Origin of the sequence: Rhodococcus parequi, from assembly GCF_046042785.1 — a bacterium.
Taxonomy (GTDB): Bacteria; Actinomycetota; Actinomycetes; order Mycobacteriales; family Mycobacteriaceae; genus Prescottella; species Prescottella parequi.
This window is the reverse complement of record NZ_JBDLNV010000006.1, coordinates 168,617-226,287: the sequence shown is the minus strand read 5'-3', so window position 1 is coordinate 226,287 and position 57,671 is coordinate 168,617. Positions and strand designations below refer to the sequence as shown.

49 protein-coding genes and 1 pseudogene (2 of these 50 running past the window's edge) are annotated in these 57,671 nt (G+C 68.4%); 20 read left to right on the top strand and 30 right to left on the bottom strand.

Annotation, left to right across the window (positions count from 1 at the left end):
- Nucleotides 1-963, bottom strand: the 5' portion of a protein-coding gene (locus ABEU20_RS18220) for a tellurite resistance/C4-dicarboxylate transporter family protein (protein WP_420165787.1). It extends 9 nt beyond the left edge of the window; the window shows 963 of its 972 coding nt (coding positions 1-963); it begins with the start codon at nucleotides 961-963; its stop codon lies off the left edge, out of view.
- Nucleotides 964-1,073: 110 nt separating this feature from the next.
- Here ABEU20_RS18220 and ABEU20_RS18215 point away from each other — a divergent pair, with 110 nt between their 5' ends.
- The 7 genes from ABEU20_RS18215 to ABEU20_RS18185 all read left to right on the top strand — a co-directional run bounded on the left by ABEU20_RS18215 (nucleotide 1,074) and on the right by ABEU20_RS18185 (nucleotide 10,497).
- Nucleotides 1,074-4,793, top strand: coding sequence for a nitrate reductase subunit alpha (locus ABEU20_RS18215; RefSeq protein WP_420165786.1), 3,720 nt, complete (start codon nucleotides 1,074-1,076; stop codon nucleotides 4,791-4,793).
- Nucleotides 4,793-6,460 (top strand): nitrate reductase subunit beta, encoded by a 1,668-nt coding sequence (narH, locus tag ABEU20_RS18210; protein WP_420165785.1) that lies wholly within the window; start codon nucleotides 4,793-4,795, stop codon nucleotides 6,458-6,460. The genes ABEU20_RS18215 and narH overlap by 1 nt, the downstream gene beginning before the upstream one ends.
- Nucleotides 6,457-7,062: a nitrate reductase molybdenum cofactor assembly chaperone gene (narJ, locus tag ABEU20_RS18205; RefSeq protein WP_420165784.1), complete on the top strand. Its 606-nt coding sequence runs from the start codon at nucleotides 6,457-6,459 to the stop codon at nucleotides 7,060-7,062. Before narH ends, narJ begins: the two co-directional genes overlap by 4 nt.
- Complete coding sequence (gene narI / locus ABEU20_RS18200; protein ID WP_420165783.1) at nucleotides 7,059-7,826, top strand: respiratory nitrate reductase subunit gamma; 768 nt, start codon at nucleotides 7,059-7,061, stop codon at nucleotides 7,824-7,826. The genes narJ and narI overlap by 4 nt, the downstream gene beginning before the upstream one ends.
- A gap of 202 nt (nucleotides 7,827-8,028) precedes the next feature.
- Nucleotides 8,029-8,409 (top strand): PLDc N-terminal domain-containing protein, encoded by a 381-nt coding sequence (locus ABEU20_RS18195; protein WP_420165782.1) that lies wholly within the window; start codon nucleotides 8,029-8,031, stop codon nucleotides 8,407-8,409.
- Between the two features lie 125 nt (nucleotides 8,410-8,534).
- Nucleotides 8,535-9,791: a Mur ligase family protein gene (locus ABEU20_RS18190; protein ID WP_420165781.1), complete on the top strand. Its 1,257-nt coding sequence runs from the start codon at nucleotides 8,535-8,537 to the stop codon at nucleotides 9,789-9,791.
- Nucleotides 9,784-10,497 (top strand): type 1 glutamine amidotransferase, encoded by a 714-nt coding sequence (locus ABEU20_RS18185; RefSeq protein ID WP_420165780.1) that lies wholly within the window; start codon nucleotides 9,784-9,786, stop codon nucleotides 10,495-10,497. Before ABEU20_RS18190 ends, ABEU20_RS18185 begins: the two co-directional genes overlap by 8 nt.
- Nucleotides 10,498-10,780: 283 nt before the next feature.
- Here ABEU20_RS18185 and ABEU20_RS18180 read toward each other — a convergent pair whose 3' ends face one another.
- The 13 genes from ABEU20_RS18180 to ABEU20_RS18120 form a co-directional block, all read right to left on the bottom strand.
- Entirely contained in the window at nucleotides 10,781-11,683 is a 903-nt protein-coding gene (locus ABEU20_RS18180) for an oxygenase MpaB family protein (RefSeq protein ID WP_420165779.1), read from the bottom strand.
- 45 nt (nucleotides 11,684-11,728) lie between these two features.
- The gene (locus tag ABEU20_RS18175) at nucleotides 11,729-12,322 is read right to left on the bottom strand and encodes a mce associated protein mas1a (protein ID WP_420165778.1); all 594 of its coding nucleotides are present in this window, start codon (nucleotides 12,320-12,322) and stop codon (nucleotides 11,729-11,731) included.
- Nucleotides 12,309-13,529, bottom strand: a complete 1,221-nt coding sequence (locus tag ABEU20_RS18170; protein ID WP_420165777.1) for an MlaD family protein — start codon at nucleotides 13,527-13,529, stop codon at nucleotides 12,309-12,311. The genes ABEU20_RS18175 and ABEU20_RS18170 overlap by 14 nt, the downstream gene beginning before the upstream one ends.
- The gene (locus ABEU20_RS18165; RefSeq protein ID WP_420165776.1) at nucleotides 13,526-14,563 is read right to left on the bottom strand and encodes an MCE family protein; all 1,038 of its coding nucleotides are present in this window, start codon (nucleotides 14,561-14,563) and stop codon (nucleotides 13,526-13,528) included. The genes ABEU20_RS18170 and ABEU20_RS18165 overlap by 4 nt, the downstream gene beginning before the upstream one ends.
- Nucleotides 14,563-15,678 carry an MCE family protein gene (locus ABEU20_RS18160; RefSeq protein WP_420165775.1) on the bottom strand — a complete coding sequence of 372 codons (1,116 nt, stop codon included), beginning with the start codon at nucleotides 15,676-15,678 and terminating at the stop codon, nucleotides 14,563-14,565. The genes ABEU20_RS18165 and ABEU20_RS18160 overlap by 1 nt, the downstream gene beginning before the upstream one ends.
- Entirely contained in the window at nucleotides 15,675-16,742 is a 1,068-nt protein-coding gene (locus ABEU20_RS18155; RefSeq protein ID WP_420165774.1) for an MCE family protein, read from the bottom strand. The genes ABEU20_RS18160 and ABEU20_RS18155 overlap by 4 nt, the downstream gene beginning before the upstream one ends.
- Nucleotides 16,739-17,785 carry an MCE family protein gene (locus tag ABEU20_RS18150; RefSeq protein ID WP_420165773.1) on the bottom strand — a complete coding sequence of 349 codons (1,047 nt, stop codon included), beginning with the start codon at nucleotides 17,783-17,785 and terminating at the stop codon, nucleotides 16,739-16,741. Before ABEU20_RS18150 ends, ABEU20_RS18155 begins: the two co-directional genes overlap by 4 nt.
- A complete protein-coding gene (locus tag ABEU20_RS18145) occupies nucleotides 17,782-18,963 on the bottom strand; it encodes an MCE family protein (protein WP_420165772.1) in 1,182 nt (393 codons plus the stop codon). The genes ABEU20_RS18150 and ABEU20_RS18145 overlap by 4 nt, the downstream gene beginning before the upstream one ends.
- Before the next feature lies 1 nt (nucleotide 18,964).
- Nucleotides 18,965-19,822 (bottom strand): MlaE family ABC transporter permease, encoded by an 858-nt coding sequence (locus ABEU20_RS18140; protein WP_420165771.1) that lies wholly within the window; start codon nucleotides 19,820-19,822, stop codon nucleotides 18,965-18,967.
- Nucleotides 19,822-20,631 (bottom strand): MlaE family ABC transporter permease, encoded by an 810-nt coding sequence (locus ABEU20_RS18135; protein WP_420165770.1) that lies wholly within the window; start codon nucleotides 20,629-20,631, stop codon nucleotides 19,822-19,824. The genes ABEU20_RS18140 and ABEU20_RS18135 overlap by 1 nt, the downstream gene beginning before the upstream one ends.
- A 76-nt stretch (nucleotides 20,632-20,707) precedes the next feature.
- The gene (gene fadD5 / locus ABEU20_RS18130; RefSeq protein ID WP_420165769.1) at nucleotides 20,708-22,306 is read right to left on the bottom strand and encodes a fatty-acid--CoA ligase FadD5; all 1,599 of its coding nucleotides are present in this window, start codon (nucleotides 22,304-22,306) and stop codon (nucleotides 20,708-20,710) included.
- Between the two features lie 268 nt (nucleotides 22,307-22,574).
- Complete coding sequence (locus tag ABEU20_RS18125) at nucleotides 22,575-23,354, bottom strand: enoyl-CoA hydratase (RefSeq protein ID WP_420165768.1); 780 nt, start codon at nucleotides 23,352-23,354, stop codon at nucleotides 22,575-22,577.
- A complete protein-coding gene (locus ABEU20_RS18120; RefSeq protein WP_420165767.1) occupies nucleotides 23,351-24,334 on the bottom strand; it encodes an NAD(P)H-dependent flavin oxidoreductase in 984 nt (327 codons plus the stop codon). Before ABEU20_RS18120 ends, ABEU20_RS18125 begins: the two co-directional genes overlap by 4 nt.
- 319 nt (nucleotides 24,335-24,653) lie before the next feature.
- Between ABEU20_RS18120 and ABEU20_RS18115 the strand changes: the two genes are divergently transcribed.
- The 3 genes from ABEU20_RS18115 to ABEU20_RS18105 are packed head-to-tail and all read left to right on the top strand — an operon-like array spanning nucleotide 24,654 to nucleotide 27,522.
- Complete coding sequence (locus ABEU20_RS18115; protein WP_420165766.1) at nucleotides 24,654-25,919, top strand: TetR/AcrR family transcriptional regulator; 1,266 nt, start codon at nucleotides 24,654-24,656, stop codon at nucleotides 25,917-25,919.
- Nucleotides 25,916-27,049 (top strand): NAD(P)-dependent alcohol dehydrogenase, encoded by a 1,134-nt coding sequence (locus ABEU20_RS18110; protein WP_420165765.1) that lies wholly within the window; start codon nucleotides 25,916-25,918, stop codon nucleotides 27,047-27,049. Before ABEU20_RS18115 ends, ABEU20_RS18110 begins: the two co-directional genes overlap by 4 nt.
- A complete protein-coding gene (locus tag ABEU20_RS18105; RefSeq protein WP_420165764.1) occupies nucleotides 27,046-27,522 on the top strand; it encodes a DUF4334 domain-containing protein in 477 nt (158 codons plus the stop codon). Before ABEU20_RS18110 ends, ABEU20_RS18105 begins: the two co-directional genes overlap by 4 nt.
- A gap of 30 nt (nucleotides 27,523-27,552) precedes the next feature.
- Here the strand turns inward: ABEU20_RS18105 and ABEU20_RS18100 are convergent, their stop codons facing one another.
- From ABEU20_RS18100 to ABEU20_RS18090, 3 genes and pseudogenes are all read right to left on the bottom strand, one after another.
- Nucleotides 27,553-28,395, bottom strand: coding sequence for an oxygenase MpaB family protein (locus ABEU20_RS18100; protein ID WP_420165763.1), 843 nt, complete (start codon nucleotides 28,393-28,395; stop codon nucleotides 27,553-27,555).
- A 40-nt stretch (nucleotides 28,396-28,435) separates the two neighbouring features.
- A pseudogene (locus ABEU20_RS18095) lies at nucleotides 28,436-29,113 on the bottom strand (GntR family transcriptional regulator); the annotation flags it as partial.
- 9 nt (nucleotides 29,114-29,122) lie between these two features.
- The gene (locus ABEU20_RS18090; protein WP_420165762.1) at nucleotides 29,123-30,265 is read right to left on the bottom strand and encodes an acyl-CoA dehydrogenase family protein; all 1,143 of its coding nucleotides are present in this window, start codon (nucleotides 30,263-30,265) and stop codon (nucleotides 29,123-29,125) included.
- A 176-nt stretch (nucleotides 30,266-30,441) separates the two neighbouring features.
- On the opposite strand from ABEU20_RS18090, the gene ABEU20_RS18085 reads away from it, so the two are divergent.
- On the top strand, nucleotides 30,442-31,977 hold the full coding sequence (locus ABEU20_RS18085) for an aldehyde dehydrogenase family protein (RefSeq protein WP_420165761.1): 1,536 nt from the start codon (nucleotides 30,442-30,444) through the stop codon (nucleotides 31,975-31,977).
- Between the two features lie 5 nt (nucleotides 31,978-31,982).
- A complete protein-coding gene (locus ABEU20_RS18080; protein WP_420165760.1) occupies nucleotides 31,983-32,918 on the top strand; it encodes an oxygenase MpaB family protein in 936 nt (311 codons plus the stop codon).
- On the opposite strand, the gene ABEU20_RS18075 is transcribed toward ABEU20_RS18080, so the two are convergent.
- Nucleotides 32,903-33,814, bottom strand: coding sequence for a LysR family transcriptional regulator (locus ABEU20_RS18075; RefSeq protein ID WP_420165759.1), 912 nt, complete (start codon nucleotides 33,812-33,814; stop codon nucleotides 32,903-32,905). The genes ABEU20_RS18080 and ABEU20_RS18075 overlap by 16 nt on opposite strands.
- A gap of 74 nt (nucleotides 33,815-33,888) precedes the next feature.
- On the opposite strand from ABEU20_RS18075, the gene ABEU20_RS18070 reads away from it, so the two are divergent.
- Nucleotides 33,889-34,815 carry a DMT family transporter gene (locus ABEU20_RS18070; protein WP_420165758.1) on the top strand — a complete coding sequence of 309 codons (927 nt, stop codon included), beginning with the start codon at nucleotides 33,889-33,891 and terminating at the stop codon, nucleotides 34,813-34,815.
- A 115-nt stretch (nucleotides 34,816-34,930) separates the two neighbouring features.
- Complete coding sequence (locus tag ABEU20_RS18065; RefSeq protein WP_420165757.1) at nucleotides 34,931-36,475, top strand: acyl-CoA synthetase; 1,545 nt, start codon at nucleotides 34,931-34,933, stop codon at nucleotides 36,473-36,475.
- 67 nt (nucleotides 36,476-36,542) lie between these two features.
- On the opposite strand, the gene ABEU20_RS18060 is transcribed toward ABEU20_RS18065, so the two are convergent.
- Nucleotides 36,543-37,865 (bottom strand): NAD(P)/FAD-dependent oxidoreductase, encoded by a 1,323-nt coding sequence (locus ABEU20_RS18060; RefSeq protein WP_420165953.1) that lies wholly within the window; start codon nucleotides 37,863-37,865, stop codon nucleotides 36,543-36,545.
- Between the two features lie 155 nt (nucleotides 37,866-38,020).
- Here ABEU20_RS18060 and ABEU20_RS18055 point away from each other — a divergent pair, with 155 nt between their 5' ends.
- A complete protein-coding gene (locus tag ABEU20_RS18055; protein ID WP_420165756.1) occupies nucleotides 38,021-38,956 on the top strand; it encodes a LysR family transcriptional regulator in 936 nt (311 codons plus the stop codon).
- Here ABEU20_RS18055 and recR read toward each other — a convergent pair whose 3' ends face one another.
- The 3 genes from recR to ABEU20_RS18040 all read right to left on the bottom strand — a co-directional run bounded on the left by recR (nucleotide 38,957) and on the right by ABEU20_RS18040 (nucleotide 40,382).
- Nucleotides 38,957-39,565, bottom strand: coding sequence for a recombination mediator RecR (recR, locus tag ABEU20_RS18050; protein ID WP_420165755.1), 609 nt, complete (start codon nucleotides 39,563-39,565; stop codon nucleotides 38,957-38,959).
- Between the two features lie 10 nt (nucleotides 39,566-39,575).
- On the bottom strand, nucleotides 39,576-39,875 hold the full coding sequence (locus ABEU20_RS18045; RefSeq protein WP_022593663.1) for a YbaB/EbfC family nucleoid-associated protein: 300 nt from the start codon (nucleotides 39,873-39,875) through the stop codon (nucleotides 39,576-39,578).
- Between the two features lie 72 nt (nucleotides 39,876-39,947).
- Entirely contained in the window at nucleotides 39,948-40,382 is a 435-nt protein-coding gene (locus tag ABEU20_RS18040) for an SRPBCC family protein (protein WP_420165754.1), read from the bottom strand.
- A gap of 170 nt (nucleotides 40,383-40,552) precedes the next feature.
- Here ABEU20_RS18040 and ABEU20_RS18035 point away from each other — a divergent pair, with 170 nt between their 5' ends.
- The 3 genes from ABEU20_RS18035 (at nucleotide 40,553) to ABEU20_RS18025 (ending at nucleotide 45,024) form a co-directional block, all read left to right on the top strand.
- Complete coding sequence (locus ABEU20_RS18035) at nucleotides 40,553-42,154, top strand: ABC transporter substrate-binding protein (protein WP_420165753.1); 1,602 nt, start codon at nucleotides 40,553-40,555, stop codon at nucleotides 42,152-42,154.
- A gap of 117 nt (nucleotides 42,155-42,271) precedes the next feature.
- On the top strand, nucleotides 42,272-43,729 hold the full coding sequence (locus ABEU20_RS18030) for an FAD-binding oxidoreductase (RefSeq protein ID WP_420165752.1): 1,458 nt from the start codon (nucleotides 42,272-42,274) through the stop codon (nucleotides 43,727-43,729).
- Nucleotides 43,726-45,024 carry a class I SAM-dependent methyltransferase gene (locus ABEU20_RS18025; RefSeq protein ID WP_420165751.1) on the top strand — a complete coding sequence of 433 codons (1,299 nt, stop codon included), beginning with the start codon at nucleotides 43,726-43,728 and terminating at the stop codon, nucleotides 45,022-45,024. The genes ABEU20_RS18030 and ABEU20_RS18025 overlap by 4 nt, the downstream gene beginning before the upstream one ends.
- A gap of 53 nt (nucleotides 45,025-45,077) precedes the next feature.
- Here the strand turns inward: ABEU20_RS18025 and ABEU20_RS18020 are convergent, their stop codons facing one another.
- The 3 genes from ABEU20_RS18020 to ABEU20_RS18010 all read right to left on the bottom strand — a co-directional run bounded on the left by ABEU20_RS18020 (nucleotide 45,078) and on the right by ABEU20_RS18010 (nucleotide 47,386).
- Complete coding sequence (locus tag ABEU20_RS18020; protein ID WP_420165750.1) at nucleotides 45,078-45,845, bottom strand: IclR family transcriptional regulator; 768 nt, start codon at nucleotides 45,843-45,845, stop codon at nucleotides 45,078-45,080.
- Between the two features lie 29 nt (nucleotides 45,846-45,874).
- Complete coding sequence (locus tag ABEU20_RS18015; protein WP_420165749.1) at nucleotides 45,875-46,648, bottom strand: SDR family NAD(P)-dependent oxidoreductase; 774 nt, start codon at nucleotides 46,646-46,648, stop codon at nucleotides 45,875-45,877.
- A gap of 156 nt (nucleotides 46,649-46,804) precedes the next feature.
- Nucleotides 46,805-47,386 carry a TetR/AcrR family transcriptional regulator gene (locus ABEU20_RS18010; protein ID WP_420165748.1) on the bottom strand — a complete coding sequence of 194 codons (582 nt, stop codon included), beginning with the start codon at nucleotides 47,384-47,386 and terminating at the stop codon, nucleotides 46,805-46,807.
- Between the two features lie 162 nt (nucleotides 47,387-47,548).
- Between ABEU20_RS18010 and ABEU20_RS18005 the strand changes: the two genes are divergently transcribed.
- Nucleotides 47,549-48,982, top strand: coding sequence for a hypothetical protein (locus tag ABEU20_RS18005; protein WP_420165747.1), 1,434 nt, complete (start codon nucleotides 47,549-47,551; stop codon nucleotides 48,980-48,982).
- Between the two features lie 28 nt (nucleotides 48,983-49,010).
- Here the strand turns inward: ABEU20_RS18005 and ABEU20_RS18000 are convergent, their stop codons facing one another.
- The 3 genes from ABEU20_RS18000 to ABEU20_RS17990 form a co-directional block, all read right to left on the bottom strand.
- Nucleotides 49,011-49,994, bottom strand: coding sequence for an alpha/beta fold hydrolase (locus ABEU20_RS18000; protein WP_420165746.1), 984 nt, complete (start codon nucleotides 49,992-49,994; stop codon nucleotides 49,011-49,013).
- A 184-nt stretch (nucleotides 49,995-50,178) separates the two neighbouring features.
- A complete protein-coding gene (locus ABEU20_RS17995) occupies nucleotides 50,179-52,320 on the bottom strand; it encodes a 3-hydroxyacyl-CoA dehydrogenase NAD-binding domain-containing protein (protein WP_420165745.1) in 2,142 nt (713 codons plus the stop codon).
- 31 nt (nucleotides 52,321-52,351) lie between these two features.
- Nucleotides 52,352-53,566 carry an acetyl-CoA C-acetyltransferase gene (locus ABEU20_RS17990; protein WP_420165744.1) on the bottom strand — a complete coding sequence of 405 codons (1,215 nt, stop codon included), beginning with the start codon at nucleotides 53,564-53,566 and terminating at the stop codon, nucleotides 52,352-52,354.
- 226 nt (nucleotides 53,567-53,792) lie between these two features.
- Here ABEU20_RS17990 and ABEU20_RS17985 point away from each other — a divergent pair, with 226 nt between their 5' ends.
- Entirely contained in the window at nucleotides 53,793-55,508 is a 1,716-nt protein-coding gene (locus ABEU20_RS17985; RefSeq protein WP_420165743.1) for an amidase, read from the top strand.
- A 6-nt stretch (nucleotides 55,509-55,514) separates the two neighbouring features.
- Here the strand turns inward: ABEU20_RS17985 and ABEU20_RS17980 are convergent, their stop codons facing one another.
- Both ABEU20_RS17980 and ABEU20_RS17975 read right to left on the bottom strand, forming a co-directional pair.
- Nucleotides 55,515-56,153, bottom strand: a complete 639-nt coding sequence (locus tag ABEU20_RS17980) for a response regulator (RefSeq protein ID WP_420165742.1) — start codon at nucleotides 56,151-56,153, stop codon at nucleotides 55,515-55,517.
- Nucleotides 56,150-57,671, bottom strand: partial view of a sensor histidine kinase gene (locus tag ABEU20_RS17975; protein ID WP_420165741.1) — the 3' portion only. Its footprint extends 437 nt past the window's final position; 1,522 of the gene's 1,959 nt are visible here — the last part of the coding sequence; its start codon lies beyond the right edge, outside the window; it ends in the stop codon at nucleotides 56,150-56,152. Before ABEU20_RS17975 ends, ABEU20_RS17980 begins: the two co-directional genes overlap by 4 nt.

Sequence of the window (57,671 nt, the reverse complement as noted above, 5' to 3'; positions counted from 1 at the left end):
ACGCGCCTCGGCCGCAAGATGCCGCCCGGACCCGACGAGCAGGACCAGACACACCACGACAGCCGGCCACACGAGCACCTCACCGATCGGCCGGAGCCAGTCGGCATCGGACGAGACCGCGACCGTGAGCGACGCCGCCGCCGTCATTCCCATGGGGAACGCGGTGGACCAGCGCCGCACGTCGTACTGCAGACGGGGCCAACGTATCTCGGAGATCACCAACACCACGTAGTCGATCAGCACTATGCACACGATCACCACGCCGGCGATCCGGATCGCGTCGTGGACACCCTCGGGCCAGCCGGCCGCGACCGACGCGGGAGCGAGCTTTCCCGCGGCCAGGGCACTGATCGCGAGACCGCCACCGAACACCCAGTGGTCGCCGGCACCGACGCGGAACTGGTCGTACGAGAACCGGATCAGCACGATCAGGTAGAAGAACAGCCCCAGCATGAACGCAACCAGCGCGGGACCGACGAGCCAGTGCGCCGACGCCGCCACCGCGAGCGAGGCTCCCAGGACCGCGAGGCCCTGCGTCGAGACGCAGAGCAGGAAGTGCACGCCGACGGTGGGTGATGCCCAGTGCCGCACCACCGCCGGAATCAGCACCGTCCAGGCGACGAGAGCGATCCCGAGCGCCACCCAGCCCACGTGGTTCCAGTCGAGCAGCACACACCGGGCACCGAGCACGCACGTCGCCGCCACGCCGGTGAGGGCCGGTGGGGTGTCCGCCTCGTTCGCCCAGCGCGCGCGGTCGTCGAACAGTCGACCGACGAAAACCACCACCAGCAGCACCCAGACCAGCCCGCCGACGATCAGCCAGAAGCGGGAAAACCACTCGAAACCGGTGAGATGCAGGGCCACCGACACGATGCCGGTCGACATGGCCGCGGCCCCTGCTCCTGCCGGAATGGCGGTCAGGGCGCGGCCGGTTCCCGCCTTCACACCCGGTCCGTCGGACACCTCCCCATGATGCGCGTGTCGGGATGCGCCCGGTCCCGATTCGGCGGTTCCGGTCGAGTTTCGCTGCGCGCCTCGCCCGTGTGCGCCATCCTCGACAGAGGGAGGCAGCCATGTCGCGTGCAACCGAGGACCCCGATCGCTCCGCCCCGACACCGCCCGCGCCGATCGAGAGCCCACTCGGTGCGGCCCTGCTCGAGACGGGGCGCTTCTTCACTCGTTCCACCTTGTCCGCGGACCTGCGCGCGGTGTACCGGACGGGTGGGCGCGAGGGTGATGTGTTCTACCGGGACCGGTGGAGCCACGACAAGGTCGTCCGGTCGACGCACGGGGTGAACTGCACGGGGTCGTGCTCGTGGAAGGTGTACGTCAAGGACGGCGTCATCACGTGGGAGACGCAGGCGACGGACTACCCGTCGGTGGGTCCGGATCGCCCCGAATACGAACCTCGCGGTTGCCCCCGCGGCGCTGCCTTCTCGTGGTACACCTACTCCCCCACCCGGGTTCGCTATCCGTACGTGCGCGGCCTGCTGCTCGAGATGTTCCAGGAGGCTCGCGAGCGGTTGGGTGATCCGGTGCTGGCATGGGCCGACGTCGTGGGCGATCCCGACCGTCGGGCGCGCTACCAACGGGCACGCGGCAAGGGTGGGCTGGTGCGGGCGTCGTGGGAGGATGCGGTGGAGATGATCGCCGCGGCCCACGTGCACACCATCGCGAAGTACGGCCCCGACCGCGTCGCCGGGTTCTCTCCGATCCCGGCGTTCTCGATGGTCTCGTTCTCGGCGGGGTCCCGGTTCATCGAACTGCTCGGCGGGGTGATGGCGTCGTTCTACGACTGGTACGCCGACCTTCCGGTCGCCTCACCGCAGGTGTTCGGCGACCAGACCGACGTGCCCGAGTCGGGCGACTGGTGGGACGCGGCGTACCTGATCATGTGGGGCTCCAACGTCCCGGTGACACGCACCCCGGACGCACACTGGATGGCGGAGGCCCGCTACCGCGGCCAGAAGGTGGTGGTGGTCTCCCCCGACTACGCCGACGCCACCAAGTTCGCCGACGCATGGCTGCCCGCACAGCCCGGCACCGACGGTGCCCTCGCGATGGCGATGGGACACGTGATCCTGCAGGAGAACTACGTCGACCGACGTGTCCCCATGTTCTCCGACTTCGCCTCGCGCTACACCGATCTCCCGTTCCTCGTCACGCTCACCGAGCGCGACGGCGCGTACGTGCCCGGCCGGTTCCTGAGGGCGTCCGATATCGGCGACGACGGTGAGGGCGCCGAATGGAAGACGGTGCTTCTCGACTCGGCTGACGGCGCACCGGTCGTCCCACGCGGCAGCCTGGGCTTCCGGCACACCGAGTCCGGTGTCGGACAGTGGAACCTGGACCTCGGTGACACCGTGCCCGCGCTGAGTGTGCGCGACGCACCCGGCGCCGGTCGTGATGTCGAGATCCTGTTGCCGCGCTTCGACGTCGGCGAGCAGGGCGCGGTGCTGCGGAGGGGTGTGCCGGCCCGCGAGGTCGGCGGACACCTGGTGACCACCGCTCTGGACCTGATGCTCGCGCAGTACGGGGTGCGACGGGACGGACTGCCGGGCACGTGGCCCGACGGATTCGACGACCCCGACGAGCCGTACACCCCCGCGTGGCAGGAGTCGCTGACGTCGGTTCCGGCCGCGTCGGTGGTGCGCATCGCCCGCGAGTTCGCGCACTCCGCAGAGAGATCCGGCGGACGCTCGATGATCATCATGGGCGCGGGCATCTGCCAGTGGTTCCACGGCGACGCCACCTACCGCGCGGTGCTGGCGCTGTTGATGCTCACCGGCAGCATGGGCAAGAACGGCGGCGGGTGGGCGCACTACGTGGGTCAGGAGAAGGTGCGGCCGTTCACCGGGTGGGCGACGATGGCGATGGCCACCGACTGGTCGCGGCCGCCGCGCCAGGCGATCGGCACCGCGTTCTGGTACATGCACGCCGACCAGTGGCGCTACGACGGCTACCGCGCCGACGCCCTCACCTCCCCGCTCGCGGAAGGACGCCTCGCCGGGCAGCACACCGCGGACACCATCGCGCAGTCCGCACGGATGGGGTGGATGCCGTCGTACCCGCAGTTCGACCGCAATCCCCTCGATCTCGCGGACGACGCGGCGGCGGCAGGGGCCGACGTGGGCGACTACGTCGTGGACCAGCTTCGCAGCGGGAAGCTGCATTTCGCAGTCGAGGACGTCGATGCCGAGGAGAACTGGCCCCGGGTCCTGACGCTGTGGCGGGCGAACCTACTGGGCGCGTCGGCGAAGGGCAACGAGTACTTCCTCGAACATCTCCTCGGTGCGGGGTCGAGTCTGCGCGCCGACGAGACACCGCCCGAGACCCGCCCGACGTCGGTGCGGTGGCGGGACGACGCACCCCGCGGCAAGCTGGACCTGATGGTGTCGCTGGACTTCCGGATGACCAGTTCGACGCTGCTGTCGGACATCGTGCTGCCCGCGGCGACCTGGTACGAGAAGTACGACCTCTCCAGCACCGACATGCACCCGTTCGTGCACGCGTTCACCCCGGCCGTCGATCCTCCGTGGGAGGCCCGCAGCGACTTCGACGCATTCACCGAGATCGCCCGCCGCTTCAGCGAACTCGCGAGGACCCACCTCGGCACTCGACGCGACCTGGTGGCGACCGCGCTCGGCCACGACACCCCCGGCGAGACGGCGCAACCGTTCGGCGAGGTGCACGACTGGCGCACGGGCGATGTGGACCCGGTCCCGGGCTGGACGATGCCGGGGCTGACGGTGGTCGAGCGTGACTACACCGCGATCGCCGAGAAGATGGCCACGCTCGGACCGCTCGTCGAGAAGCTGGGACTGAACACCAAGGGCGTCACGTTCCACCCGGACGCGGAAGTGGCCGATCTGGCGCAGCGGTGCGGCGTGATGTCGTCGGGCGCGGGTGCGGGTCGGCCCGCGCTCGACACCGACGCGAAGATGGCCGAGGCGATCCTGGCACTGTCTGGGACCACGAACGGCCGCCTCGCGGTCGCCGGGTTCGAGGAACTGTCCCGGCGTGTGGGCAGACCGTTGAGCCACCTGGCCGCGGGCAACGAGGAGCGTCGGATCCGGTTCGCCGACACGCAGGCGCAGCCCGTCGCGACGCTCGCCAGTCCCGAATGGTCGGGCAGCGAGGCCGGTGGCCGGCGATACGCGCCGTTCAGCATCAACGTCGAGGAGCTCAAGCCCTGGCACACGCTCACGGGCCGAATGCATTTCGTCCTCGACCACGAGTGGATGCGGGAATTCGGCGAGGTCATGCCCATCTACCGTCCCCCACTCGACATCACACGCCTGTTCGGGGAGACCCGCCTCGGGGACCGCGACGGCAAGGCGCTGTCCGTGCGGTACCTGACACCGCACTCGAAGTGGTCGATCCATTCCGAGTACCAGGACAACCTGCTGATGCTCTCGCTGTCGCGGGGCGGGCCGAACGTGTGGATGAACGTCGACGACGCCGCCGCGATCGGCGTCGCGGACAACGACTGGGCGGAGGCCGTCAACCGTAACGGTGTGCTCGTCGCCAGAGCGGTCGTGACGCATCGCATGCCGCCGGGCACCGTGTTCGTGCACCACGCCCAGGAGCGGTTGATCAACGTCCCGAAGTCGGAGACGGACGGCCGGCGCGGCGGCATCCACAACTCCCTCACCCGGGTGCTCGTCAAACCGACACACCTCATCGGCGGATACGCGCAACTGTCCTTCGGCTGGAACTATCTCGGTCCCACCGGAAACCAACGCGACGAGGTCACGGTGATCCGCCGCCGCAGCCAGGAGGTGCAGTACTGATGCAGGTGGCCGCGCAGATGGCGATGGTGATGAATCTCGACAAGTGCATCGGGTGCCACACGTGCTCGGTGACGTGCAAGCAGACGTGGACCAACCGGGGCGGAACCGAGTACGTGTGGTTCAACAACGTCGAGACCCGTCCGGGGCAGGGCTATCCCCGCAAGTACGAGAATCAGGATCTGTGGAAGGGCGGGTGGACGCTGAACCGCCGCGGACGTCTGACGCTGCGCGCCGGTGGCCGGGTCAAGAAGCTACTGTCGATCTTCGCGAATCCACTACTGCCGAACATTCGCGACTACTACGAACCGTGGACGTACGACTACGACACCCTCACCAGAGCACCACTCGGCGACGACTTCCCGGTGGCGCAACCGATCTCGCTGCTGTCGGGCAAGCCGATGCCGATCGAGTGGAGCGCCAACTGGGACGACGACCTGGGTGGCACCGCGGCCACCGAGGCGCACGATCCGATCCTCGACCAGATGCGGAACCAGGCCACCGAGAAGGTCCGGCTCGAGTACGAGAAGACGTTCATGTTCTTCCTGCCGCGCATCTGCGAGCACTGCCTCAACCCGTCGTGCGTGGCGTCGTGCCCGTCGGGCGCGATGTACAAGCGTGCCGAGGACGGCATCGTGCTGGTCGACCAGGACCAGTGCCGCGGGTGGCGGATGTGCGTCACCGGATGTCCTTACAAGAAGGTCTATTTCAACCACCGGACGGGTAAGGCCGAGAAGTGCACGTTCTGCTACCCGCGCGTGGAGGTGGGTCTCCCCACCGTCTGCTCGGAGACGTGCGTCGGGCGACTGCGGTACATCGGCATCGTGCTCTACGACCTCGACCGGGTGGGCGAGGTGGCGTCGACGCCCGACGAGCAGGATCTCTACGACGCCCAGCGGGGTCTGCTGCTCGATCCGGAGGATCCGGCGGTGATCGAGGCGGCGCGGGCGGCGGGCATCCCCGAGGACTGGATGGATGCGGCGCGCCGGTCACCCGTCTACGCGCTGATCGAGAAGTACCGGGTGGCGCTGCCGCTGCATCCGGAGTTCCGCACGCTGCCGATGGTCTGGTACGTCCCCCCGCTGTCCCCGGTCGTGGACGTGCTCACCGAAACCGGCAACGACGGTGAGGATCTCGACAACCTCTTCGGCGCGATCGACACGCTGCGGATCCCGATCGAGTACCTGGCCGGGCTGTTCACGGCCGGCGACCCCGAACCGGTCACCGACGTCCTGCACCGTCTGGCCGCGATGCGCTCGTACATGCGCGACCTCAATCTCGCGGACGAACCCGACGAGTCGATAGCGACGGCGGTCGGCATGACCGGCGAGCAGATCTACGAGATGTACCGACTGCTGGCGATCGCGAAGTACGAGGAGCGGTACGTGATCCCCACCGCGCACGCCGAGCAGGCCCATCAACTCGAGGAGCTCGGGTGCAGCCTCGACTTCGAGGGCGGCCCCGGCATGCTGGACAGCGGACCGTTCGGGGAGGCGTCGGGCCGGCCCGTCCCGGTCGCGGTCGAGACGTTCCACGCGCTCAGACACCGGCAGACCGCCGAGGACGTGGCCGACCCGCAGGACCGGTCCGCGCGGGTGAATCTGCTGAACTGGGACGGCAAGGGCGTCGTGGACGGCATGTTCCCGAAGCGCGACGGGGACACGCGATGAGCGCCGCGGATCTGCGCGTCCTCGACCAGGCCTCGTCGCTGCTCCTCGACTACCCCACCCCAGCGCTGGTGGACCGGCTGCCGGTCGTCGCGCAGGCACTGGCGGAGTTGCCGCACGGCGCTGCGGCGGCGTCACTCGCCGCGTTCGTCGAACATCTACGGACACAGCCCCTTCCGGACCTCACGCGGCACTACGTCGAGACGTTCGACCTGCGGCGCAAGAGCTGCCTGTACCTGACGTACTACGCCGACGGCGACACCCGCAGGCGTGGGGTGACGCTGGTGCGGCTCAAGCAGTACTACCGGCGCGCCGGGATCGAGTTCTCCGCCGCGGACCTGCCGGACTTCCTGCCCGTGGTCCTCGAGTTCGCCGCCGCCACCGGCGACCGGGCGCTGCTCGTCAAACACGTGCTGGGTCTGCAACTGATCCGGCTCGGCCTCGTCGACGTCGACAGCCCGTACCTCGCGGTGCTCGACGCACTGCTGTCGACGCTGCCGGGCCCGACGCCCAAGGACCGGGACGCGGTGCTCGCGCTCGCGCGCAGCGGTCCGCCGCAGGAGGACGTGGGACTGGAGCCCTTCCCGACCGGAGGTACGCGATGACCGACAGCAGCCTCACCGACATCCTGCTGTGGGCGGTGCTGCCCTACGTCATGGTAGCGATCTTCGTGACCGGCGTGGCCTGGCGGTACCGATACGACCAGTTCGGTTGGACCACACGGTCGTCGGAACTCTACGAGTCACGGCTGCTGCGAATCGGTAGCCCGCTGTTCCACTTCGGCCTGGTGTTCGTCGTCGCCGGACACGTTCTCGGGCTGGTCATCCCCGACGAGTGGACCGCCGCGCTCGGGGTCACCGAGACGCGGTACCACTACGTCGCCTACGTCCTCGGCGGCCTCGCCGGCTTCTGCACCCTCGTCGGCATCGGGATCCTGTTGTACCGCAGGCGCACCAAGGGCCCGGTGTTCATGGCGACGACCCGCAACGACAAGATGATGTACCTCGTCCTCGTCGCCACCATCTGCGCGGGGCTGTGGACCACCGTCGCCGCCAACTCGCTGCACGAGGGCTACAACTACCGCGAGACCATCGGCCCGTGGTTCCGCAGCCTGTTCATCCTGCAGCCCGAGATCCACCTGATCGCGACCGCGCCGCTCACCTACCAGGTGCACGCGCTGATCGGGATCGTGCTGTTCATCCTGTGGCCGTTCACCCGGTTGGTCCACGCCTTCAGCGCCCCGGTGAAGTATCTCTTCCGGCCCTACATCGTCTATCGCAGCCGGGACGTCGGAGGAGCCCCGCGCACCGAGATGCCCGGGCGGGGCTGGGACGCCGGCGCGACCCGTCCGCCCCGCACCCCGCGATAAGTGCGCACATCGCGTATCTCGACACCCCCCGAGCGCGATAAGTGCGCACTCCGCGGTCCAGGGCCCGCGGAAGGCGCGATAAGTGCGCAAAACGCCGGAGAGAGTGACCTGGATTTCATCCGCGGAGAATGAGCCAATTGTGGCGTCCGATGTGTCAAAGTCAGATGCACTTTCGACAGGACACGCGAATGGAGCTCTACAGATGGACTCTTTCTGGGATTTTCTCTGGGTGATTCTCGTCAGTTTCGCGTTCGTCGCGTACCTGATGCTGTTGTTCTCGATCATCACGGACCTGTTCCGAGACCACAAGGCATCCGGATGGGTCAAGGCGATCTGGGTGGTCTTCCTGATCATCCTGCCGTTCATCACCGCGCTGATCTACCTCATCGTCAACGGTGACAACATGACGAAGCGCTCGATCCGGGCCGCCCACGACATGCAGAGCGCGCAGGACGCCTACATCCGTCAGGTCGCCGGCAAATCGGGTCCCGAGCAGATCGCCGACGCGAAGGCCCTCCTCGACTCGGGCACCATCACGCAGACGGAGTTCGAGTCGCTCAAGGCGAAGGCCCTCGCCGGCTGACCCTGGCACTCACCGCGCTGCTCGTCGCGATGCCGCGCTCCCGCTCGGGGGCGCGGCATCGCCGTTTCCGCGGCGGCGACCAGCGCCGGACGACGGCCTACACGGACCTGTGGAAAACTCGTCCCGTGGGAACCAGCACTCGAATCAACCTGCGTGGACGCGTCGCGATGCGCGCCGCCGCCGCCGCGGCCTGGGCGTCGCAGAAGGCCGGACGGGGCAAGGGGTCGATGATCGGTGGCCTCATCGCGCTGAAGATCGACCCGACGCTCATGCAGCAGCTCGGTCGTGGACGGCGCACCGTCGTCATCACCGGCACCAACGGCAAATCCACCACCACCCGCATGACGGCCGCCGCGCTCGCGACACTCGACGAGGTCGCCACCCAGGCCGACGGCGCCAACATGGACGCCGGCATCGTCGCCGCACTCACCGCACGCCCGGACGCGCCGCTGGCGGCGCTCGAGGTGGACGAGCTGCACGTGCCGCACGTGTCCGACGCGGTGAATCCCGAGGTCGTGGTCCTGCTGAACCTCAGCCGCGACCAGCTCGACCGGGTCGGCGAGATCAACATGATCGAGCGGGCCCTGCGCGCCGGCCTCCAGAAGCATCCCGACGCGATCGTGGTCGCGAACTGCGACGACGTCCTCGTCACGTCGGTCGCGTACGACTGCAAGAACGTCGTGTGGGTCGCTGCGGGCGGCGGCTGGGCCAACGACTCGGTCAGCTGCCCGCGCACCGGCGAGCCGATCCTGTGGGACGGCCCGCACTGGCGCAGCACCGGGTCGGACTTCGCACGTCCCACTCCCGACTGGTGGCTCGACGACGACAACCTGTACGGCCCGGACGGGCTCGTGGTCCCGATGAAGTTGACGCTGCCCGGCAAGGCGAACCGCGGCAACGCGGCGCAGGCCGTGGCGGCGGCGGTCGCGATGGGGGCGAGGGCCGAGGACGCGGTCGCTGCCGCATCGATCGTCGACGAGGTGGCGGGCCGGTACAGCACCGTCCAGGTGGGCGCGCACTCCGTGCACATGCTGCTGGCGAAGAACCCGGCCGGCTGGCAGGAGGCTCTGTCGATGATCGACCACACCGTCGACGGCCTCGTCATCGCCGTCAACGGCCAGGTCCCCGACGGCGAGGACCTGTCCTGGCTGTGGGACGTGCGCTTCGAGCACTTCGAAGGCGTCAAGGTGGTCGCCGCGGGCGAACGCGGCACCGACCTCGCGGTTCGGCTCACCTACGCGGGCGTCGAGCACACGCTCGAGCACGATCCGATGCGGGCCATCGCGTCGTGCCCGCCCGGACGGGTCGAGGTGCTGGCGAACTACACCGCCTTCCGTGACCTCAACACCGCGATCGCGAAGGAGAACAGCCGCGATGTCTGAGTCGACGGTCCGCATCGGCCTGGTCCTGCCCGACGTCATGGGCACCTACGGCGACGGCGGCAACGCCCTGATCCTGCGTCAGCGCCTGCGGATGCGCGGCTACGACGCCGAGGTCGTCGAGATCACGCTCAGCGATCCGGTCCCCGAGACCCTCGACGTCTACACGCTCGGCGGCGCGGAGGACTCGGCTCAGCGCCTCGCGACGCGGCATCTCACCACCTATCCGGGGCTGCAGCGCGCCGCCGAACGGGGAGCACCCGTGCTGGCGATCTGCGCGGCCATCCAGGTACTCGGGCACTGGTACGAGACGTCGTCGGGCGAGCGCGTCGACGGCGTGTCGATGCTCGACGCCACCACCTCCCCGCAGGCGACCCGCTCGATCGGCGAGGTCGTCACGACGCCCCTGATCGACGGCCTGACCGCCCCCCTGTCCGGCTTCGAGAACCACCGGGGCGGAACGACACTCGGCCCCGACGCCAAGCCGGTGGGCCGCGTGACCCGCGGCGTCGGCAACGGAGTCGACGACGGGCTCGAGGGCGTCACGCAGGGATCTGTGATCGGCACCTACATGCACGGACCGGTGCTCGCCCGGAACCCGGAACTGGCCGACCTGCTGCTGAAGCGCGCCATCGGTGTCGACGAGCTCGCGCCGCTGGATCTGCCCGAGGTGGATCTACTGCGCCGCGAGCGCCTGCGGGTGCGCTGAGAAGCCACTGTTCGGGGACGGGCTCCGGAATCGGACGCCCTCGCCGGGGGTCCTTGCCGAATATGTTCGGTACCTCTCGCGCGATCGAAACACCCCGAACAGGGGTGTGGCCGGGAATGCTTTCACATCCTCGGCCGCATCTCTGTTTCACGAGACTTTCACCGTTTCCGATTACTTACTCGATCCGCACTACTGAAACTACGCCCGTGGGCAGTGCGTGGCAACGCCTCGGGCACCAGTTTTCCGAGTTGTGACCCACGGTCCGGAATTCGCGTCCGATGCGTTACACGAGCCGTCTTCCGGAGCGGATGCGCCGTTCCAGGTCCCGCATCAGCACGCGACTCGGCAGGTGCCGCACGAACCGGGGAACGAACCGGTTCACGAACGACACGAAGATGAAGAGATGCTCGAAGCGGCGGCGATCGTCCTCGCTCCACTCCATTGCGAGTTGCTCGCGGAACAGCGGCGGCAGGAAGCCGGTGGTGAGGAACCTCAGCAGCTCTCCGAACGCGATCCGCAGAGGCCACCGCACCATTCGCAACGCGATCAGGTCGTTCAGGTAGTCGCGGACGGTGTCGTCGATCGCGACCCGCTCGCACGCGATGTTCCAGTACCGGTCGAAGTCGGCCCGCGTCGCCGGCCACATGTCCTCGGTGACCTGCAGCGTGGTGCCGAGGGTCGACGACGACCGGTAGAACTCCTCGGCCTGCTCGGGCGTCATCTTCCCGTGCAGCAACTGGTGGGTGTCCTCGAACCCGATGAACAGGCACGCCGCCACCCACAACTGCAGCTCGCGGTTGAACGCGTTGTAGGACACCGGGCTGTTCTCGTCGGACCGCACGTACCGGTGCGCGCCGTTGACCGCCTCCCGGTAGGCCCGGCGCTCGTCGTCGGAGCCGAGGATCGCCACCGACAGGTAGGTGAACGTGGTGCGGGCCCGCTTCCACGGATGCTTGGCCAGGCTGCCGGATTCGACCTTGCTCTCGGCGACGCCGTGCCCCACCTCCGGCCACGACAGCTGCATCACCACGTTCGCCGCGCCGCCCGCGAACGACCAGAAGTCGAGCGCGTCGGAGATCCTGGCCGGCCGTCCCCCGCGGCGCGGCCCGGTCGCGATGCGGATGCGGGTGCGATCGTTCGTCAGGCGCGGTTCGGCGCCCGGGAGATCGAGGTAGCGGGTCGGCATGGATCCCTCCGTCGTCGGCGGTTCGCGGCTTTCCGGTCTGTGCGGCTACTTGGTCTCGACGTTGTCGACGATCCAGCGGTCGCCGTCGCGGTCGAGAGTGACGACCATCCGGTACTTCTGCGACTTCCCCTCGGGGGCGATCACATTCTTCGCCTCCTGATCGACGAAGGCCAGCACGACCGCGCGGGAATCGTCGATGCTCTCGACACCGATGTTCGAGACCGTGGCGGTCGCCTGCCCCTGCCCGTCGGTGACGAGGCTCCGCAAGGCGTCGACCATCTGGTTGTACTTACCCGTGAACTCGGGCGTCGACATCCCGGCGATCTTGTCCCGGTTGGCATCGAGGTTCTGGTAGTCGAACGACGCCACCGTCTGCGCGTAGTCGCGGGTGGTCTCGACCGCCTGCTCGTGCAGAGTGTCGAGCTGTCGCTGTTCCCACCACTGCCAGCCGGCCAGCGCCGCGAACACGACGGCCGACGCGGCGAGAACGGCCACCGGCACCACACCGAAGCTGCGCGACCGGTTCGCTGCCGGTCGTCCGTCGCGCGGCGCCGGCGCGACGCCGTCCGCCGCGGGTTCCGGCAGCGTGGCAACCGGCGCGGCGGCGGTGTCGTCGTGGTCCGGCTTATCGTTCGCCATTTCCGAGCTCCTCCAGCAGTTGGTTCCATTGGTCGAGCGCCTCGGCCCCGGTGGGGACGAGGACAGGGTCCGGCACCATCGGCGGCCCGATGACCGTTCCCGGCGTGGTCGCGTTCTGCAGCCCGAGATCGTCCGGACGCGGCGCCGTTCGCGACCCGCGCTGCGCGATGTCTTCCCCGGGCGGGCAGTACAGCGTGAGGTTCGGGTCGATGGGGCTGATGTCCCCCACGGCACGGCGGGTCGTGTCGTAGTTACAGACCGGCCCCTGGGTGCCGACGAGCGCGAACTGTGCCCGATCCCCCTTGACGATCGACTCGAGTTTCCCGAGTCCCTCGGGGATCTCGTCGAGTCCGGCGGCGAGTGCGCTACGTCGATCCGAAATGACCGGAGCGACCGTGGCGAGATTCGCGAGCAGCGCACCGAACGAGTTCCGGTAGCGGTCGAACAGGTCCCGGGTCCGGTTCAGCGCCGCGGGCGACCGGTCGACGAGGTAGACCAGGACGGGGCTGCCGGCGTCCAGCTGTTCGGTGAAGTCACGGGCGGCGCCGGTGCCGCGCACGAACGCGTCCGACGTGCCGGACATCGTCCCGAGCAGGTCCGCGGTGCGTACGAACAGCGAACGCAATTGCGGGGCTTGCCCGTCGAGCAGTGCCGAGAGCTTGTCCCCGTCCTCGATGAGGCCCGACAGCGTGGGGCCGAGTCCCTCGAACGACGCACCCAGTTCGGTGCCGAGCGTGCCGACGTCGTCGGGGTCGAGTCCGTCGAGCAGCTTTGCGGCATCCCCCATCAGCCGATCCATCTGGACCGGCTGTCGATCCTGTGGCGCGGAGAGCTCGTCGCCGTCCTCGAGGTACGGCCCGGTGTCGGTGTTCGGGAAGATGTCGACGTTCTGGATGCCGGCGACGGTCCCCATTCCGACCTTCGCGATGCTGTCCCGCGGGATCCGGGTGCCCGCATCGAGGTCGAACTCGATCCGCGCGCCGCCCCGTTCGGGGGCGAGCGCCACCGACGCCACCTGTCCCACCTGCACCCCGCGGTAGGTGACGCTGGTGCCCGCGGTGAGGCCCAGTGCGTTGGACATGTTCGCGTGCAACCGGATCGGATCGCGGAATGCCCCGGGCCCGGCGACGTAGGCGATGCCGAACGGCACGACCACGGCCGCGGTGATCGCGAACAGCACGAGCTGCACCAGGACGATCCGTCTCATCGGACACCTCCCGAGAGCAGGGACTGCAGGGAATCAGCCCCGGCGGGCACGGCGGCCGTGCCACCGGTCAGCAGGTTCTCGATGGACCCGGGGACGTCGAGGGTGCCGTCGAACATCAGGTAGTCGCCCTTGGCCGCCCGCGCGAAGTTGTCGAGGAACCCGTTCATGGTGGTGAGGGTCTCGCCGATGCTCGCGTTGAACGAGCGCAGCGACGCCAGCACCGTCGCGCTGTCGCCGAGCAGCGCATCGAACCCCGTCGACGACTGCGTCAGCACGAAGTCGACGTGCCCGGCGAGGGCGGCACTCGAGTCGAGCAGCGTCGAGATCCTTTCTCGTTGCGCCACCAACACGTTCGTCACCTCCGGCGCGATGTCGAGGAAGCCGTCGATCGTCTGCTGCTGCGCCGCGAAGCGGCTCGAGATGTCGGCTGCCAACTGCATTGCGGCGTCGAAATCCTGACGGTGCTCCATCGCGGCTCCGGTCAGCGTGGTGACGGTGTCGAGCAGACCGCGAACCTGTTGCGGACGGCCCGCGAACGCCACGTTCAACTCGTCGAGCACGGTCCCCAGTTGGTCGAAGCCGCTTCCGGTGAGGACCGCGCCCAGTGCCGCGAGTGCGCTCTCGATCTGCGGCCCGATCTCGGTACGCGACTCGACGATCACGTCACCGTCCGCGAGTGTCTCGGTCGACGGCTGTTCGGGCGCACGCATCCGGATGAACGGACTGCCGAGTGCGGACGGCAGTTCCACCGCCACCTCGACGTTCTCCGGCAGTGCGACGGACGACGACAGGTTCAGGTCGACGAGCGCGCCGACGGTGTCCGTGGCCAGAGCGGAGACCCGGCCGATGACACGCTGCCCGTTGCGGACGTCGGCACCCGTCAGCAGTCCGTCCGCGTGTGCGAGTTGCACACGGACGGTGTAGTTCTCGCCCGGGGCGGACCGGCCCAGCGGCAGGTCCTGGATTCCGGCACCGCAGCCCGCGATCAGCACGGCCCCGGTCAGGGCTCCCACGACGATCGCGGCACGCCGCATCAGTTCCCCCCGGTCGGGGCCATCCCGCCCGAGAGCAGCGTCGCCAGCCCCAGGGGGTCGGAGGCACTGATCGGGAAGGAGATCGGGTTGGTGAATCCGGCGCCCGTACACAACGGCATCGGATACTGCGCGCACAGCGGCTGCGCCACCGCGAACTGTGTCAGCGCGGTGGAGACGTTGAGCCGGATACGGCCGCGGTCGTCCGGCCCCACCGTCTGCGACAGGTTCTGCATCAGCAGCGGCACCAGGTCCATGAACTCGGCGAGCCCCGGTCGATTCGCGGCGAGCGTGTCGCCGAGCACCGTCATGTTCTGCGAGATCGCCCCGACGTCCTCGCCGTGTTCGGCGGTGAACCGGTCGATCTGACCGAACACGGTCGCCAGATCCTGCAGGGGCTCGGCGAGGTCCAGATCCTGTGCGGACCATTCGTCGCCGAGCGCTGCCAGGTCGGACACCAGCGAGTCGAGACTCACCTGGCGCTCGTCGAGCTGCGCCATCAGCATGTTCAGGTTCTCCACGACGGCACCGATGTCCTCGGTGCGGGCGCCCACGACACCCGTTGCCGCACCCAGATCGCGGACGGCGCGGTTGAAGTCGTCGCCGCGCCCCTGCATGCCGGACGCGGCCCGCGACAGCAGGTCACCGGCGTTCCCGCCCTCCGGCCCCAGCGCCTCGGTAAGGGTGCTCAGACTGCCCATCAGGCCGTCGAAGTCGATGGGCGCGTGACTGCGGTCCAGGGGAATCACGTCGCCGTCCTGCAGCTTGGGACCGCCCTGGTATGCCGGGCCGAACTCGAGGTGCCGGTCGCTGATCACCGCCGGGTTGAGGACGTACGCGTTCGCGTCCGCAGGCAGGTCCACCGACTCGGGCACCGATGCGGTCACCCGCACGAACGTGCCCATCGGTTCCACCTCCTCGACCGTGCCGACCGGGACACCGAGCACGGTCACCTTGCTCCCCGGGTAGAGGCCGTTGACGTACGCGAAGTCGACCTGGACCGTGGTCGTGCGGTCGGTCCCCGCGAAGACGTACCACGCACCCGCCGCGACTGCCGACACCAGAATCAGCACCAAGGCGATCCTGCCGACCCTGCGCGGGCGCGTCGGGGCGGTCATCGGCACCCCTGCATCACGCCGAGCGCGCACAGCAGGTTGTCGGGCACCACTGCGGCGGGGGCGGTGACGTCCGTCCACGTCCCGTTGCCCGTCGCGTCGGTGGCCGCCCGCAGGGCGCGCGGGAGCTTGTCGAGGATCTGTCCGATGTGATCGGCGTTGCGCTGCAACGTATTCGTCACCTCGACGAGGTTCGCCGTCATCTGCCCGAACTCCTCCTCGTGTTCGGTGTAGGTGGTCGTGAGGGTCGACAGCACAGAGCGCAGGTTCTCGACCAGCCTGGTGACGACCTCCTTGCGCACCGCGAGTGTGCGGACGATCGTCTGCGCATTCGCGACCGTCGTGGTGAGCGAATCACCCTGTCGAACCGCAAGATCGGACAGTGACCGGGACATCGCCAGCAGCTGGTCGATCTGCTCGGCGTTCCGGGAGACCACGGCCGATGCCCCACTGATGCCGGCGAGGGCCCGGCCGAGCTGCTCCGGATCGTCGGGCATCACCTCCGACAGCGTCGTCATCATCGCTTCCAGTGACGCCGTGTCGATCCGGGTGGCGGCGTCGGTCGCATCCTGGCTGACGTCGTCGAGGCTGTAGGGCACCGTGGTCCGGGCGAGCGGAATGACGTCGGCTGCGGCCCCATCGGGGCTCTCCTCGATGACGCCGGCCGGAACCACCTCGAGATAACGCTTGCCGAGCACGGTCTCGAGACGCACCGTGGCGGTGGTCCGGTTGCCGAGCGGTTGCCCGTTGTCCAGCCGGAAGTCCACGCGCACATGGTCCCCGGCGAGGTCGATACCTTCGACGCGCCCCGCGGGGACACCGGCGACGTAGACGGGGTCACCGTCGGACAGACCGCTCGCATTCGCCAGCTCCGCCGAGTACGGGCTGGTCCGGGACAGGTACCACAGCTTCGGAATACCGATCGCCGCCGCGAGACCGGCCACGAGCAGCACGATGCCGATCGCTCCGAGTGCGAGCGGGGTGCCGGATCCGGGACGCCGCTCACCGCGGATCAGGAACAGCCACGCGCCGACGACGACGTCGATCACCCTGACCAGGAACATCATCGGCACACCTCCGAGTGGGTACTACCGAAGATGTTCGCCTCGACGTCGCCGGCCTGCAGGACGAAGTTGCACAGGTACAAGCTCACGAACCCGCCGTAAGCGCTGATCCGGTTGACCCCGTCCGCGAACTGCGGCATCTTCGCGACGAACTGCTCGAAGGCCGGGGTGTCGGCGATCCATGCCTCGGTCACGGACGTCAGATCGGTGATCGACGCCCCGAAGGTTCCCTGCGAACGCGCCAATGCCGCCGCGAGCGACGCGACGGCTCGGTTGCCGTCGTCGAGCAGTACTGCGAGGCTGTCGTTGCTGCCGACCACCGACGTGCTCATGTCACGCAGTCCGGTGATCAGCTGTTCGAGTTGCGGTTGCCGGCGGTCGACCGAGGACATCAGCACATTCATGTTGGTGAGGAGTTGCTCGAACACACCGCCTCGGTCGGCGAGATCGGTGGTGAGGGTGGCGATCCGGTCGAGCAGCAACGAAACGGTGGCGCCCTGCCCGTCGAACGTCTCCACGAACCCGCGAGTCAGCGTGTTGACCTCGGCCGGGTCCAGCGCGTCGAACAGGGGCGCGAATCCGTTCATGAGCGCGGTGAGGTCGACCGGCGGGGTGGTGCGTTCGATCGGGATCACCCCGCCGGGTTCGAGGGCCTCGAAAGCGGCCGCACCGATCGGTACCACCGCGGACCCCTCCGGCAGGCCGAGCGACACGTAGCGCGCACCCAGCATGTCGCCGTACCGCACCGCCGCGGTGGTGTTCCGGTCCAGGGCGTAGTCCGACGACACCTCGATTCCCACGACGGCCTTGCTGGTCCCGCCCCCGGCGTCCGCGAAGGCTATGGAGTCGACCCGGCCCACCCGGACCCCGGACATCGTGACGGGGTTGCCCTCGTGGAGGCCCTCGACGTCGGTGAACTCCACCGTGTACCGCTGGCTGTCGCCGCGCACGGGAACCGAGAGGGTGTTGGCGACCAGCGACGCACACGCCACCCCCACCGCGCAGAATCCGATCACCTTCGCGATCGGGACCCATCCGAGCTTCATCGGATCCGCACCTCGGTTCCACGGACGAGCGGCCCCAACATCAAGGTGGACGCGGGGTTCTGCGCCGCTCCGGCCGCGTCACCGAGCAGTCGCTCCTCGATGACCCGGAGGGCCGGTTGCTCGTCGGCTCCACCGTCGACGGACGCGGGACCGCAATTGCCCGCCTGGGTGCCGTAGCCAGGGCAGTCGGCCGCGGTGTAGGGCATGGGGTCCGCGAAGGTGGGCACGGCGGTGATGTCGAAGTGACCGGTGGCGAAAACGCGTCCTCCCGCCGCACCGAACGTGCGCGCACCCTCGAGCGTGCCGACCAGGCCCGTCGGGTTCGCCGCGGTGGTGGCCAGGATCGTGCCGGCCGAATCGAGGACCGTCACCATGCGATCTCGCTGCTCACCGACGAACGCCGTGATCACCGGTGCGAAACTCGCTGCCGCCTCGATGGCCTCGTTCAGCGCCGTCCTGTTGTCGACCATGCTCTGCGACACGTTCGTGGCCGACGACAGCGTCGTGAGCACGTCGGGGGCGGCCGCGTCCAGCGCCTGCAGCACGGTCCGGAAGTCGGGGGTCGCGCCGAGGAACGTCTGCACTGCCGGCGTCAGCCCCTCCGACGCCGTGTCGAGCCGGTCGACGATACGGCCCACCGTTGCGCCGTGGCCGTCGAGCGCGTGTGACAACGCGGACAGGGCGACCTGCATCTGCTGTGGCTGCATCCGGTCCAGGATGTCCACCAGACGGGTGTAGACGGCGTACAGGGCCACCGCGTCCGGTCCGGTGTCGGCTCGCAGTTCGTCACCGTCGGCCAGGCTCTCCCCCGGGTTCCCGGCGGGATCGTCGACGAGCTGGATGTAGATGTCCCCGAAGAAGGTTCGGGGGACGACGCGCGCCATGACGGCGGCGGGAATCCGGTCGATCGAGTCGGCGTCGATCTGGAGACGGACCACCGACGATTCGGTACCCGAGTCGATTCCCGAGATGCGTCCGACGTTGACGCCGCTGTACCGGACCGGCGCCTCGCCGTTGACGAGACCCGCAGAGGCCGGAATCGCGACGGTCACCTCCGGATCCCGGTGCAGCTGACCGGTTCCCCGCAACACCATCGCCGTCCCGGCCACCAGCGCGACCAAGACGGCGACCGCACCGCGCAGGACGAACGCGGTGCGGTGGCGCGAGTACACGTCCACGTCAGACCCCCATCCCGGGAATCGTCGGGACCAGGCCCCACAGTGCGAACGTCATGAGCACGTCCAACACTCCGATCGCGAGGATCGCGGTGCGCAGCGCCCGCCCCGCAGCCTGCCCCACACCCGCCGGACCACCCGACGCGAAGTAGCCGTACGAACAGTGCACCAGCGCAACTACACCCGCGAACACGATGGCTTTGATCGCGGCGTAGACGAGATCCATCGGTGACAGCGCCAGGTGGAAGAAGTAGTCGTAGGTGCCGGCCGAAGCGCCGCCCCACACGACGATCACCAGGCGGGTCGACAGATAGCTGGCGAGTAAGCCGATCATGAAGATCGGGAGCACGCACACCATCGCAGCCAACACCCGGGTGCCGGCGAGGAACGGGATCGACCGCACTCCCATCGAGTCGAGCGCGTCGATCTCGTCGGAGATCCGCATGGCGCCGAGCTGCGCGGTGAATCCGGTGCCCACCTTCGCCGCGAGCGCGATCGCGACCACCACCGGGGCGAGTTCGCGGGTGTTCGCGATGGCCGAAAGCATTCCGGAAAGGGTTGTCATACCGACCAGTTCGAGGCCACGGTGGGTCTCGACACCGAGCATCATCGCGGCCGCCAACGACATCGCGAACACGATCCCGATGGTCCCGCCGCCGGACAGCACCGAGTTGGTCCCGAAACTGACCTCGCTGATCTGAGCCAGCACGTGCTTGCGATACCGCGTCGCCGCGTACGGCAGCGAGACCAGGGTGCGGAAGAAGAACGTGACGTGCCGGCCGATGTCGGCGAGCCCGTCGAGCACCGAGGACACCGGTCGCATCGCCCGGCGCAGACGCACCCGGGTGTCGAAGGCAACCATCAATACGCTCCCACGGCCGGGACGATCACGGTGTACAGCGCGGACAGAGCCGTGTTCACGATGAACACGAGGGCGAAGGCGATCACGACAGCCTCGTTGACGGCGTCGGCGACGCCCCGCGGGCCACCCTTCGCATGCAGTCCCTTGAACGTTGCGACCAGCGTCGAGGTGAGTGCGAAGATCGCGGCCTTGACGAGCGCCATCACGAAATCCGATGTGCGGCCGTACTGGCTGAACGTCGCCAGGAACGTTCCGGCGGGGAGATGCTGCACGAAGATGTGGTACAGGTAGCAGGCCATCACGCCACCGAAGGTGACCATCGCGCACAGCGCCACCGACACCACGACCGCGGCCAGCAGACGTGGGGCGACGAGGCGCTCGAGCACATCGATGCCCATGACCTCCATGGCGTCGATCTCCTCGCGGATCTTTCTCGAGCCCAGATCCGTACAGATCGCCGAACCGGCGACGCCCGCCATCATCAGTGCGCACACCAAAGCCGACGCCTGCCCCACGATGATGAACGCCACCACCGCGCCGGAATAGCCTCCGGCGCCGATCCGGCCGGCCAGTTCACCGACCGACACTGCGACGAACACTCCGATCGGGACCATCAGCAGCAGAGACGGTCCGGTGCTGACCCTGCCGATGAACAGGGTTTGTCTCACCGTTTCCTCGAGGGACAGTCGGCCGCGCAACACCGCCCGTACCAGCGAGACCATCGCCTGCACGGAGAAACCGATGAGATACCCGCCCTGGAGCGCGACGTCCTGCACCGGCCCCTTCGCGGTGGGCAATTCGTAGGTCATGTCCCGGCCCTCCCCAGTCCCGTATCGACCCTCGTCCTGACGGCGCGCCCCTACCGCGCGCCGTCAGGCCCCACTCTCACCCCTGGACGACGGACGACGCCCCGCCCCGCAGTTGCCCCTTGACGACCTTTCCACTTGCGTTGCGCGGCAGGGCCTCCACGCAGACGACGGCCTTGGGATGCTTGTACCGGGCCAACTGCTTGTCGAGGAACGGCTGTAGCTCTTCGAGAGTGAGGTCGCCGCCCGCGGTCGGTCGCAGCGCCACGACCGCGACCGGGATCTCGCCCCACTTGGCATCGGGACGCCCGATCACGGCCGCCTCGAGGATTTTCGGATGTGCGAAGAGCGCGTTCTCCACCTCGGCGCAGTAGATGTTCTCGCCACCGGAGATGATCATGTCCTTCTTGCGGTCGACGACGTAGACGAACCCCTCGTCGTCCACGCGCACCAGATCACCGGAATGGAACCATCCGCCGTGGAACGCGTCCGCGGTAGCTGCCGGGTTCTGCCAGTACTCGAGCATCATCGTCGGGCCCCGGTAGACGATCTCCCCCACTTCACCGGGGGCGACGTCGTTCATATCGTCGTCCACCACGCGCGCCTGGACCGTCGGGATCACGCGGCCGACCGAGCCCAGCTTGCGGAGCGCGTCCTCGCCGTCGAGCACACACGTGATGGGCGACATCTCGGTCTGCCCGAACACTGCGACGTTCGAGGCATCCGGAAAGGTGTCGGACATCGCCCGCAGCACCGTGTCCGATGCGGGCGCCGCCCCCCAGGAGATGCCGCGCAACTTCAGCTTTCGGGGTTGCGCCTGCTGAACCGCACACACCGCCTGCCACTGCACGGGCACGAGGAACAGCGTGGTGACCGCCTCTTCCTCGAGGACGTCGAGCAGGGTGTCGGGATCGAACGCACCGACCGGGTAGATCACGGTGGTGAGGCCGAGCATGAGGCTCGGGGCCATCGATCCCAGCGCCGCGATGTGGAACATCGGCGACGCGCAGAACCCGATGTCGTCGGGGCGGTTCAGCTGGAAGGCACGAATACAGGTGAGCGCCTGCGCTTCCATGTTGCTGTGGGTCAGCACCGCACCCTTGGGCCGGCCGGTGGTGCCGGACGTGTACATGATGAGCGCCGGGGTGTCGTCCGGAACATCCACCGCCGCACGGGGAGTGCCGGCCTCGGAGATCAGTTCCTCGTACCCGAGGGTGTCGCCCGTCGTCTCGGCGCCGACCGTGACGGAGAGTTCCAGACTGCCCGTCTCGGCCCGCACGGCGGCGGCGAGCGGCGCCAGTGTCGTGTCGGCGACGACGGTGCGGGCCCCGCTGTCGCGCACCAGGAACGCCACCTCGGGGACGGTCATGCGGAAGTTCACGGGAACTGCGATCGCGCCGAGCGCGTTGGCCGCCAACACCGTCTCGAGGTACTCGGGCCGGTTCAGCATCAGGATCAGCACCCGATCGCCGAACCCGACGCCGCGCCGGGACAGCGCGTCCGCGAGCCGCTCGACCCGGTCGTGCAGGGTGGACCACGTGATCGACGCGCCCTGGAAGCGCAGCGCCGGACGATCCGGAATCATGCGGGCGTGCCGAGCCACCTGGTTGTTCCAGTTGGTTCGACGGGATCGCTGCGCCTCGAGCAAGGCGGCGGGCACAGCAGCGGAAGTGACCATCGAGGGTTCCTCTCGTGCGTGGCGGGTCCTCCCGACGTGACCGGACCCATGGTTCGATGTGAGGCAGATTACATGCTTTGAGTGGTTTCGAGGCGCGATTTGTTAATTGCGATTCTCGGGCCGACTTCGATCCCGCAGAGTCTGGTGCGACGGCGCTCCCGCCTGCGCGGAACACGCTGTTTCCAGGGTCTTTTCGATCGCGTGCCGCCCCGGAATCGCCCTCCTGGCGGGTACGATCACGCGGTCGAAGTAGGCCGGGATTCCATTGCTACCGGTAACGAGGCGAACGCTTCTGCAACATCGCGGCGGCGCCTTCCGCGAAGTCGGCGGAGGCGAGCAGTTCCGACTGCCCCACTTTCTCGCGTTCGAGCGCGTCGTCGAGGGCCGCGAGTGTGCCGGCCGTGAGAGCGCGCTTGGTGAGTTCGAGGGCGCGGCGCGGACCGGCCGCGAGCCGGGCCGCCACAGCCCGGGCGTGGTCGAGCAGTTCGTCGTCGGGCAGCGCCCTCGACACGAGCCCCAGCCGATCCGCCTCGATTGCGGGCAACCGCTCCCCGAGCAGCGCCAGTTCGGCGGCCTTCGCCCGACCGATCGACGCAGAGACGAGGGCACTCGACCCGCCGTCGGGCATGAGCCCGATGCCGACGAACGCGAGCAGGAAGTATGCGCTGTCCGCCGCGTACGTGAGGTCGGCTGCGAGCGCGATGGACACCCCCACCCCCGCCGCCGGGCCGTTGACCGCCGCGACGACGGGAACGGGAGCCTCGACGATCGCTCGGATCACCTCGTTGGCGACGTCCATGACGACTGCGGGATCGGCCGGATTCGTCGCGGCTGCAGCCAGATCGGCACCCGTACAAAACGCAGTTCCCGAGCCGGTGATCAGGACCGAGCGCACACTCGGGTCGTGTCCGGCTTCGCGAATCGCCGCACCGAGCTCACGCATCGTGGGCATGTCGACGGCGTTCATCCGGTCCGGTCGTGAGATCGACAGTTCGAGAACGGATTCCCGAAGCTTCCGCTGCAGTCCCTCGCCCGTCGTCGCGGTCATACCCGAACCCCTTCCTCGATCGCGCCGGCGAGCCGGTCGCGGATGATCGCCTCGGCTTCTCCGATGATCCGCCGAACCAGTGCGGCGCACGTGGGAATGTCCTCGATCAGCCCCTGACTCTGACCGGCCGTCCAGATGCCCGCATCCAGGTCACCGTCCTCGAACACGCGCCTGCCCCGAGCTCCTGCCACCAGGTGCGCGATATCGGCGAACTCGCAACCCCCGGCCTCGATGTCGACCACTTCTGCGCTCACCGTGTTGGCCGCGACGCGCGCGGTGTTGCGCAGTGTCCGGAAGATCAGCCGTGTGTCCAGCTCGCTGTTCGCGACGATGCGCTCCTTGACCTCCTGCGCCACCGGCGCTTCCACCGTGCACATGAACCGAGTTCCCATGTTGATCCCGTCGGCTCCGAGTGCGAGCGCCGCGACCAGGCCTCGCGCGTCGGCGATGCCCCCGGACGCGATGACCGGGATGCTCAACCGGCGGGTGGCGGCCGGGATGAGCACGAGCCCGGGGACGTCGTCCTCCCCTGGATGCCCCGCGCACTCGAAACCGTCGATGCTGACCGCGTCGACGCCGATCCGCTCGGCCTCGAGCGCGTGCCGCACACTGGTGCACTTGTGGATGACCTTGACGCCCGCGTCCTCGAAGTGCGGCAGGTGGTCCACGGGATTTGCGCCGGCCGTCTCCACGATCTTGATTCCGGCGTCGATGATCACCTTTCGGTACTCCTCGTAGGGCGGTGGTGAGATCGACGGAAGGATAGTGAGATTGACGCCGAAGGGGGCGTCGGTGAGGCGCCGGGTCCGTTCGATCTCCTTCGCCAGATCACCCGGCGTCGGCTGCGTGAGTGCGGTGAGGAACCCGAGCGCACCCGCCTCGGCCACCGCAGCGACCAGCTCGGCGCGTCCCACCCACATCATGCCGCCCTGGACGACGGGGTGACGTACTCCGAACATCTCCGTGAAGCGGGTTCTCACATGGACCTCCTCGGATCCTTGATCGGGCGCAGGCGCCCGGCACGGAACTGTGACTGGAGAACAGCAGAGAAAACAGACGGGAGAGCAGACGCTGTACGGCTGTCGCCGTCGTGAGCGGTGACGCGTCCGACCTACGGGATCCGGTCGAACCAATCCAAGAATCGGCGTTAACTTTCGTGGCGATCGACTTGTTTGTCAACCCCTCGTCTGCAGGCGAATTGAATTGGCCGACGGAGAAATCCAGGTCGACAAGTCGGGTCACGACGCCTCACCTGTGAGCTATGCTTCCGGCACCAGTCCCCACGCGTCAGGAGGTTCGGTGACGGAGCGGACGAAGACCGGAACCCGCACTGGGCGTGTTCGCATCGACGTACAGCACGTGCCCACTGCCGAGGTGCGACGCCGGCCGAAGAACCGGAAGGCGCAGATCGCGGCGGTGGCCGCCGAGGCCTTCACCGAGCGCGGCTACCACGGCGTCAGTATCGACGAGATCGCCTCGTCCGTCGGCATCTCCGGGCCTGCCCTGTATCGCCACTTCCCGAACAAGTACGCACTGTTCTCCCAGGCCGCGACGGAGCTCGCCGCAGCCTTGGAGAGGGCCGTCGCGCAGGACGAGGCCGACCAGGATGTCACCGACCCGGTCGAACGGCTGGACCACCAGATCCTCGCGGCCATCAGAACCACCGTCGCCAATCGTCGGACGGCCGGGCTCTACCGCTGGGAGAGCCGCTACCTCGAACCGCCCGACCGTGCGTCGGTCCTCGGCGCGATCGAGGCGGTCAACCGCCGTATCGGCGCAACACTCGAGGAGATCCGGCCCGACATCAGCCACCGCGACTCGGTACAGATCTGCGTCGCGATCCTCGGCGCGGTAGGGAGCATCACGGTCCACCGGGCCGCCCTGCCGGTGCGACGACTCGAGCGGCTTCTGCTCGACGCGTGCCGATCGATCGCGCGCACCGATCTTCCCGCCGAGTCGCAGCCCGCCGACACCCACGCACGGAACTCCGGAATTCCGCTGTCCAACAAGCGGGAAGTGGTGCTCAACGAAGCGATCCTGCTGTTCCACGCCCACGGCTACCACGAGGTGAGCATCGAGGAGATCGGTCAGGCCGCCGGCATCAACGCCTCCGGGGTCTATCGCCACTTCGCGAGCAAGTCGGACCTCCTCGCCGCGGCTTTCCATCGAGCGGCGGAGCGTCTGGCCGTGGCGGTCAGCACCGCTCTGGGCGACTCCAGCACCCCGCAGCAGGCCCTGGAGTCGCTCGTCGAGGTCTACGTGCGCCTGTCGTTCGCGCAGTCCGAGCTCATGAGTGTGTACTTCGCAGAGATCGGAAGCCTGCCGGCGCCCCAACGCACGGATCTGCGAAACACTCAGCGGCTCAACGTTGAAGAATGGGCGCGACTTCTCGGCGAGGCCCGACCAGATCTGTCCGTGCCCGAGTGCCGCTTCCTCGTCCACGCGGCTCTGAGTCTGGTGCTCGACGTGGGCCGCGTCATGCACTTCGAGCCGACCGCGGCCAACGAAGCCCGGGTCCAGGAGCTCATGCTCGCCACTCTGTTCGGCGCAGCGAGCCGCACGTGACCGTGTCCGCCACCGCCGCGGTACTTCGCGCGCACCGCGAGCCTCTCCGCCTGGAATCCGTGCGGGTGCCGGAGATTCGCAGCGACGAGGTACTGGTGCGCATCCACGGTGTGGGTATCTGCCACACCGACCTCACGGCCGCGGACGGTGGTGTCCCGTTCCCGTTGCCGGCGGTGCTGGGCCACGAGGGGTCGGGTGTCATCGAGGCTGTCGGCGCCGCGGTCACCGGACTCGCCCCCGGCGACCCGGTGGTCCTCGGGTTCGACTCGTGCCGGGGCTGCCGCAATTGCGCCGACGGGCGGCCCGCCTACTGCGAGAACTCCGCCGCACTGAACTACGGGGGCGTCCGAGCGGACGGAAGCACCACACTGACCGACGTCCACGGTGATGCCGTGCACGGCAACTGGTTCGGGCAGTCTTCGATGGCGTCGTACGCGGTGGCCTCCGCCCGCAACGCGGTCCGTCTCCCCCGTGACGTGCCCGTCGAACTTGCCGGGCCGCTCGGCTGCGGCCTGCAGACCGGGGCCGGCACCGTCCTGAACGTGCTCCGCCCGGCGCCCGGATCCGCGATCGCGGTGTTCGGCCTCGGCGCCGTGGGAATGTCCGCGGTCATGGCCGCTCGTGTCGCCGGGTGCGAGACCGTCGTCGCCGTCGACCCGCTCCCGGCCCGCCGGGAGCTCGCTCTCGAGCTCGGCGCGACGGTGGCCCTGTCCCCCGTCGCTACCGACGATGTCGCGCGGGCGGTCCGGCGAGAGTCCGGCGGCGGCGTCGATTTCGCGGTGGAATCGGTCGGTACCGAACAGGTTGTCCGTCAGGCACTGTCGTCGCTGCGCCCGCCGGGAACCTGTGCGACGCTCGGCCTGCGACCCGGACGCAATCCGATGACGATCGACCAGGGTCACCTCCTGCACGGGCGGACGCTCACCGGTGTCATCGAGGGCGATGCCGATCCACTGGTCTTCCTGCCGATGCTGGTCGACCTGTGGCGTCAGGGTCGCTTCCCGGTCGAGAAACTGGTACGAACGTTTCCGATCGACCGGATCGACGACGCGATGTCCGCGACACGGTCCGGTGAGGTGGTCAAGGCGGTACTCACGTTCGCGGACAACGACACCGGAGGACGAACATGAACGTACGAGACGAGGTGGCGGCGCTGCGCGCGCGCACCGACCGGATCGATCCGCGGGAATTGGATGCGCTCTGGGACCGGCTGGCGCCGTGCCGTCCACGAGACCTCGTCGGGTATCGCTGGCGGGGATTCGCCTTCGCCACCGGCCACCGCACGAGCGCGCTGCTCGAGCGCGCCCACTGGTACGGCAAAGCGTTCGCGAGCGAATCCGACGTCCAACCGCTGCTGTGCCGCGGGGACGACGGGCAGCTGTTCTCCGACATCGGAACCGGTCACGGCGAGGCCAGCCTGTGGGAGGTCCTGTTCCGCGGCGAGGTGACCGCGACGATGGTCTACGACGGTATGCCGGTGTTCGACCACTTCAAGAAGGTCGACGACGACACCGTGATCGGCGTCATGAACGGCAAGGGCAAGCTCGTGTTCGACGGCGACGAGCACTTCTGGTTCGGACTGGAGCGGGACGTCGCGCTCTGACCCCGGAGCGCCCGAACGCGACGTCGACGATCAGATCAGGTGTCGGTGTGCCGCGAGCCGGCGGCGCATGTCGCGCAGGTAGAACGTGGCTGTGACCTGCCGGAGCGGCCGCGGCACCCGCCGGTAGACGGCGGGGAGCACCGTCATGAGACGGTCGAAGCGGCGCTGATCGCGGGGACTCCACGGCAGCGCGAACTGGTCCCGCACCCGGGGCGGCAGCAGCCCGATCGTGAAGAAGCGCTGCAGCGGCATCGTCAGACGGACGGGCAACGGCGCCCTGCCGCCGGAGAGCAGTCCGCGCACGTACGCACGCACCTGGTCGTCGACCTCGGCCGTCTCGATCATTCGGTCCCAGTACGCGTCGAACTCGGCGCGGGTGGCCGGCCACATGTCGTCCTTGACCTGCAACGCCGTCCCGTACACCGCGGACTGTCGGTACAGCCGCTCCGCGTCGGCATCCGCGACCTCACCGAAGAATCGCCGGTACATGTCGGAGCCGTTGCGGTACAACGTCGCCGCCACCCACAGCTGCAGTTCCGGATCGAACGCGTTGTACCGTTCGGACCGCACGGGAACGTGCGCCTTGTTCACCAGCCGCACCACCTCCTGCTTCTCCTCGGGCGTGCCGAGGGTGACGGCGTACACGTAGGTCATGGTGGTGCGCAGCCGATCCAGCGGGCGCTCGAGCGTCGTGCTGTGTTCGGCGACGCCCCTGCCGACCCCCGGCAGCGCCAACTGCAGCAGGACGGTGGCTCCGGCGCCGATCAACAGCATGGACTCGCCCACGAAGTCGGCGAGGTCAAGTGATCCGGTGGACGGGTCCACGGGCTCGGGCAGCGCTCGGCTGGGTCGAGCGGTGGCATCGATCGTCATCGTTCATCGCTTTCGTCGGGTGATGGACGGTTGTCGGTGATTCCCAGATCCCGATCCGCTCGAGGTGCGCCACGAGCCGGTCGGCCGCGTCGTCGAACTGGATCCGAGTGTGCCGCACGACGGCGGCGCGATCGCTCGCACCGATCGCCGCGATCAGGTCGGCGTGCGTCCGCACGGCGAGCGCTCCCCACGCGGCATCGGCCGCGTACAGCTGGTACGGGGTGTAGCGGGCCGCGCTGGCGAGGAACCATGCGAGCTTGGGGCCGCCCGCGATGCGACACAGCTCCCGATGGAACTCGTACTCGGCCTCGGCGATCCGCTCCGGGTCGGTCGCCTCGACCGCGTCGCGCAGCACCGTGTTGAGGGCCGAGAGTCGGGCCAGATCGCCGGCGTCCGCCGACCGGGAGGCACGGACTGCGAGTTCCACCGTGATCCGGCCCTGCAGCCAGAAGATGTCGTAGACGTCGTCCCGGTCCAACGGGGAGACGACGTATCCGCGGTTGGGGACCGACTCGATCATCCCCTCCCCCCGGAGCGTCAGCAGCGCCTCCCGTACCGGGGTGACGCTGACCCCGAGTTCGGCCGCCGTCTCGTCGAGACGGACGAAGGTGCCCGGACGGAGCCGGCCCGACATGACGGCGCCACGCAGGTGTGCTGCCACGTCGTCGGAGAGTTGGGTCCGGCGAAGCGGGGCCGTGGGCCGGGCCGGCGCAGCCATGTCGTCTCCCTACAGCCCGAACGTCTTGCCGATGATGTCGCGCTGGATCTCGTTGGTACCGCCGTAGATCGACGAGACCAACGTCCTGCGGACGTGGCCTTCCATGTCGAATTCGGTGGCGTACCCGTAGCCGCCCATCATCTGCATGCCCTCGAGCGCCACCTTCTTGGCGGTCTCGGTGGCCTTGAGCTTCACCATGGAGGCCTCGCGGGGGAACATCTTCGTCGGATTGTCGTCGACCAGCCGCGCCGTGTTGTACACCAGCAGCCGGGTGCACTCGATCTCCGTGGCCAGATCGGCGATACGGTGCCGCAGAACCTGGAAGGTCCCGACAGGACGCCCGAACTGCTTTCGCTGCGTGACGAATTCGAGCGCATCGTCGAACGCCCGCTGCGCGGTGCCGAGCATCATGGCGCCGAGGATCAGGCGTTCGATGTTGAGTCCGGTCATCAGCTGGGTCCACCCCTGGCCCACCTCGCCGACCACCGCGTCGTCGGGGAGCAGCACGTCGGTGAGGTACAGATCGTTGACCTCCTTGCCTCCCATCGTGGCGATGCCGCTGATCTTGAGCCCCGGCGTGTCGGCCGGGAGGTGGAACATCGTCAGTCCCTCGTGCTTCGAGCCGCTGCGGTCGGTCCGCGCCACCAGGAGGATGTTCTCGGCGATGTGCGCGTTGGAACACCACGTCTTCTGTCCGTTGATCAGCCAGCCGCCGGACACCTTCTCGGCCCGGCAGCTGAGATTCCCGACATCGGAGCCGGCCTCCGGTTCGGACATCGAGATCGACTCGGACGCACCCCGGACGATGCCCCCGAGCACGGCCTCCTTCTGGGCGTCGGTGCCGAACTTGGCGTATGCGGCGCCGGTGATGAGCGTCGGGCCGATACCGCCGATCGGCGCCATTCCACGGGCGGCCTGTTCCAACAGGATGCACATGTCGACCGCCGTACCGGCCGAGCCGCCGTACTCCTCGGGCACCGTGACGCCGAGCCAGCCCAGGTCGGCCATCTTCAGGTACAGATCCTGATTGTGGTTGTGCTCGCCACGGCCGGTGAGCGCGTCACGCTGCTCCCGGGTACCGCACTCCTTGCGGCAGAACGCGGCCACGGCCTGCGCGAAGTCCTGCTGCTCGGAGGTGAAGTCGATCGTCATCTGATGTGCTCCTGCCTGCGAAGAGTCGAGTGAAGCGGGGGCTCGAACGCCCCGATCCGGTGCGGATGCCGCGCGTGGGGGTTGTCCACATCTGCCGGGACCAATAGTGTGAGCGTCAACACAGTAAATCACATCACATATATGTGATGCGATCCCCGGCACGGAGGAAGCGTGACATGACCCGAGAACTGTCTTCGAGCGACGCTGCACCCGGATCACCCACCGCCCCCACCCGCGACGGCGCACCGACCACCTTCGCTAGCCTCGACCCCCGCACGGGTGAGACCTTGGCGGAGTACCCCGTCGCGACCGCACCGGACGTGCGCGCCGCCGTCGAGCGGGCGCGCGGTGCGGCCAGGTGGTGGGATGCGCAGGGCTTCCGCGGCCGCCGCGACTGGCTCCTGGAGTTCAAGAGGGCCATTGCCTCGGACGGTGACGGCCTGGCCCGGGTGATCTCCGCCGAAACCGGAAAACCGCACGACGACGCCTTGCTCGAGGTGATGCTCGCCGTCGAGCACCTCGACTGGGCCGCCCGCAACGCGAAGAAGGTCCTCAGGCCGCGCCGGGTACCGTCCGGGCTGGTGAGCGCCAACCAGTCGGCCACGCTCGGCTACAAGCCGCTCGGGGTCGTCGGCGTCATCGGACCGTGGAACTACCCCGTCTACACGCCGATGGGGTCCATCTCGTACGCCCTCGCCGCCGGCAACGCGATCGTCTTCAAGCCCAGCGAGCTCACGCCGGGCGTCGGCAAGTGGCTCGAGGACAAGTGGAACTCCCTCGCGCCCACCCAGCCCGTACTGCAGGTGATCACGGGACTCGGTGCGACGGGCGCGGACCTGTGCCGCGCGGGCGTCGACAAGATCGCCTTCACCGGGTCCGGCCCCACGGCCCGCAAGGTCATGGCGGTGTGCGCCGAGACCCTCACTCCCCTGGTCGCGGAGTGCGGCGGCAAGGACGCGATGCTGGTCGCCGAGGACGCCGACCTCGACAAGGCCGTGGAGTTCGCCGCGTTCGGCGCCTTCGGCAATGCCGGCCAGACGTGCGCCGGCGTCGAGCGCATCTATGTCGCCGAACCGGTGTACCGCCAGTTCCTCGACAAGTTCACCGCCGCCGTCGAGCGCGTCCGGCCGGGCGGATCCGACGCCGACACCTACGGCCCGATGACGCTGCCGCGCCAGGCCGACGTCGTCCGCAATCACATCGCCGACGCCCTGGACAGGGGCGCCCGGGCGGTGATCGGAGGAATCGACTCGGTCCACGATCGATTCGTCGACCCGGTAATCCTCACCGACGTACCGGAATCGTCGTCGGCGGTGTGTGAGGAGACGTTCGGCCCGACCGTCGTGGTCAACAAGGTCCGCGACATCGAAGAGGGCATCGAGCGCGCGAACGCCACGTCGTACGGCCTCGGCGCATCGGTCTTCACCTCGAACCGCAGCCGCGGCAAGGACATCGCGGACCGGTTGCGCACCGGCATGGTCTCGGTGAACTCGGTGCTCGGGTTCGCCGGAATCCCGTCGCTGCCGTTCGGCGGCATCGGCGAGTCCGGGTTCGGCCGCATCCACGGCGCGGACGGCCTGCGCGAGTTCAGTCGGCCCAAGTCCGTCACCGTCCAGAAGTTCTCGGCACCATTGAATCTGCTGACACTCGAGCGGTCCGCGCGCGACATGAAGATCTCCGCGTGGATGCTCAAGGCCCGGCACGGACGGTGACCGCGATGACCCTCACCAACGGTCGCCGCGCCGGAGTCTTCCCCGCCCCGGATCGCGACCCGCACCCCCGGCCGGGGCGGCAGGGATGGGTGAAGGTCATCGAGGGCCTCGACCCCGTGACCCAGCACCAGGACATCCTGCGCATCACCTCGGGATACGAGTTCCCGTGGGACTACCAGCGCTCCCTCGAGTTCGCACTGTTCCGGACGTACTGCGTACCGACGATCTCCGAACTACTGGCCCGCACAGGAGAGTTCGAGAAACGTCCCCAGAAGCGCTACGACGACACCGCGCTCCTGATGAGCGAACTCGTCGAGCACGGCTACGACTCGCCGCGCGGTCGGGAGTCTCTCCGCAACATCAACCGGATGCACGGTCGGTACTCGATCGCGAACGACGACATGCTGTACGTGCTGTCGACCTTCGTGTACGACCCGATCGACTGGATCGACCGCTACGGCTGGCGCCGGTTACACCCCCACGAGCGGCTCGCATCGTTCCACTTCTACCGCCAGGTGGGAATCCGCATGGGAATCAAGGACATCCCCGATTCGTACCAGGACTTCCAGCGGTTCAAGATGGACTACGAACGGGAGAAGTTCGTCTACAGCGACGACAACCACCGCATCGGCACGTACACGCTGACGCTGTTCCAGTCGTGGTACCCGAGATTCCTCGCCGCACCGGTCGCGGCGGCGGTGTACGCGTTGATCGACGATCGCATGGCGGCCGCGTTCGGGTTCCCGAAGGGATCTCCGCGCGTGCGCGCGGCGGCCGAGACGGGTCTGCGGGCACGATCGGCGGTGGTCCGGCTGCTGCCCAGGCGCCGGGTATCGGCAGCAGCGACCGATCCGAACAATCGGACGTATCCCGGCTATCCGGTGGGCTACTGCCCCCGCGACCTGGGTGTCGAGCACAGTCGGTCTCAGCGGGCGAACTGAGTTCCCCTGCGGCCGAACGCGTCCTGCACCGCGTCGATCCCCGCGCGCACGGCGGGGCCGGCGCCGTCGGCCCGCCAGACCGCGTAGATGTCGCGGTGTAGGCGCGGTTCGGTCGCCACCAACGCCACACCGTCCGGCGCCCGGTCGATCGCCAGACGGGGCACCAGCGCGGCGGCCAGTCCGGCCGCCGCGAACGCGAGGTGTGTCGAGACGTCGGACGCCTCGAAGTCCACCCGCGGTTCGAACCCCTGCCGACGCAGTGTGAGCACGAGCCACTCGTGGAACGCGGTGCCGGCCCCCCAAGCGACCCAGGGCATGTCCGCGAGACTCGACAGCGGCACCTCGGTGTTCCGGGCGAGCGGGTGGTCGAGGGGCAGGGCGAGGTCGGCGGTGTCGTGGTGGATCAGCCGAGACTCCAGGTGCCCGGGGATGTCGACCGGAGCCGACTCCCAGCTGTCGACGACACCGACGTCGATGCGCCCCCGGACGACGGATTCGAGGGTCACCTCGGTCTCGGCCTCGGTCACCGTCACGTGAAGCGGATACCGGGACAGCAGCGCCCCGACCGCCGAGGGGAGCACCAGCCGCGACGCGGTCACGAACGCCCCGAAGCGCAGAGGTCCCACCACCTCGCTGCGCATCGCGGCGATCTCCGCTGCGACTCCGGATGCGCGGGCCAGCAGTTCGCCGCCGCGCCGGGCCAGTAGCTCCCCCGCGGGCGTCAGGCGCACCCCGCGCCCCGCCGGCTCGAGCAGCGCGACGCCGACCTCGCGCTCGAGCTTCGCCAGTTGCTGCGACACCCCCGACGGCGTGACGTGCAGGACCCGCGCTGCCGCCGCGACCGACCCGCACTGGGCCACCGCGCACAGCGCACGCACTCGGTCGAGGTTCAACACGGAAGCAACACTACCGAATCTTGAGAAATCTTTCTTAGTTGTTGTTTATGCAGGTAGAGCCAACAATTGACCGCGTGCAAATCGTCGAATTCCGCAGCGCCCCGGCGGCGCCCCACCGGGCCCGCCGCCGGGTCGCCGACCCCCGCGCGCTCGCCGTCGCGGGCGCCGCCAGCATCTCGCTGACCGCGGTGTTCATCCGTCTCGCCGACGTCTCCCCCGCGACGTCGGTGTTCTTCCGCTGCGCACTGGCACTGCCGCCGCTGGCCGTGCTCGCATGGATGGAGTACCGCCGCGGCACGAGGCCGAGCCGCGGTGACACGGCGCGGTTCGTCGTCGCCGGCGCCCTGCTCGGTGTCGACTTCGCACTGTGGTCGCAGGCCATCATGCTCGTGGGCGCGGGCATCTCCACGGTGCTCGTGAACGTCCAGGTGGTCGTGGTGCCACTGCTGTCGTTCGTCTTCCTGGGCACCCGGATTCCGGTCCGGTTCGTCGCGGTCGTCCCGGTGTTGTTCGCCGGGATCGCGCTCACCGCCGGCATCGCGGACACCGGGTCGACGGGCCCCGACCTGCTGTGGGGTACCGCCCTGGCCCTGCTGTCGGGTGTCGCGTACGCGGGATACATCTTCGTCGTCGGCGGTCGGGGCTCCGCGGACACCGCCGGGACGCAGGTCCTGTTCTCGACCGCGGCGGCGGGTGTCGTCGGCTCCGCACTCGGATCGACGTGGGGCGGCGTCGACCTGACGCCCGGCTGGGCCGCATTCGGCTGGCTCGCGGCGCTGGCCGTGTCGGCGCAGGTGGTCGGCTGGATGCTGCTCGGTCGTTCCCTCCCCCGTCTCGCGCCCGAGGTCGGCGCGACACTGTTGCTCCTGCAACCGGTCCTGGCGATCGCGGCCGCCATGATCCTGCTCGGCGAACGGCCCACCGCCCTGCAACTCGTCGGCTGCGCGACCGTCGTCGCGACCGCGTGGTTGGTCGCGTCGCGACCGCACAGGTCCCGCTGAACGAGATTCTCGTTTCATTTACGCGACGCCCCGTCCACGCTGTGACACCGGACACGCGTCGAGTATCACCGTGCTGCCCGGCACAACGACTCAGACACCCAGGAGGCTTCTCTAGATGTACCCCGGATTCCACGCCGCGACAGCCCCCGATCGACCCGCGGTCGTCTTCGCGCCCACCGGCGAGGTCGTGACCTATCGCGAGCTCGAGGACCGCTCGAATCGACTGGCGCAGCAGTGGTTCGCGCTCGGACTGCGGAAGGGTGACCACGTCGCGATCCTCGCGGAGAACCATCCGCGGTTCCTCGAGGTGTACTGGGCTGCGGTGCGCTCCGGGCTCTACATCACGGCCGTCAACTGGCACCTCACCGCCGACGAGGCCGCGTACATCGTCACCGACTGCCAGGCACAGCTGATCGTCACCACGCACCGGCTCGCCGACCTCGCGACCGCGATCGTCGACGAACTCGCCGACCGGCCGCACCTGTTCATGATGGACGGCGTCGTCGACGGCTTCGAGTCGTACGAGGAGTCGATGGCGACATTCGAACCGGTGCCGCTCGCCGAGCAACCCCGCGGCGACATGATGCTGTACTCGTCGGGAACCACGGGTCGTCCCAAGGGCATTCGGCGCCCCCTCAGCGGCATCACGATCGACGACCCGCGCGGCATGAACGTCGGCTACTTCGCACAGACACTGCTGAAGATGACCGATCAGTCGACGTACCTCGTTCCCGCGCCGATGTACCACTCCGCCGCGCTGCAGTGGTCGGCCGGCGCGCACGCGGTCGGCGCCACCGTCGTGCTCATGGAGCGCTTCGACGCCCGCGAGTTCCTGGCGACGATCGAGAAGTACTCGATCACGCACACCCAGGTCGTACCGACGATGATGGTGCGACTGCTCAAGCTGCCGGAGGCCGAACGCACGGCGTTCGACGTGTCGTCGCTGCAGGACTTCCTGCACTCCGCTGCGCCGTGCCCGCCCGCCGTCAAGAGTGCGACCATCGACTGGCTGGGCCCGATCGTCAGCGAACTGTACTCGGGCACAGAGGGAATGGGCATGACGTTCCTGACCGCGAGCGAATGGCTCGAGCGTCCGGGTTCGGTCGGCCGCCCGGTGCTCGGCACGCCCGTCGTGTGCGACGAGGCCGGCGACCCCCTGCCGGCCGGTGAGATCGGCACCATCTACTTCGAGCGTGACGTCGTGCCGTTCGAGTACCACAACGACGCCGACAAGACCGCCGACTCCCGGCACCCGAGCAACCCGCGCCTGTCCACGGTCGGCGACGTCGGCTACATCGACGCGGACGGCTACCTGTTCCTCACCGACCGCAAGTCGTTCATGATCATCTCCGGCGGCGTCAACATCTACCCGGCCGAGATCGAGTCGTGCCTGTCGGCGCACCCCGACGTCGCCGACGTCGCGGTCTTCGGCCTCCCCGATCCGGAGATGGGCGAGTACGTGCACGCCGTCGTCGAACTCGATCCCGGTGTGCCGGCCGACGACGCCACGGCGGAAGCACTCCGCGGTTACGTCCGCGAGCACCTCGCGAAGTACAAGGTGCCGAAGACGATCGACTTCTGCGACCATCTGCCGCGCCTGGCAACCGGCAAGGTCAAGAAGCACGACCTGCGCGACGCCGCACTGCGCGCCCTCGCCTAGCCGAAACGGGCGGTTACTGCGCTCGGCACTCGGCCGATGTCGCAGTAACCGCCCGTTGTTCGTGAAGCTAGGCGGCGACCTTCGCGGGTCGGTCGTCGGCGGCGTGCGCATCGGGCGCTTCGATCGGCCCGATCTCCTGCGCGTAGTGGAAGTGCGGACGCCGGTGGCCGAGGAACGAACCGAACCACGACATCACCGCGACGTAGCGGTTGCGGAAGCCCACCAGGTACACCATGTGGACTGCGAGCCACAGCACCCACGCGACGAAGCCGGTGAGCTCGATGCTCTTGACCTTGGTAACGGCACGGAAGCGGTTGATGATCGCCATCGAGCCCTTGTCGCGGAACTTGAAGGGCGTGCCGCGCTTGGTCTTTCCGAGGATGGTGGCCGCGACGTGGCGTCCGCCCTGCATCGCGACGGGCGACTGGCCGGGCAGGTTGTTCAGCGACGTCATGTCACCGACCGCGAAGATGTCGGCGCGGCCGCCGACGGTGAGATCGGGGTTGACGAGCAGCCGGCCGGCGCGGTCGGTCTCGCAGCCGGTGCGCTCGGCGAGCGCCGACGCGAAGTCGTTGGCCTGCACGCCGGCCGACCAGACGATGGTCTCGGCGGTGCGGCGCTCACCGGTCTCGCTGCCGTGCGCCTTGAAGGTGGCGCCGTGCTCGTCGATGTCGGTGACCAGGGTGTTGAGGACGACCTCGACCCCCGACTTCTCCAGCGACTGCTTGGTGTACTCGCTGAGCTTGCCGCCGTACGCGGGCATCGCGACACCCGCACCCTCGACGAGGGTGACGGTGACGTCGTCGGCGGTGACGCCGCGGATCGACTGCTCGAAGTAGCGGCCTGCGAGCTCCTTGATCTGACCGGCCAGCTCGACGCCGGTGGCGCCGGCGCCGATGACGATGAAGCTCAGCAGGTTCTTGCGGCGCTCGAGGTCGGTGGTGGTGTGCGCCTCCTCGAAGCAGCGCACGATCTGGGCGCGCAGGCGTTCGGCGTCGTCGACGGTCTTGAGCGCGTAGGTGACCTTCGCGAACTCGTCGCGTCCGAAGTAGCTCTGCCGGGCACCGGTGGCGGCGACGAGCGAGCCGTAGCCGAGGGTGTGTCGCTCGCCGGCGGCCTCGTAGACGAGTTCCTTCTCCTCGGGGTGCACGTCGACGACGCGGCCGAGGCGGACGTCGGCGTTGGGGTACTTCGCGAGGATCGCGCGGACCGAGGGGGCGATCTCGCCGGCCGCGAGGACGCCGGTCGCCACCTGGTACAGCAGCGGCTGGAAGAGGTGCTCGGTGGTCTCCGAGATGAGGACGAACGGCTTACCGGCCTTGGCCAGCTTCTTCGCCGTGGCGAGGGCACCGAATCCGGACCCGACGATCACAACTTCGGTCCGATCGATCACTGCTTCGCTCACGGTTGCCTCCTTCTCGAGATATTCGAGAGACCTGGTCGAGATGTATGAGAGACACCGTAGGAGCGCTAACGACATTTGCGCCAGTAAACAGGGATATTCGGAAAACAGTTATCTCGATCGCTCATAAGTAGTATGGCGTCATGGACTTCCGTCAGCTGCGCTACTTCCTTGCGGTGAGCGAAGAGCTGAGCTTCAGCAGAGCGGCGGAACGCTGCTTCATCTCGCAGTCTGCCATCAGCCACCAGATCAACAAGCTCGAACAGGAACTCGGAGCGCCGCTGTTCGAGCGGTCCACGCGGGTGGTGAAGCTGAGCCCCGCCGGGTCCCGCCTCGTGCCCATCGCGCAGGAGGTGTTGAGCCTCGAGACCAAGGCGTTCGCGGTCGCGAAGGAGCCCCGCAACCGCATCCGGATCACCGCGAGCATGAGCTTCGCGCCGCAGAGCCTCGCGGCGATCGCAGACGTCCGGGAGAAACATCCCGGCCTCGACATCGAGTTCGTGATCAAGAACTTCACCGACCGCATCGACGCGGTGTCGGCGGGCGACGCCGACATCGCGCTCATTCGCGGCGAGGTGGACCGCCCCGGACTCGAGACCGTCGAACTGGGCGTCGAGGACCTGATGATCGCGACGTCCAATCACCATCCGGTCTCGGCGTTCTCCACCGTCGAACTGAGCGAACTCGCGCCCTATCCCCTGCTGCTGCCGCCGCGGCACAGCCAGGTCCTGATCCACACGGTGGTGGAGAACGCGTTCGTCGACGTCGGACGTCGAGTCCAGATGGGTCCACCCATCGCGCGGGACCACACCGCGATCCTCGATGTCATCACCAACCCCCGCGCCTGGACGGTCCTCTACGCGAGCACGGTCGCCGAGGCGCCGCGGATGGGGCTGTGCGTGATGCGTGAGCGCAACAACCGCCTGCGGGTGCCGGTGAGCGGCATCGTCCGCAGCGGCGCGGCCTCGTCGCCGGGCCTCGCGACCCTGGTGCACTCCCTGCGTCGGACGGTGACCGGGGAGAACAGTGTGCCCCCGAATCCGCCGCAGCACATCGGGGGCACACCGGAAGAGCAGTAGCTACAGCGTCCGCCGTCCGGACAGCGCGCGGCCGAGGGTGAGTTCGTCGGCGAACTCGAGGTCGCCACCCATCGGCAGGCCCGACGCCAGCCGCGAGACCGTCAATCCCGGGAAGTCCCGCAGCATCCGCACCAGATACGTCGCGGTCGCCTCGCCCTCGGTGTTGGGGTCGGTCGCGATGATCACCTCGGCGACGTCGACCCCGTCCTCCTGGTTACCGATCCGCGTCAACAGCTCCCGGATCCGCAGCTGGTCCGGGCCGATGCCGCTCAGCGGGTCGAGTGCGCCACCGAGAACGTGGTAGCGGCCCCTGAACTCGCGCGTGCGCTCGATCGCCTGCACGTCCTTGGGTTCCTCGACGACGCACACCATCGTCCGGTCCCGACGCGGATCGGAACAGATGCGGCACTTCTCCTCTTCGGAGACCGTGCCGCACACGATGCAGAACTGGACGCCGTCGCGCACCTTCTGCAGTACCGCCTGGAGTCGGTCGATCTCCGGGGGTTCGACCGACAGCAGGTGGAACGCGATGCGCTGGGCGCTCTTGGGCCCGATACCGGGCAGCTTGCCCAGTTCGTCGATCAAGTCCTGGACGGGACCTTCGTACAAGGCGCGCCGCTCAGAACGGGAGGCCGGGCAGGCCGCCGGCGAGCGGGCCGAGCTTGCTCGCCGCGATCTCCTGGGCCTTGTTCGACGCGTCGGCGATGGCGCCGATCACGAGGTCCTGCAGCGTCTCGATGTCCTCGGGGTCGACGACCTTGGGGTCGATCGTGAGGCCGACGACCTCGCCGGTGCCCTTGACCGTCGCGGTCACCAGACCGCCACCCGCCTGGCCGGTCACCTCGGCCTGCGACATCTCGGCCTGCGCCGCCATCAACTGCTGCTGCATCTGCTGCGCCTGCGCGAGGAGCTGCTGCATGTCGGGCTGTCCACCTGGTTGCACTGGACTGGTCCTTTCGTCGGGTCGGTTCGTCAGCGTAGTCCGTCGCCGCTAGGCCAGCTCGCGCTGCAGATTCGCGAGGGTGGCCTCCTGGATCCGGCGCAGACCCAGCGGCGCGAACGTGCGCTCGAAGAAGCCCCCGATGCCGCCCGCACCCTTCCACTCGGTGGAGGTGGTGACCGTGGACCCGGCGCCGGACGGCGCGACGGTCCAGGTCGTGACGAGCGACGAATTGGCGTCGCGCTCGGTGATCGTGTTGCCGGCTACCGTCACCGACGCCTTGACGTTGCGCGACCGCTTCTCGGTGGCCTGCAGCGTCCACTGCGCGACGGTCCCGTCCCCCTGCCCGCCCTCGAGCACCTGGTAGTCGCGGTACTGCTGCGGCAGGATCCGCGGGCGCATCGTCTCGTAGTCCGTGAGTGCGCCGAGTGCCTGCTCCGGCGTCGCGGTGAGGGTGATCGAACTGCTGGCGTTGACCTGTGCCACTGATACGTCTCCTTGCTCGGGGTTTCTTCCATCCTGCCTGCTCACCCGCGTGCACAGCCAGGGGTCCCGAAGTGACCCACCGCACCGTTTTCACTCACTGAGACCTGCGCCACAACTATGGGGCATTTGTCCTAATCTCCGCGTCGACACGACAAACAGCGAGGTGAGCTTTGAAGAACTTGTGGTTCCGGTCGGGCATCCGATTGGCTGCACTCGGTGCGGCGGCAGCCGTGCTCGTAGCCGGGTGCGCATCCGCCGACGGCCAGTCCAACGAAGGTTCTGCCGTCACGACCGGCCCGATCAACGTCGCGCAGGACGCCGGCGATCCGGTGCGCGGCGGCACCGTGACGTTCGGGTCGTATTCGTTCCCGAACGCGCTCGACCCGACCAAGACCCAGGCGGCGGGCTCGACCGGCGGCACCGAGATGGCGGCGATCTACGACACCCTGATCCGCACAGACGCCGAGTCGGGCACGTTCGAGCCGCAGCTCGCACAGGCACTCGAGCACAACGCCGACTACACCCAGTTCACGGTGACGCTGCGTGACGGCGCGACGTTCAGCGACGGCTCGCCGGTCGACGCCGACGCCGTCAAGTGGAGCATCGACCGCTTCGTCGCCGCGCGCGCCGACGTCTCGCAGGTGTGGGCGAATTCGGTGACCTCGATCGCCACCCCGGACGCGAAGACCGTGACGTTCACGCTCAACGCGCCGTGGAACGACTTCCCCGTGCTGCTGGCGATGGGCCCGGGCATGGTCGTGTCCAAGAACTCCGAGGCCGACGGGAAGTTCACCCCGATCGGCGCCGGCCCGTTCACACTGACGCGGTTCGCGCCCAACGAGGAGATCGTGCTCACCCCGCGCGAGGACTACTGGAACGGCCGCCCCAACCTCGACAAGCTTCGGTTCGTGCCGACCAACGGCGCTCGCGGACAGTTCGAGTCGCTGCAGAGCGGCCAGCTGAACATGGCGTACATCCTGCGCGACGAGGCGACGATCCGGGACACCGTGAACGCCGGCTTCAGCGGCTACCTCGACATCCAGGGGCTCGGCGCCCTCGGCATGCTCAACGCCCGCGAAGGCCGCCCGGGCGCGGACGTGCGCGTGCGGCAGGCGGTCGCGTACGGTGTCGATCCCCAGGCGATCAACCAGCGCGCCAACGACGGTCTCGGCATCGCCTCCTCGACGCTGGTTCCGGACAGCTCGCGGTGGTCGTCGGGCGCCGAGGGCGTGTCGTTCGACCCCGACAAGGCTCGGCAGCTGCTGAACGAGGCCAAGGCCGACGGCTACGACGGCAAGCTCACGTACCTGGCCACCACCGAGAAGAGCGCCGAGGCCGCCGCACTCGCTGCGCAGGCGTCACTCAACAGCATCGGCTTCGACGTCCAGATCGAGTACGTCAACAGCACGACCGACCTCGTGCGCAAGCTGTACGTCGAGCACGACTTCGACATGACCCGTGCGGCGTTCGCGTTCATGGACGAGGCGCCCTACCTGCGCCTGTACGGCGGCATGGGCAGCGATTCGCGCAACAACGCGGCCGGCTACGCCGATCCGCAGATGGACGCCCTGCTGGTGGAGGTCAAGACGGCGACCACCGACGACGCCAAGAAGGCCGCGATCGCCAAGGTGCAGGCGCGAGCCGACGAGACGATCCCGTACGCGGTGTGGGGTCCGAGCAAGGTGCTCACGGCGTGGGACGACAACGTCCACGGCGTCAAGCGCAACGCGGACAACATCATGCTGCTCGACCAGGCCTGGGTCGGACAGTGACCGATGCGGGGCGTTCCGGAAATTCCGGGGCGCCCCGCAGTCGTTAGCATAGCTATACATCTCCGACTCACCGGGATATCGATGGCCGACCGATCCGACTAGCGATAGCGTCAGAGGGTGGTCGACTCCAAGAGTGGTATCCGCGAAACAGGGCTCGCCGCGCATCGCGCGGGAGTCCAGCGCCTGCTGTCCAGCTACCGGGCGATCCCCCCGGACGCCAACGTACGCCTGGCGAAGAAGACGTCCAATCTGTTCCGCGCGCGGGCGAAGAGCAGCGCACCGGGCCTCGACGTGTCCGGGCTCGGCGGCGTCATCTCGGTGGACCCCGACGCCCGCACCGCCGACGTGCAGGGGATGTGCACGTACGAGAACCTGGTCGCCGCGACACTCCCCTACGGGCTCGCCCCGCTGGTGGTCCCGCAGCTGAAGACCATCACCCTCGGCGGCGCCGTGACCGGGCTCGGCATCGAGTCCACGTCGTTCCGCAACGGACTGCCCCACGAGTCGGTTCTCGAGATCGACATCCTCACCGGCAACGGTGAGATCGTCACCGCCACCCCGGACAACGAATACGCCGACCTCTTCCGGTCCTTTCCGAACTCCTATGGAACCCTCGGCTATTCGACGCGCATCCGCATCGAGCTCGAGCCCGTGAAGCCGTACGTCGCACTCCGCCACCTACGTTTCACCGACCTCGGTGAACTGCAGCGGACCATGGAACGGATCGTCCTCGAACGGGTGTGGGACGGCATCGACGTCGACTACCTCGACGGCACGGTCTTCTCCGCGACCGAGGCGTACCTGACGCTCGGCGTACAGACCGACGAGCCGGGCCCGGTGAGCGACTACACGGACATGGACATCTACTACCGGTCCATCCAGCACGAGTCGATCAATCACCCCAAGACCGACCGGCTCACCATCCACGACTACCTGTGGCGCTGGGACACCGACTGGTTCTGGTGCTCACGCGCTTTCGGCACCCAGAACCCGAAGATCCGGCGATTCTGGCCGAAGCGCTACCTGCGCAGCAGCTTCTACTGGAAACTCATCGGACTCGATCAGAAGTACGACATCGGCGATCGCCTCGAGGCCCGCAAGGGGCTGCCGCCCCGAGAGCGCGTCGTGCAGGACATCGAGGTTCCCATCGACAACTGCGAGCGGTTCCTCGAATGGTTCCTCGACGAGATCCCGATCGAACCGCTGTGGTTGTGCCCGTTGCGCCTTCGCGAACCGGCAAATCCGGATCACGAGACCGCACCGCGGCCGGATCACGAGACCGCACCGCGGCCGTGGCCCCTGTATCCCCTCGACCCGGGACGCACCTACGTCAACGTCGGCTTCTGGTCGTCGGTGCCGATCGTGCCGGGCGAACCCGTCGGTGCGGCGAACCGCCTGATCGAGAAGAAGGTCAGCGAACTGGACGGCCACAAGTCGCTCTACTCGGAGTCGTTCTACGACGAGGACGAATTCACGCTGCTCTACGGCGGCGACCACTATCCACAGATCAAGAAGCGCTACGACCCCGATTCACGTCTCCTGGACCTCTATTCGAAGGCGGTGCAACGAAAGTGACGACCCTCAAGGCGAAATCCGATCCGCAGAAACTCACGATCGCGGAGATCGTGGACACCGTCTCCGACGGCCGGATTCCGCTGCGTTTCACCGCCTACGACGGGAGCGCGACCGGCCCGGAGGACGCGCCGTACGGGCTGCACCTGAAGTCGACGCGCGGCACCACCTACCTGGCCACCGCGCCGGGCGACCTCGGCATGGCCCGGGCCTACGTCTCCGGCGACCTCGAGGCCATCGGCGTACACCCCGGTGATCCGTACGAGATCCTCCGCGCGATGACCGACCTGCACTTCCATCGCCCGTCGGCGAAGGAGCTCGCGGCCATCACCCGCTCCATCGGCTGGGACAACCTGCGTCCCATCGCGCCGCCGCCCCAGGAGCACCTACCCCGCTGGCGCAGGTTCGCGGAAGGCCTGCGGCACTCCAAGACTCGCGACGCCGAGGTGATCCACCACCACTACGACGTCTCCAACACGTTCTACGAGTACGTTCTCGGCCCGTCCATGACGTACACGTGCGCCGCGTACGAGTCCGAGGACCAGAGCCTCGAGGACGCCCAGGAGAACAAGTACCGCCTGGTGTTCGACAAGCTGGGACTGAAGGAGGGCGACCGCCTCCTCGACATCGGCTGCGGCTGGGGCGGCATGGTCCGCTACGCCGCCCGCAGGGGCGTCAAGGTGATCGGTGCGACGCTGTCCCGCGAGCAGGCCGAGTGGGCGCAGGCCGCCATCCGCGAGGAGGGGCTGTCGGATCTCGCGGAGGTCCGCTTCTCCGACTACCGCGATGTCCCGGAGACCGGCTTCGACGCCATATCGTCGATCGGCCTCACCGAGCACATCGGTGTGCACAACTACCCGGCGTACTTCGGGTTCATGAAGGACAAGCTGCGAGTCGGCGGCCGGATGCTCAACCACTGCATCACCCGCCCCGGTAATCGCGGCGGAGCGAAGGCCGGCTACTTCATCGACCGCTACATCTTCCCGGACGGCGAACTCACCGGCTCGGGCCGGATCATCAGCGAGATCCAGAACGTGGGTCTCGAGGTGCGCCACGAGGAGAACCTGCGCGAGCACTACGCACTGACCCTCGCGGGCTGGTGCCGGAACCTCGTCGACAACTGGGACAAGTGTGTCGCCGAGGTCGGCGAGGGCACCGCGAAGGTGTGGGGCCTGTACATGGCGGGTTCGCGACTCGGATTCGAACGCAACGTCGTTCAGCTGCACCAGGTCCTGGCCGTCAAGCTGGGGCCGAACGGCGAGGCGGATGTTCCGCTGCGCCCGTGGTGGAAGGGCTGACCCGACCGACACCCACGGAGGGGCCGCCGTCCACTCGGACGGCGGCCCCTCCGTCATGTGGTGCGGGAGCCTGCGTCGACCTGACGCGCGGCCTTCTCGATCGCGGCGGCGGCGCGCTGGACGGCCTCGATCATGCGTCGGTCCGTGGTGATCCGGTCGACCGGGCCACAGATCGAGATGGCGGCCGGCTTGGGGATCCCCTTCGACACGGGTGCGCCGACGCAGCCCAGCGACGGCGACAACGTGCCCCGGTCGTACGTCACCCCCTCGGAGACCGCGCGGACCAGTTCCTCGCGGAGCGCCCGGCGCCCGCCCACGACGCCGGTCTCGAGGTGATCGAACACGGGACCGTCCAGGGCCTCGGACGGGAGCTGGGTCAGCAACGCCTTGCCCACCGCCGACCGGTGCGCCGGGTAGCGGCCGCCGATCCGGGACGGCACGTTGGCCCCGAACGAACCCGACAGCTTCTCCCAGTAGACGCCGTCGGCGCCGTCGAGGAACGCGAGGTGGACGACCGCGCCGGTCGTGCGATGCAGTTCCTGCATGATCGGCAACGAGACGCGATGGAACCAGTGATTGCGGATCGCCCGCGAACCCAGTTCGAACAGACGAATCCCCAGCTCGTAGCGGGAGCCGACCCGGTTGAGCCACCGCATCGACACCATCTTCTCGAGCAGGCGGTGCGCGGACGAGCTGGGGATTCCGGTGAGCCGGGTGGTCTCGCTCAGCGTCAGATAACCGTTGTCGTCGAGTGCCTCGAGCACCAGTTCGATCCGGTCGAGCATCGACGTGGCCGGAGCCTGTTCACGGTCATCTGACACGGCCGCGTCCTCTCTGCTAGGGCAGCAGGTCAGACACCGAATCCACCTGACACCGAGATTTGCTGCCCCGTAATATAGTTGGCCTGCTCCGAGGCGAGGAAGACGGCTGCCGAACCGATGTCGGCGGGCTTGCCCCACCGCTTCAACGGAACCAGTTTGTGCACCTCACGGGTCCACTCCTCGTCGAACACGCCCTGCGCCTGGAGTTCGAGGAACATTCCGGCCTCGATCACGCCGACCAGCACCGAGTTGGCCCGGATCCCGTGGGCACCCTCCTCCTTGGCGATTCCGCGGACCAGGGCCTCGTTGGCCGCCTTCGGGATCACCGACAGACCGTCCAGTTCCGGGAACCAGTGGTCGCCGGCCGATCCCAGGTGCACGATCGAGCCGCCGCCGTGCTCCCGGAAGTGCGGCAGCACGGCGTGGACGGCCGTGTACATGCCGAGCGTCTCGATCTCGACGGACCGTCGGTACTGCGCCGGGGTGGTCTCGGCGACGGTGATCTGCTCCACCACCGGCCCGGCGCCCCATACGAGCGTGTGGATCCGGCCGTGCTCGGCGACGACGTCGGCGAGCACGCCGACGACCGCCGCCTCGTCTCGGACGTCGACCTGATGCACGCTCGCCTTCACCCCGAGCGCGCGGAGTTCGGCGACCGTCTCCTCGGCGACGTCGCGCTTGGAGTTGTAGCAGACGGCCACGGCCGTCCCCGCCTGTGCGAACTGCCGGGCGACGCCGCGGCCGATGCCGCCACTGCCACCGAAGACAAGGGCCGCACCTTCGGGAAAAGTCAACGCCAGCATGGCGATTCTCCGTTCTCCTGAGTGTCCGCGTCGACCGAAGGCCGGACGCGGCGCAGCACGGGACGAATGTGTCCCGCGCCACACCGGGGAGAAACTAGTTCCGGCTCGGCAATCCGCCCAGACTCTTTCCCGCCTCACGAGAAACGCCAGGTCACCTCAGGCACCGCGCGTCGGCGCACCCCCGTTGACGATCGTCGCCAGCAGATCCGCGATCCGCGCCTCGTAGAACTCTCGCTCGCCGTCCGGAATCTCCGACGACTGCAGGATCCCGCTTCCGAACAACGACCAGCCGGAGATCGCGGCGAGCACGGCCATCTGCCGGACCCGATCGTCGACGGAGACGTGCGACGTGCGGGTGATCGCTTCGAAGGCGTCCATGTCCTCGTTCGGAATGAGATCCGAACGACCGTGCAGATTCAGCCACGCCACGATTCGCACGTACTCGGGGTCGGCAACCCCCACCATGAACAACGCCCGTACAGCCTCCGGGACCGAGTCGACGCCCTCGACGATCGCCGCCGACTTCTCGTGGCTTCGCGCGAGCACCGCCCGGACGACATCGTCCTTGTTTCCGACATGCTTGTGGATCAGCCCGAGGTTCACACCGGCATCGGCCGCGAGCTCACGCATACTGAAGGACAGCCCCTTCTCGGCGATCCGTTTACGCGCCGCCAGCCGCACGGCTCGCCGGACTTCGTCTCTGCCCCACACCTTGTCGGCTGCCTCGACCTCACTCACCCCTTGACAGTAGACGGTCGTCTACTGTCAAATCAACCACAACGCGGCGCGGGTTCCGCATCCGGGACAAACCTTCCGCTCTCGCGATCACTTCTTCTGTATCCGAACGGAATTGGAATCCTCTCCCCTTCTCGGAGGAGCGGAGCAACCAAAGGAGAACCTGTGCCCATACGTAGACGAATCCTGACCGCCGGACTGATGGCCACCGCGGTCACCGTCTTCCTACCCACGATGTCGGGGGCGGGCCCACTGAGTCCTGCACCAGCGGGCAGCCTTTCGACAGGAAGCCTGTCCGGGGGACGCTCGGACAGCGGATGCGATCGCGACTTCGCACCGGGCGGTGCACTCGATTCTCGCTCGCAGTTGGACTTCGAGAAGACGGTCGGGGCAGTGGCGGCGCATCCCCTGGTCCGGGCGGCGAAGTCCGACGTCGCCTCGATGTACCGCGCCGATCAGCAGGGTGCCACCCGAGCCGGGCGAGACACCCTGGACGCAGCGGTCGATTCCATTGCGATGGCGGCGACCCAGACCGTGGTCACCGACAATCCCTCGGAACCACACTTCAACTGGGTCGTCACGGCCCCACACTGTTGGCACGGCCTCGACGTTGCCCGGTCGGGCTACGGAATCGACAACCCCGACAACGTGTATCGGCACACCGCCGTCGACGGCGAGTCGACCTTCGTGATCCACGGGCGTATGCCGGAGCGGCGGCCCGCCCAGTTGTCCTTCGTCCTGTACGGCGAGCTTCCCGGCACCGGAGCGGTGACGAGGGAGGGAGCACCCGTGTCGGGTTCGCTCACCTCGGACCGCATGCAGATCGCTCCCGACGGGTCGTTCACGATCACGGTGGGCCCGGACGCGGCGGACGGCCGGCCCAACCACATTCGCACGACGGCGCAGTCCCGACTGCTGATCGCCCGGGACTCGCTGAACGACTGGGCACAGGAGCAGCCGTCACACCTGACCATCGAGCGCACCGCCGGCCCCGCGGCCAGCGGCCCTCGCAGCGACCAACAGTTGGCCGCTCGAGCTGCCGACCTGCTCCGCACCATCGCCCGGTACTGGCTCGACTGGGACAACACGTTCATCTATACGAAGGCGGCCAACGACGTTCAGGCGCCTGCGGCACCGCGCGGCTCCGGCTTCGGATTCGCGACCAGCGGACATTTCGCTCTCGGCCCCGATCAGGCGCTGGTCGTCACCCTGGATCCGGTCGGGGCCCGTTACCTCGGATTCCAGTTGACCGATCCGTGGGGCGTCGCCCGGGAATACGTCCACCGATCGGGCAGCCTCAATCAGTCCCAGGCAACCCCCAACGCAGACGGCACGATCACCTACGTCGTCTCGTCGACGGACCCCGGCGTCCGGAATTGGTTGGACACTGACGGGATCGACAGCGGCATGTATGCCGTTCGCTGGCAGTCGACTCCCGCAGAGGTGGATCCGGCCCGCACGGTCCGTTCTGTCCGGCTGGTCGACCTCGCCGATCTCGATGCGGCGCTCCCCGCAGACACCGCACGTGTGACACCGGCCCAGCGGGTGACGCAACTCGAGGAGCGGGCAGCGAACTACACCGAGCGCTTCCTCGGCTAGAACTCGTAGCGACCTCGACAGATCGTCGTCAGGCCGATGACGACCTGTCGAGGTCGGCGAGGAACTCGAGCAGCACCTTGTTGACCTCGGCCGGGTTCTCCATCGCGAGCAGATGCCCGCCGCCCGGCACCGTGCGGACCGCACGAACGTCGGCGTGATGTTCTTTCAGCTTGTCGATGGGGTCGTCGCCGTGCCAGTTCAGGAGGTCGACGTCCGACGCACTGCACAGGAAGTAGAAGGGCGTGCGGGTGATGTTGTCGGCGCGTGACTTCCGGTATGTCCAGTTCATGTCCGCGGCGAGGTACCAGTTGATCCCGCCACCGAAACCGCTGCGCGAGTACTCCGAGACGTAGGTCTCGAGCTCCCATTCCGACAGCCACGACCACGGCAGGGCCGGTGGCTGCGGCAACGCCTGCCGGTAGGTGGTGCCCGGCGGGTGCTCCCACACCTGTGCGAAGTCGCCGTCGCCGGACAGGATGTGGAAGATCTTCATGAGGATCTCGCGTGGATGCGCGTCGAGATCGACGCGAGCCCCGTCCGGGTCGTCGAGGTAGTACGACATGTGGTTGAAGTGCTCGCGACCACGCTCGCGTTCGATTTCGCTGGGAAGCCGGTCGTAGGCGGCGTAGAACGGATTCTGCAGACCGATGACGCCCCGCACCCGCTCCGGGCGCTCGATCGCGATGTCGTATGCGATGAACTGGCCGTAGTCCAACCCGGAGAACACGGCGCTGTCGTGACCGAGATGGTCGAGCAGGCCGCAGATGTCGGCGACGACGTTGTCGACGCGATAGTCCTCGAGGCGGTCGGGAACATCGCTCTGCCCCATGCCACGCAGATCCGGCGCCACGACCTGGTAGCCCGCGTCGGCCAGCGCACCGATCTGATGACGCCAACTGAACCACGTGTGCGGGAAGCCGTGCAGGAGCACGACGAGCGGGCCCTCCCCCTCACTCACGTAGTGCATGTCGATCCCGTTGATTCGCGCGCGGTGGTGCGTCCAGTTCGCCAAGATGCCCTCGCTCTCCTGTGTCCTGCGTCACTTCCAACCTAGATCGCGTGCACGCGTTCTGCCTGCATTCATCCCGCTGGATGGGCCCGAATCCGGTGCACGGCGCGAAATTCAAGCGCTGCCGATACCCGACACCCCCGCCCGGCGAACCGGACGGGGGTGTGTCGTGGGTGGAGCTGTGGGACTAGCCCTTCAGCGACGCCGGCGGGGTGAACCGCTCGCCGTACTTGGCGGCGAGTTCCTCGGCGCGAGCGACGAATCCGGCCTTACCGCCCGGGTAGCCGGCGACGAATTGGCTGACGCCGCCCGTCCACGCCGGGTAGCCGATGCCCATGATCGAGCCGATGTTGGCGTCGGCGGTGGACGTGATGACGCCCTCGTCGAAGCACTTCTGGGTCTCGATGGCCTCGATGAACAGCATGCGGTCGATCAGGTCCTGCAGCGGCGGGGTGGCCGATCCGGACTTGAAGTGATCGCGCAGCCCCTGCCACAGGCCGGTGCGCTTGCCGTCCGTGTAGTCGTAGAACCCGGCACCGCCGAGGCGGCCCTTGCGGTCGTTACCCTCGACGAGGTAGTTGATGACGTCACCGGCCGGGTCGGCCGGAAGTTCCTTGCCCTCGGCCAGAGCGGCGGCCTTCGACTCGGCGCGGATCTTCTGCATGAGCGTCAGGTTCAGCTCGTCCGAAAGCTGCAGCGGCGCAGCCGGGTACCCGGCCTGCATGCCCGCCTGCTCGATGGTGGCCGGCTCGATGCCCTCCGAGACCATGCCGATGGCCTCGTTGACGAACGTGCCGATCACGCGCGAGGTGAAGAAGCCGCGCGAGTCGTTGACGACGATCGGGGTCTTGCGGATCGCCTGCACGAAATCGAAGACCCGCGCGAGGGTCTCGTCCGAGGTCTTCTCGCCACGGATGATCTCGACGAGCGGCATCTTGTCGACCGGCGAGAAGAAGTGGATGCCGACGAAGTCCTCGGCCCGCTTGACGCCGGTCGCGAGGTCGGTGATCGGCAGCGTCGAGGTGTTCGAGCCGAGCAACGCGTCGGGCTCGACGATGTCCTCGATCTCCTGGAACACCTTCTTCTTCAGGTCGGGCGACTCGAACACGGCCTCGACGACGAAGTCGACGCCGGCGAAGTCGGCCGGATCGGCGGTCGGCGTGATGAGGGCGAGCAACGCCTTCGACTTCTCCTCGGTGGTCTTGCCCCGCGAGAGCGCCTTGGCCTCGATCTTCTCGGAGTACGCCTTGCCCTTCTCCGCAGCCTCGATCGTGACGTCCTTGAGCACCACCGGGATTCCGGCCTTGGCGCACACGTACGCGATGCCCGCGCCCATCATGCCGGCGCCGAGGACACCGACCTTCTTGATCTCACGCTTGGGGTTGTCCTTGGGACGCGAGGCACCGGAGCCGATGGCCTGCATGTCGAAGAAGAACGCCTGGATCATGTTCTTCGCGACGCGGCCGGTGACCAGCTTCGTGAAGTAGCGCGACTCGATGAGCAGCGCGTTGTCGACGTCGACCTGGCTGCCCTCGACGGCCGCCGCCATGATCGCGCGGGGGGCCTCCATGGGCGCGCCCTTGAGCTGCTTGCGCAGGTTCGCCGGGAAGGCCGGCAGGTTCGCGGCGAACGCCGGGGTGGCGGGGGTACCGCCGGGGATCTTGTAGCCCTTGACATCCCACGGCTGCACGCCGGATTCGGGGTTGGCCTTGATCCACGCCTTCGCCGCCGGGACCAGATCGGAGACCTCGGCCACCACTTCGTCGACGAGGCCGACCTCCTTGGCCTGCTGCGGGCCGCGCTGCTGACCCTGGAGCAGGAACTGCGTCAGCGCCGTCATGATGCCGAACATGCGGACGGTGCGGACGACGCCGCCACCACCCGGGAGGAGGCCGAGCGTGGACTCGGGCAGGCCGATCTTGACACCCTTGACGTCGGCCGCGATGCGGTGGTGCGTCGCGAGCGCGATCTCGAGGCCACCACCGAGCGCGGCGCCGTTGATACACGTGACGACGGGCTTGCCGAGGGTTTCGAGGCGGCGCAGGTCCGCCTTGAGGTTCAGCGAGTGCCCGAAGATCTGCTCGGCGTCCTCGGGGCCGACCTTGATCATGTTCTTGAGGTCGCCACCGGCGAAGAACGTCTTCTTGCCCGACGTCAGCACGACACCGGTGATCGAGTCCTTCTCCGCGTACAGCCGGTCGACGGTCTCCCGCATCGACGAGATGTAGCGGTCGTTCATGGTGTTCGCGCCCTGGTTCGGGTCGTCGATGGTGAGCACGACGATGCCGTCGGCGTCCTGCTCCCAGCTGATGATGTTCTGATCGCTCACTGTTTCGTCTCTCCTGGTTGATTCGTGAGCGTCAGACGCGCTCGATGATGGTGGCCACGCCCATGCCGCCGCCGATGCACAGCGTGACGAGGGCCCGCTTGGCGCCGCGGCGCTCGAGCTCGTCGACCATGGTTCCGGTGATCATGGCGCCGGTCGCGCCGAGCGGGTGACCCATCGCGATGGCGCCACCGTTGACGTTGAGCTTCTCGTCCGGGATGTTCAGATCCTTCTGGAACTTCAGCACGACGGACGCGAACGCCTCGTTGATCTCGAACAGATCGATGTCGTCGATCGTCAGACCGGCCTGCGCGAGCACCTTCTTCGTCGCCGGCGTCGGGCCGGTGAGCATGATCGTCGAGTCGGCTCCCGAGGTGGCGGTCGCGACGACGCGGGCGCGCGGGGTCAGGCCCATCGCCTTGCCGGCGTCCTCGCTGCCGACGAGCAGCAGCGCGGCGCCGTCGACGATGCCGGAGCTGTTGCCGCCGTGGTGGACGTGGTTGATCTTCTCGACCCAGTGGTACTTCTGCAGTGCGACGGCGTCGAAGCCGCCCATGTCGCCGACCATCGCGAACGCCGGTGCCAGGCCCGCTAGGCTCTCGGCGGTGGTGCCGGGGCGCATGTGCTCGTCGTTGTCGAGGATCGTGATGCCGTTGATGTCCTTGACCGGGACGACGGACTTGGCGAAGTAGCCGCCGGCCCACGCCTTGGCGGCGAGGTCCTGCGAGCGAACCGCGTACGCGTCGACGTCGTCACGGGTGAAGCCCTCGATCGACGCGATGAGGTCGGCGCCGATGCCCTGCGGCACCACGTAGTTGTCGTAGTTGGTGGCCGGGTCGTTGACCCACGGGCCACCGTCCGAGCCCATCTTCACGCGCGACATCGACTCGACGCCGCCGGCGATGACCATCTCGTCCCAGCCCGAACGCACCTTCTGCGCGGCCATGTTCACGGCCTCGAGGCCCGAGGCGCAGAAGCGGTTGATCTGCACGCCACCGACGGTGTCGGGAAGTCCGGCATCGGTGGCCGCGATGCGCGCGATGTCCATGCCCTGGTCGCCGAGCGGGCTGACCACGCCGAGGATCAGGTCGGAGATGCGGTCCTCGTCGAGGTCCGGGAAGCGGGTGCGCAGTTCGTCGATCAGGCCGGTGACCAGCGAGATCGGCTTGACCGAGTGCAGCGAGCCGCTCTGCTTGCCCCGACCACGCGGGGTCCGGATGGCTTCATAGATGAATGCCTCTGTGGTCACGGTGTTCCTTCCTGTTCACGTCTGCGTGCCGTCGCGGCAAACCTGCCCATACGCGGCACACACCTCGGCTGCCCCCACCTTAGAACGTGTTCCAGTTAGCGGGAAGGACCGAAGCGATCCCCGTCTGTGACCGAGGCGATCACCGACACCCGCCCTGCCGGGGCTGCTCCCGCCGGGCAACCGCTAACCTCTCCACGGGAGATCATGCTCGAGAGGGGGCGCTTCGATGGGTGAACCCGCGATCGAGCGGAGAACCGGACTGTCACGACGAGGGTTCCTCGGCGCGGCCGCGCTCGGTGCCGCCGGAGCCGCGACGCTGGGCACGACCGGCACCGCTGCGGCCCGACCGGCAGTCCGTCACACCGGAACGTCGTCGCACACCCTGCCGTCGCCCGACACCGTCACGGTCTCCGATCCGGCGTTGCTCGGCGCGGTCGAGGCCGCGAGCCTCCTGCGATCCGGCCGCCTGCACCCCCGAGAACTGCTCGACGCCTGCCTGTCCCGAAGCGCCGCGCTCGACGGGGAGATCGGCGGTTGGATCCGGATCTACCCCGAGATGGCCTACGAGGCCGCGGACGCCGCGGCGCAGCGGCTGTCCGCCAAGAGCCGCAGCACCCACGGTGAGGCGCCCCTGGTCTGCGGAATCCCGTTGGCCCTCAAGGACCTGTTCGCCGTCTCCGGGTTGCCCCTGACCGCGTCGAGCCGGGTGCTCGACGGCAACATCGCGGCGGGCGACTCGACCGTGTGGCGGCAACTGCGGGACGCCGGCATGGTGCTGATGGGCCACGCCCACACCGACGAGTTCGCGATCGGCGTCGCGACCGAACAGGTGGGCAACCCGTGGAACACCGAGTTCTCGCCCGGTGGCTCCTCCGGCGGCAGCGCCGCGCTGCTGGCGGCTCGGTTCGTCCCGCTCGCCACCGGCACCGACACCGGTGGATCGCTCCGCCTGCCCGCGAGCGCGTGCGGCATCACGTCGATCAAGCCGACGTTCGGCCGCTGCAGCGCCTACGGCGTGATTCCGTTGACGTGGACGCGCGATCATCCGGGTCCGATGGCCCGCAGCATCGCCGACGCCTCCCTCCTGCTCGGCCACATGGCGGGCGCCGACCCCAACTTCCCCGCCACGTACGCCGCCCCCGATGCCCCGGCGGAGGGGTATCCCCTCGCCGCGAAGGGCGGCGAGCGGCCTTTGGCCGGCAAGCGTTTCGGCGTGGCCCGGCGCAGTGTCGACGTCCTGCCCGCGCCGCTCGGCACGCTGTTCGGGGAGTTCCTCGATCTCGTCCGACGCCTCGGCGGCAGCGTCGTCGACATCTCGCTGCCGATTGCGGCCCCCGACCTGCTGACCGGCGACTCCGCCGAGATGGGCAGCTACCACCGACAGTTCTCCGACCGGCTCGCTGACTACCGCCTCGACAACGGCGCGACGGTCGCCGCCACCCTCGCGGCGCTGGCCGTCCCGTCGATCGACTACATGACGTCCGCCCGGAACCGGATGGTGTACCAGCACGACTACAACCGGATGTTCGCCGACAACGACCTCGACGCCGTCCTGGTGCCGGGCTCCAAGATGGACGGAGCCAAGCGCCTCGAGATCGCCGGCGTCTCGGTCTTCGGCGGCACCACCGGCGACGTGCGGTGGGCCAATCTCACCGGCACCCCGGTGGTCTGCACGCCCGCCGGACGGTCCTCGGCCACCGGTCTTCCCTTCGGTGTCCAGATCGGCGGACGCCCGTGGGACGAGAAGGGGCTCATCGAGATCGCCCTGGAACTGCAGGCGGCCCGCCCCGACTGGCAGGCGGCGCCCACGATCCCTGCGGCACCGCGCGACATCCCGCGCGTGCAGGCGACCACCCCCGGTGCAGGGCCCGATCCCACCAACACCAGCAACGTCGGATTCGGTTTCCACTTCCTGCCGACGACGGCGACCGCTCCGGTCTGACCGTCGTCAGAGCCCCACACCGGCGTCCCGGGCCCGGACGATCGCCGACGATCGATCCGGCACACCCAACTTGGCCAGTACGTTCGAGACGTGGTTGCGAACGGTCTTGGGGCTGAGCACCAATCGACGTGAGATGGTCGCGTTGTCGTGGCCCCGCGCGATCAGGTCCAACACCTCGTGCTCGCGTTCGGTGAGTTCCCGGAACACGCTGGATCGCGCGCGTGGCGCCGCCACCACGGTCATCGCCTTGGCAGCGACGGCGGCGCCGACGATCATGTCGCCGTTCGCGACGGCGCGGATCGCCCGCTCCACCTCGTCCGGACCGGCACCCTTGACGAGGTAACCGCGAGCCCCGGCGCGGAGGGACGCGACGAGCGAATCCTCGTCCTCGTGCATCGTCACCACCAGCACCCGCAGGCCCGGGTCCCGGGCACACAGCGCCCGGGTGGCGTCGATCCCCGAACCGTCCCCCAGCTCCAGGTCCATCAGCACGACGTCGACGTCCTCGGTGATCGCGTCGAGCGCGTGCGCCGCCGAGCCGGCCTCGGCGACCACCTCGATGCCCTCGAGGGTCGACAGCAGCGCGACCATGCCCAGCCGGAAGACGGGGTGGTCGTCGACGACGGCGACGGCGATGCCGCTCACGACGCCACCAGCGGAAGGCGTGCCGTGACGACAGTTCCGGTGGGGCAACCGGATTCGATGACCACCGAGCCGCCGAGCTCGTCCGCACGCTCCCGCATGGACCGCGTCCCGACGCCGGCGGGCCCGGACGGATCGTAGCCGCGGCCGACGTCCCGCACCACGAGGGTGAGGACCGGCAGGCCGGCACCGTCGGTGCCGCACGACGCCTCGACGCGGCACCCCGGCGCGCCGCTGTGCCGGCGCGCGTTGGTGACCGCCTCGATCGCGATGCCGTAAGCCGCCGCACCGGTCTGCCCGCCGATGTCCGCCGGCACGTCGGCCACGACGTCGAGATCGAAGCCACTGCGGGCGTAGCCGGTCGCGAGCTCCTCGAGCGCGGCCGTCAGGCCGAGTTCGTCCAGGACCGGCGGGAACAGGTTGCGCGAGAGCGACCGGACGCCGTCGACCTGGTGGTCGAGTTGCTCCTGCAGCGACTCCAGCAACGCCGACGCCGCCGGTGGATCGGTGGCGAGCAGATTGCGAACACCCTGCAGTCCCAAGCGAATTCCCGCGAGCGAGGGGCCCAGACCGTCGTGCAGTTCGCGCCGGATCACCCGACGCTCCTCCGCCCGGACGGTGGCCAGCCGTCGTCGCGCGCCGGCGAGATCCTCGGCGGACTGGACCACGACGAGGCCCGCCGAAACCACGGAAGCCAACTCCGACAGCGACTTCCGCGATCGGATGCCGAGCGTCTCACCCGGCGGAGCGGTCACCGCGAGCATGCCGACCCGGGTGCCCCGATGCATCAGATCCACGAATTCGGCAGATCCCGTGGCCCTCCCCCAGTTCGCCACCTCGGCACCGTCGGCCCGGTGCACGACCACCGATTCGAGCCGCAGCCCCGATCCGACACCGGCGGCCAGGCCCTCGAGCAGCGCGGCCGGGGACTCGGCGCTGCCGAAGTGCCGGCCCAGCTCGCGCACGGCGTGCCCCGGGTCCGTTCCCGACCCGTACACGAGCCGCTGCACCCTGCGCTGCAGCCACATCCGTGCCGGTTGCACCGCGACGGCCACGGCGGCCGCGGCGACGAACTGGGCGCCGGTGGAGTCCCCGGCGGGCAGAAGGCCGGCCAGCGCGGTCGCCACCACGACGTACAGTCCGATCAGCAGCGCGGTGAGACTGCCCGCCAGCACGGCCCGGCTGACCACCAGATCCAGCCCCCACATGCGTTGCCGCAGTATCGAAACGAAGATGGCACCGAGGAAGAAGGGCTGCACCACCAGGTGCACGGCCGGGGTGAACATCCACAGCCCCGGCCAGGTCGACGGCAGCATCAGCGGCACGAAGGACAACGCCATGAGCGCGGTCCCCAACGCGAGCCAGCCCAGCCCGACACGCTCGTCGACCGGGCCCCGCCGCCACCGGCGAGCGGCGTCCGCGGCGGCCACCAACCCGACGCCCACGACGGGCGCGAGCAATGGCACCTGCGCCACATCGGTGAAGGTGCGCGCCCAGAAGAACCACGCGGTCACCAGCGTG

Excerpts from the sequence above, each read along its gene's own strand:
- ABEU20_RS18215 (WP_420165786.1), top strand. The coding sequence starts at position 1,074 with ATGTCGCGTGCAACCGAGGACCCCGATCGCTCCGCCCCGACACCGCCC.
- narH (WP_420165785.1), top strand. The coding sequence starts at position 4,793 with ATGCAGGTGGCCGCGCAGATGGCGATGGTGATGAATCTCGACAAGTGC.
- narJ (WP_420165784.1), top strand. The coding sequence starts at position 6,457 with ATGAGCGCCGCGGATCTGCGCGTCCTCGACCAGGCCTCGTCGCTGCTC.
- narI (WP_420165783.1), top strand. The coding sequence starts at position 7,059 with ATGACCGACAGCAGCCTCACCGACATCCTGCTGTGGGCGGTGCTGCCC.
- ABEU20_RS18195 (WP_420165782.1), top strand. The coding sequence starts at position 8,029 with ATGGACTCTTTCTGGGATTTTCTCTGGGTGATTCTCGTCAGTTTCGCG.
- ABEU20_RS18185 (WP_420165780.1), top strand. The coding sequence starts at position 9,784 with ATGTCTGAGTCGACGGTCCGCATCGGCCTGGTCCTGCCCGACGTCATG.
- ABEU20_RS18180 (WP_420165779.1), bottom strand. The coding sequence starts at position 11,683 with ATGCCGACCCGCTACCTCGATCTCCCGGGCGCCGAACCGCGCCTGACG.
- ABEU20_RS18175 (WP_420165778.1), bottom strand. The coding sequence starts at position 12,322 with ATGGCGAACGATAAGCCGGACCACGACGACACCGCCGCCGCGCCGGTT.
- ABEU20_RS18170 (WP_420165777.1), bottom strand. The coding sequence starts at position 13,529 with ATGAGACGGATCGTCCTGGTGCAGCTCGTGCTGTTCGCGATCACCGCG.
- ABEU20_RS18165 (WP_420165776.1), bottom strand. The coding sequence starts at position 14,563 with ATGCGGCGTGCCGCGATCGTCGTGGGAGCCCTGACCGGGGCCGTGCTG.
- ABEU20_RS18160 (WP_420165775.1), bottom strand. The coding sequence starts at position 15,678 with ATGACCGCCCCGACGCGCCCGCGCAGGGTCGGCAGGATCGCCTTGGTG.
- ABEU20_RS18155 (WP_420165774.1), bottom strand. The coding sequence starts at position 16,742 with ATGATGTTCCTGGTCAGGGTGATCGACGTCGTCGTCGGCGCGTGGCTG.
- ABEU20_RS18150 (WP_420165773.1), bottom strand. The coding sequence starts at position 17,785 with ATGAAGCTCGGATGGGTCCCGATCGCGAAGGTGATCGGATTCTGCGCG.
- ABEU20_RS18140 (WP_420165771.1), bottom strand. The coding sequence starts at position 19,822 with ATGGTTGCCTTCGACACCCGGGTGCGTCTGCGCCGGGCGATGCGACCG.
- ABEU20_RS18135 (WP_420165770.1), bottom strand. The coding sequence starts at position 20,631 with ATGACCTACGAATTGCCCACCGCGAAGGGGCCGGTGCAGGACGTCGCG.
- fadD5 (WP_420165769.1), bottom strand. The coding sequence starts at position 22,306 with ATGGTCACTTCCGCTGCTGTGCCCGCCGCCTTGCTCGAGGCGCAGCGA.
- ABEU20_RS18125 (WP_420165768.1), bottom strand. The coding sequence starts at position 23,354 with ATGACCGCGACGACGGGCGAGGGACTGCAGCGGAAGCTTCGGGAATCC.
- ABEU20_RS18105 (WP_420165764.1), top strand. The coding sequence starts at position 27,046 with ATGAACGTACGAGACGAGGTGGCGGCGCTGCGCGCGCGCACCGACCGG.
- ABEU20_RS18100 (WP_420165763.1), bottom strand. The coding sequence starts at position 28,395 with ATGACGATCGATGCCACCGCTCGACCCAGCCGAGCGCTGCCCGAGCCC.
- ABEU20_RS18090 (WP_420165762.1), bottom strand. The coding sequence starts at position 30,265 with ATGACGATCGACTTCACCTCCGAGCAGCAGGACTTCGCGCAGGCCGTG.
- ABEU20_RS18085 (WP_420165761.1), top strand. The coding sequence starts at position 30,442 with ATGACCCGAGAACTGTCTTCGAGCGACGCTGCACCCGGATCACCCACC.
- ABEU20_RS18080 (WP_420165760.1), top strand. The coding sequence starts at position 31,983 with ATGACCCTCACCAACGGTCGCCGCGCCGGAGTCTTCCCCGCCCCGGAT.
- ABEU20_RS18065 (WP_420165757.1), top strand. The coding sequence starts at position 34,931 with ATGTACCCCGGATTCCACGCCGCGACAGCCCCCGATCGACCCGCGGTC.
- ABEU20_RS18055 (WP_420165756.1), top strand. The coding sequence starts at position 38,021 with ATGGACTTCCGTCAGCTGCGCTACTTCCTTGCGGTGAGCGAAGAGCTG.
- ABEU20_RS18045 (WP_022593663.1), bottom strand. The coding sequence starts at position 39,875 with ATGCAGCAGCTCCTCGCGCAGGCGCAGCAGATGCAGCAGCAGTTGATG.
- ABEU20_RS18015 (WP_420165749.1), bottom strand. The coding sequence starts at position 46,648 with ATGCTGGCGTTGACTTTTCCCGAAGGTGCGGCCCTTGTCTTCGGTGGC.
- ABEU20_RS17985 (WP_420165743.1), top strand. The coding sequence starts at position 53,793 with ATGGGTGAACCCGCGATCGAGCGGAGAACCGGACTGTCACGACGAGGG.